Here is a 57,671-nt window from a genome sequence, read left to right as displayed (position 1 = left end):
GTATCATTGTTAGAGTCCGTTTATAATCAAGGAATCCTAGTTCATGTTTTAATAGGATTATTTATTATTGAAAGCGTTTTAAGTTCGCTCCTTTTTGAGGTAGGAGGTCTGACTTATTTGGATGAAAAATTATGTATGTAGTTTTAAATGGGAAGAAAAATAATATAAGTATCACTTTATAGTGTGGGGAGGTTAAAAGTGTGAAAGGTAAAGATTTTCACACGAATATATATGGGTTATGTAGGATTATTACTTTCAGGGGCAGCTTTATTTTTAAATAGTCTTGTTATATTAGGGAAAGCAGAGATGAAAAGTGCGGGTGTTTTTAATTTATTTGTGGGTGCACTACAAATTATTATTCCGTTTTATTTGATCATGATTTCTGACCAAAGCAATTGGACAGTGTATTCATATGCGGCTACTTTCTTATTTGGATTAACTTATTTATATGTAGGTGTTACTTTTATAAAAGGAATGGATAGTAGTGGTCTAGGATGGTTTTGTATTTGGGTAGCAATTATAGCCTTATTCTATATGGTTGTTTCATTTGTTCAATTCCATGATGTTGTTAATGCGTTAACGTGGTTTATGTGGGCATTACTTTGGTATTTATTCTTTGTATTAAATACACAAAAGAAGAACATTAATCAATATCTTGGAAGGATTGCCTTCGTACAATCATGGGTAACATTGACTTTACCTTCACTCTTTTATTTTATGGGAGTGTGGGGAGAGGGATTTGTATATGAACTATGGGTTTATGTATCAGTAATTTCTATTTTGTACTTCTGTTATTGTATTTATAAATATCGAGTACGTTAATATATTATCTGCATAAAGGCATGGAATCGTTAAACTGATTTCATGCTTTTTTATATATTAGCGTTTTATAATAAAAGAGGTGGTATCTTATAAATCATGAAAATGGGGGTGATGAAATTGAAGAAAGTGTTGGTGCTAGGAGGAACAAGATTTTTTGGTAAACATTTAGTAGAGTACCTTTTGCAAGCTGGACACGATGTAACAATTGCCACGAGGGGAATTACCGAAGATTCTTTTGGTAATGCAGTAAAAAGAATAATTGTCGATAGAGAAGATGGAAAGCTACTAGAAGAGCGTCTAGAAGGAAAAAGTTATGATATTGTATACGATAATTTATGCTATAGCTCGAATGCAGCAAAGATAGTATGTGAAGTGTTACGAGGGAAAACGAAGAAATACGTTATGACATCTTCAATGGCTGTCTATGAACCTGCATTAAGCTTGTTAGAAGAGGACTTTAATCCAAATGAATATGCAATTACATATGGAGATAGGAATGATTTTAATTATAGTGAAGGAAAGAGATTAGCCGAAGCGGTTTTATTTCAATATGCAACATTCCCAGTCGTTGCAGTACGTTTTCCAGTTGTTATTGGAGAAAATGATTATACGAAAAGGTTACAATTTTACGTTGAATGTATCGTGAACCAAAAACCTATCGCTATGGATCATGTAGATGGAACTTTGTCATTTATACATGAAAAAGAAGCGGGAGAGTTTCTAGCTTGGTGCGGAATGGAAAATGTGAGAGGACCAATTAACGCATGTAGTAATGGTGTAGTTTCTACGGAAGAAATTATTCATTTTATAGAAGAGAGGACGGGAATAAAAGCACTCATTCAGGAAGGTGGGGAAAATATAGCTCCTTATAATGAGGTAACTAACTGTACGTTACATAATGGAAAGGCTCGTGAATTTGGATTTTTGTTCCGAGAGCTGAAACTAGAAATAAAAAATATTTTAAAACATTATATAAATACAATGAAGTAATCATAAATCCCCCGGTGGCAATCCGGGGGATTCTGGAGGATTTCGACAATACTGATTTTACATTACCAAATTTACCTTATACGTACGACTAATGTTTTTGTGATTGAATTGCTTGTAAATACTTCTCGTTTACTTGGTCCCAGTTTACTGTATGCCACCAGTTGGTAACAAACTCTGGGCGCCTATTTTGATACTTTAAATAATAAGCATGTTCCCATACATCAATTACGAGTAAGGGGATTTTCCCTTCTTGCAAAGGTGTATCTTGATTTGGTGTACTCATAACAGAGAGTTCCTCACCGTCAAGAACAAGCCATCCATAGCCACTTCCAAAACGACTAATAGCTGCTTTGGAAAGTTGATCTTTTAAGTTGTCAAAGGTATTGAAATAATAATCAATTACTTTTGCAACGTCTCCATTAGGCTCACCGCCACCTCGTGGGCTCATCACTTCCCAAAAAAGACTATGACAATAGTGACCACCACCGTTATTTCGTACAGCTGTAACAATTTCCTTCGGTAAAGCATCTAAATTACATAGCAATTCTTCTAAAGATTTATTATGTAATTCAGTATAATTTTCTAAAGTAGCATTTAAATTGTTTACGTATGTCGCATGGTGCTTTCCATGATGAATGGAAAGTGTATTGCTATCAATATGTGGCTCTAGTTCATCATAGTCATATGAAAGCTTTGGCAATTGAAATGAAGACATAACATTACCTCCTTTCGATTTAAAAAGTTGGTCTAGGTAAAAATACTTTACCTTAGTCAAAAATACACCCATTTTCCATATAAGTCAATAGTAAGTCTATTAATTTTCTGAAAAATATTACAATAAAAGTAACACTCTCACTTTCATTTGTGACTCCTATCCTTTTTGCTTATACTGTAAAGTAGCAGGGTTTTGTTGAAATAGAAGGAGATAGTTTATGAGTAAAACGAAACAATTAATAGAGGAAGCAAGTAATTTTATTACGACTTGTTATAAGGAGCTTCATAAAGAACAATTGATAGAAGAACGTATAAAAGAAATTCAAATTGAGATAGAGCAGACAGGGACATATGAGCATACATTTGAAGAACTTGTTCATGGTTCACGAATGGCATGGCGTAACAGTAATAGATGTATTGGAAGACTATTTTGGAGTAAGATGCACATATTAGATGCGCGCGAAGTAAATGATGAAGAGGGTGTATATAATGCATTAATTCATCATATTAAATATGCAACGAACGACGGGAAAGTTAAACCAACCATTACGATTTTTAAGCAATATCAAGGTGAGGAAAATAATATAAGAATTTATAATCACCAATTGATTCGATATGCAGGATATAAAACAGAGACGGGAGTGATTGGTGACTCTCATTCCGCTACATTTACAGACTTTTGTCAGGAGCTTGGTTGGCAAGGGGAAGGTACGAATTTCGATGTATTGCCACTTGTGTTCTCTATAAACGGGAAGGCGCCTACATATAAAGAAATTCCGAGAGAAGAAGTAAAAGAAGTGCCAATTGAACACCCAGAATACCCTATTTCATCACTTGGAGTAAAATGGTATGGGGTTCCAATGATCTCAGATATGTGCTTAGAAATTGGCGGTATTTCTTATACAGCCGCTCCGTTCAATGGATGGTATATGGGAACAGAAATTGGGGCGCGCAACTTAGCAGATCATGATCGTTATAATTTACTTCCAGCTGTTGCGGAGATGATGGATTTAGATACATCGAGAAATGGTACGTTATGGAAAGATAAGGCGTTAATTGAGTTGAATATTGCCGTACTACACTCCTTTAAAAAACATGGAGTTAGTATTGTTGATCACCATACTGCTGCACAACAATTTCAGCAATTTGAGAAGCAAGAAGCTGCTTGTGGTCGTGTTGTAACAGGTAATTGGGTATGGCTTATTCCACCATTATCTCCAGCTACCACCCACATTTATCATAAACCGTATCCGAATGAAATTTTGAAGCCAAATTTCTTTCATAAATGATATTTAGTGTAGGTTTTTTCTGTGAAATATAATTTTTTTAAATTACTGTTATGTAGCAAATGGAAGCCTTTACTCTCGGTTATTTTTGGAAGAGGCTTTTTGAACCAAGGAGTTCCTTATGTTATAATCAAATTTCTGTTTCGAAGACCTTATAGAAATATAAGGTCTTTTGTTTTGCTTTTTTATGTAAGAGGAAGAGATTTTTTCTTTTTAATAAGGGATTTGGCATATTTTTAGGGACAACATAAGTATGTGGGAAGTCGATAAAATGTTATGCATATATAATTATTGTGTTTTGGTTTTAAACAATAAAACATAATAAAGTTGTTTTTTTAGATTGCTGAGGAAGGAGGAAGTGTAAATGAGGATGAAGAGTCGAAAAACTGATTGGCCTGTATTTATTATTAGTGGTGGTTCACTTTTATTATTTGTAATTGCAGTTTTTTTGAACAAGGATTATGTAGAGAGTGCGATTAATAAAAGTTTCGCTTTTTCAATTAAATATTTCGGTGCCTTCTGGCAAGTTTTATTATTAGGTACATTTATTGTTGCGATGTGTATGGCGTTCTCCAAATATGGGAGAGTTAAGCTTGGAGGATTAGAAAAACCTGAGATTAGTACGGCAAAATGGCTTGCTATTATTATGTCTACATTACTTGCCGGAGGTGGCGTTTTTTGGGCAGCAGCAGAGCCAATGTATCATTTGATGACGGTGCCACCAATACATGATGGTATATCTGCTGGAACGAAAGAAGCAGTCATGCCTGCTTTAGCACAAAGTTATATGCATTGGGGATTTTTAGCATGGACGATTTTAGGTACAATTAGTGCGGTAGTTATGATGTATGGACATTATCATAAAGATATGCCGCTAAAACCTCGAACGCTTTTATATCCTATTTTTGGGGAAAAATTAAGAAAGAGCCTGCTTGGAACGATAATTGATGCAGCTGCAATTATTGCAGTAGCTGCAGGTACAATTGGCCCAATTGGATTTTTAGGTTTACAAGCAAGTTATGGATTACAAGAATTATTTGGAATTTCTGATGTGTTTACTACTCAATTAGCAATTATTGTTTGTGTGGTGGCCGTGTCTACCATATCGGCAGTAACAGGTATTGATAAAGGGATTCAAATTATAAGTAATTTAAATGTTAGATTAGCAATTGTATTAATGGCATTCATATTACTATTTGGGCCAGGTGGATTTATTATTGATTCGTTTGTTTCTTCGTTTGGATTTTATGTAAATGAGTTTATACCGATGAGCACATACCGTGGTGATACAAGTTGGTTAGGATCTTGGACAATCTTTTTCTGGGGATGGTTTATTGGATACGGACCAATGATGGCAATTTTAGTGAGTCGAATTTCAAGAGGGAGAACGATTCGAGAAATCATCGTTGCAATTGGAATTATCGCACCTATTATTACAACGTTTTGGTTTACTATATTAGGTGGATCAGGCGTGTTTTATGAGTTGATGAATCCTGGGTCTATCTCGGACGCATTAAGTGAATCTGGTATGCCGGCAGCTATGATTGCAATTACAGGGCAATTGCCACTTTCTAATATTATTGGACCAGCATTTCTTTTATTAACAATTTTATTTGTAGTGACAACAGGAGATTCAATGGCTTATTCCATTTCAATGGCAGTGACTGGAGACGGAGATCCTAGAATTAGTTTGCGAATTTTTTGGTCGCTTATTATGGGGGCAGTTGCAGCAATTCTTTTATATATGGGTGAAGGAAGTATTAATGCTCTACAATCGTTTATCGTAGTAACGGCAGTTCCGGTATCAATTTTATTATTCCCAATGCTATGGTTAGCACCTAAAGTTGCGGGAGAATTAGCATTAAAACAAGGTATTGTAAAAGAAGAAGATAAAACTGCATTCTTATTTCAGAAGGCTAGTAAATCAAAATAAATAAACACGTAAAAGAGGAAGCATCTTAAATGAGATGCTTCCTCTTTTACGTTTAATCTAATACTTTCCCCTTTGTTTCTGGTACACATAGTAGCATTGTAATTAACCCGATTGGGTAGATGATAAAAATCAAGGACAATGCTCCAAGTAGGTTGCCACCTGTAGCAAGTAAGCCAATAATAACAGGTCCAAATCCAGCTAATCCACGTCCTGTACCGAAAATAAAGTTTTCTGCGGTAGAGCGAGCCTCAGCAGGATAGTTCTCAGCTAAAATTGCTCCAAATCCTCCCATCATTCCATTTGCAAAGAATCCAAGCAATGCACTTCCCCATAATAATAATGTTGAATCTGTGAATAAGAAGAAGTAAATGAGACAGTATACTGTACCACCAATATAATAGATTGCAAAAGTTTTACGACGACCAATTTTATCAGCCAGAATACCAAAGATTGCAATTCCAATTAGCATACCGATGGTAGAAATGAACATCCAGCCACTTGCTTTTGCTAATGTATAGTTATATTTATTTGCTAAAATAGTGGGCATCCATGTGAAGATTCCGTAATATCCGAAGTTCTGGATAAACGACATAATAATAAGACCGATTGTTGTAATTGTTACTTTTTTATTGGCAAATAACTTTCGAAGTGGGAATTTTTTTATATGTTTTAGTTGTTCTGCTTCAGTAGTTGTTAATTTACCTGCAGCTTCTTTTTGCAATAGTTCCTTTTTGTAGCGTTGCTTTTGCTCCCATATTTTCGGTTCACTTAAACTTTTGCGGACATAGACAGCTAGTAAAGCTGGAATTAATCCAAATAAGAAAACGGCTCTCCATCCAAAGTGCGGGACAATAAATGCTGGAAGGATTGAAGCAACCAATACACCAAATTGCCATCCAAGTGCAACAACAGATGTCGCTTTAGCACGCATTTCTTTAGACCATGTTTCTGTTACGATGGCCATTCCGATTCCGAATTCACCACCAACTCCCATTCCAACTAAAAAGCGCAGAATTAATAATTGCCAGTAGTCTGTTGCGAAATAAATGAGTGCGGTTGCTAGTGAAAACAGTAAGATTGTGAAGGCCATTGTACGAATACGGCCAAATAAATCAGCAATAAATCCAAATAAATAAGAACCAATTAACATCCCTATTGTGGTAGCTAATGTTAAGTTTCCACCTTCAACAGGACTTAAGTGAAACTCTTTTAAAATATAGACAAGTACGAAAGATAATAACAACATATCTAAACCTTCTGCTGCATATCCTAGCGCAGAACCAAATAATGTTTTATATCTTTTCGCTTTCGTCTCCTCTGTTGTTTGTTGTACATCAGTAGTGACGTTCATTATTACTCCTCCTTATTTTCTACAGTCGCTATGGAAGAATAACAAAAGGCCTTCTCACCTGATATGATGAGAAGGCCAAAAAAGCATACGTATCCCCAAAAAAGAACATACGTATATTGTATTCCGACTTCCTTCTCAACCTCACGGGGTTGGGTTAAAGGACTGTATTATATTACTTTATTTTTAGCACTCTTCTATTGTATTGTCAAATAAAGAGAAAGTTATTATGTGTAAAATATTTCAAAAAACATTTCGTTCTTCTTGACGCCGACTTCATTATTTTCCCATAATAAAACTAACTAAATAAAAAGGAATGAATCAAAGATGCTAAATTTAGTACTCATGATGATTGAACGAGTCGGACTTATAGTTATTTTAGGATTTTTACTCTCTCATATTAAAACTTTCAGACGCCTCCTTCATAAACAGGATGGCTATGTAGATAAGCTTAAGCTTATTTGTATTTTTTCGGTATTTACAATTGTAAGCAATTACACTGGGATTGAAATAGCAGGAAATACGATTATGAATGAAAACTGGTTACAAGGTGTTTCTTCGTCAAGCACAATTGCGAATACGCGTATTATGGGTGTTGGTATTAGCGGCTTACTTGGTGGCCCTATTGTAGGGGTTGGAGTAGGATTTTTTGCTGGTATTCATCGTTATATGCTTGGTGGTACGACAGCGTTAAGCTGCGCAATCTCTTCTATTTTAGCTGGGATTATAACTGGTTATATCGGATATATTTTCAAAAAATATAATCGTACAATTACTCCTAAGTTTTCAGCAGTTTTAAGTATTTTTATCGTATCTTTAGAAATGCTTATGATTTTATTAATTATAGAGGATGGAATTAGCGTTGTGAAAACAATAGCGATACCGATGATTCTTGTAAATAGTTTTGGCAGTTTTATTTTACTTTCTATGATACAAGCTATTTTGCGTCAGGAGGAGAATGCAAAAGCGCTTCAGACTCATAAAGTATTGCGTATTGCTGATAAAACATTACCGTATTTTCGTCAAGGCTTAACAGAAGAATCGTGTAAGCATGTGGCACAAATTATTCACCGCTTTACAGGAACGGATGCGGTATCTTTAACAGATACAGAGAAAATATTAGCGCACGTTGGATTAGCATCAGATCATCATATTCCTTCACATAGTTTAATAACTGGTTTGTCGAAAGAAGTTTTAAATACAGGGAAAATAATGAAAGCAAAATCACGTGAGGTCATTAATTGTCAACATGAAGGATGCCCTTTGCAAGCGGCGATTGTTATTCCACTAACTTCGCATGGAAATACGATAGGGACATTAAAACTGTATTTCAAAAATCCTAACCAGTTAAGTCGTGTGGAAGAGGAATTAGCAGAAGGGTTAGCAAAAATATTCTCTACACAACTTGAATTAGGGGAAGCTGAGTTGCAAAGTAAATTACTTCAAGATGCGGAGATAAAAGCATTACAAGCGCAAATTAACCCGCACTTTTTATTCAATGCGATTAATACAGTATCAGCTTTATGCCGAACAGATGTAGAAAAAGCAAGGAAGTTATTATTACAGCTCAGCGTGTATTTCCGTTGTAATTTGCAAGGAGCACGTCAGTTATTGATTCCGCTAGAACAAGAATTAAACCATGTACAGGCATACTTATCACTAGAACAAGCACGGTTCCCAAATAAGTATGAGGTAAAGATGTATATTGAGGATGAGCTAAAGACAATTTTAGTACCACCATTTGTTCTTCAACTATTGGTTGAAAATGCATTGCGACACGCTTTTCCGAAGAAGCAACCAGTATGCGAAGTGGAAGTGCATGTTTTTGAAAAAGAGGGTATGGTTCACTTTGAAGTAAAAGATAATGGACAGGGAATTGATGAAGAACGTTTAGAACAATTAGGAAAGATGGTAGTTTCGTCAAAGAAAGGGACTGGAACAGCTTTATATAATATTAACGAACGTCTTATTGGTTTATTTGGGAAAGAAACGATGCTTCATATCGAAAGTGAATTAAATAAAGGGACGGAGATTACCTTTATTATTCCAAAAAAAGTAGGGGAGGAAGAACCGGGTGTTAAAAGTATTAGTAGTTGACGATGAAATGTTAGCACGTGATGAACTAAAGTATCTATTAGAGAGGACGAAAGAAGTTGAGATAGTTGGTGAGGCTGATTGTGTGGAAGACGCATTAGAAGAACTAATGCAAAGTAGACCAGATATTGTGTTTTTAGATATTCAATTATCCGATGATAACGGATTTGAAATCGCGAATATATTAAAGAAGATGAAAAATCCACCTGCAATTGTATTTGCTACGGCCTATGATCAATATGCGTTGCAAGCATTTGAAGTAGATGCGTTAGACTACATTTTAAAACCATTTGATGAAGAGCGTATTGTGCAGACATTAAAGAAGTATAAAAAACAAAAACAAGCGCAAACAGAAACGAAGCACGAAATAAAGGGGACAGATGTAACAGCAGAGATGCATAAATTAGCATTACCAATTGAAGAATCAATCGTACTTGTGAATATTGAAGATATTATATATGTAGGGCTTGTAGATGGGAAAGTAACAGTAAAAACAATGAGGGAAACGTATGTAACACATGATACACTTGTAATTTTAGAGAAGAAGTTACCACAAGCAAGCTTCATGCGTGTACACCGTAGTTTTATTGCGAATATTAATCATATTACTGAAATTCAGCCATGGTTCAATTCTACTTATAATTTAATTATGAAAGAAGGATCGAAAGTACCTGTTAGTCGTACATATGCAAAAGAACTCAAGAAGCTGCTTCGTATTTAAGAAGCAGCTTTTGTATTTCATCCTTTTATATTTGTAACTGATTCTGTATATTTGACGTTCTGTTATGCAAACGCTTACTTATTTGTTTACATCCTATACAATAAAGGTACCAAATCGAAAGAGGTGGCCAAAATGAGTACGAAAAAAGTATATAGTTTCTTATCACAAGCATTCATATTCTCAGCTATTATGTTAATTTCTAATATTATTGCAACACATTTACCAATTCCAATGCCTTCATCGGTAATCGGGTTAGTTATTTTATTTAGTCTATTATGTTTAAAAGTTATTAAATTGGAGCAAGTTGAATCACTTGGAACAGCTTTAACAGGTATTATTGGATTCTTATTCGTCCCATCAGGTATTTCAGTTATTAATTCTCTTGGTGTAATGGGGCAGTACTTTGTACAAATTTTAACTGTAATTGTTGTCGCAACAGTTATTTTACTCGCTGTAACAGGATTATTTGCACAATTCATTTTAGGAAAAGATGAGAAAGAAACAGAAGATACAAAAGAATTGAAAGTAGTAAATAAAGGACGCAAGCACGGAAAGGTTGCGTAACCACTACATTTATATATTGTTAGGAGGTAATAAACATGGCAAGCACAATGACTCCATATTTCGGAATCGTCGTTTCATTAATCGCATACGGGATCGGAACATTATTATTCAAGCATTCAAAAGGATTCTTTTTATTTACACCATTATTCGTAGCGATGGTATTAGGGATTGTCTTTCTAAAGGTAGGTAACTTTACTTTTGAAGAATATAATACTGGCGGAAAAATGATTAGTTTCTTCTTAGAACCAGCAACAATTGCATTCGCTATCCCACTATATAAACAAGTAGATAAGTTAAAAAAATATTGGTGGCAAATCTTATCGGCTATCGTGGTTGGATCTATTTGCTCAGTAATTGTCGTGTTCATTGTTGCAAAAGCAATCGGTTTAGATACAGCAGTAATGAATTCAATGTTACCACAAGCAGCAACAACAGCAATTGCGTTACCAATTTCAGAAAGTATTGGTGGTATTCCAGCAATTACATCTTTTGCAGTTATTTTTAACGCAGTTATCGTATACGCATTAGGGGCATTATTCTTAAAAACATTTAGAGTGAAACATCCGATTGCAAAAGGTTTAGCACTTGGAACAGCGGGCCATGCATTAGGAGTTGCAGTAGGAATTGAAATGGGTGAGGTAGAGGCAGCGATGGCAAGTATTGCTGTAACGGTAGTTGGGGTTGTAACAGTAGTTGTCATCCCAATGTTTATGCCATTCATTGGATAGTAAAACTGACTTAAAAAATAAGAAAAGCAAGCTATTTGTAGGACAGATTTCTACTGATAGCTTGCTTTTTATGTTACAGTAGTGGTAAGACCTATTTAAAAAAATGGAAGTTTCCTTAAATCTTCATTAATACTATGTAGAATACGTTTTGAATTAGGGCATTGTATTGTAAAATAAGAAGTAAGCTACTTATATACCTGTTAAGGTAGGCATATAATGAGTTTATAAAAATCTTAATATGAATGAATAATTAAAAGTAGAAAAGAGAGAGAAATCTACTTATTAACGTTTTAGTTTATAGGACAGGAGAGAGTATTCGTCGATTATGCAAATAAAAAACCTGTTTCAAAGCAAAGGATTTCAGAGGTTACTCGTATTAGTAATACTTGCTCTCGTGTTATACGGGCTGCAAAGTATGTTGAATTTAATATTAATTACGTTTATTCTCACGTATTTAATGGATCGATTCCAAAAGTTTATTTCCCGCAAATTAGATCATTTCATGCCTATTAATCGAAAAATTATTATAGCATTTCTATATGTAATGTTAATTGGTGGAATTGCTATTACGTTATTTAAATATTTACCAGTATTGACGATACAAATTTCACAACTGATTTACCAATTCAATGTATTTTTAAGAAACCCACCAGATAGTGAACTAATTAAGTATGCAGTTAATGCTGTCAATCATATGGAGCTTTCTAAATATGTAGGACAAGGCGTAGACATTTTGTATAAATCGATTACAAATGTTGGTAAATTCGGCCTTCAAGTTTTACTTTCTTTAATTTTGAGTTTGTTTTTCTTACTAGAAAAATCTCGTATTTTTGGTTTTACTGCAAAGTTTAAAGAAAGCAGGCTTGCAATTTTCTATACTGAAATTGAGTACTTCGGAAAGAAATTTGCACGTTCATTTGGAAAGGTAATCGAAGCACAATTTTTAATTGCTGTTGTTAACTGTGTTCTTTCAGTTATCGCATTATGGATATTAGGATTCCCGCAATTATTAGGTTTAGCATTAATGATTTTCTTGCTTGGATTAATTCCAGTAGCGGGGGTTATCATTTCGTTATTCCCACTTTGTATGATTGCTTACAATATTGGCGGTATTATGTACGTTGTTTATATTTTAGTTATCGTAACAGTGATTCATGCGCTTGAAAGTTACGTATTAAATCCGAAGTTTATGTCGCAAAAAACAAATTTACCGATTTTCTATACTTTTATGGTATTAATTTTCTCAGAGCACTTCTTAGGTGTATGGGGACTGATTATCGGTATTCCAATCTTCATTTTCTTACTAGATGTTTTAGACGTGACAAGTGATGAAATGGAGAAGGATGTTGGAAAAAATAAAGTGAAGTAAGAAAAAGCATCGATGTTCGATGCTTTTTCTTTTATAACATGATGTTCCTTATGCCATACTGTAAGAAGAACATAGAATAGGGGTGAAAGAATGGCTGTAAATGAAAAGGTAGAGTTAGCTACATTTGCTGGAGGGTGCTTCTGGTGTATGGTTTCGCCATTTGAAGAGATGGAAGGGATTATAAAGGTTGTTTCTGGCTATACAGGTGGTCATAAAGAGAATCCAACGTATAAAGAAGTATGTTCAGAAACGACGGGACATTATGAGGCAGTACAAATTACATTTGATGCAAATAAAATGCCGTATGAGGAATTGTTAAATATATATTGGAGACAAATTGATCCGACCGATATTGGTGGACAATTCCACGACCGCGGACAGTCTTATGAAACGGTGATTTTTTATCATAATGAAGAACAACATAAAAAAGCAGAGGCCTCAAAAGAAGAGCTTGAGCAGAGTGGACGCTTTTCAAAACCAATTGCGACAAAAATACTACCAGCAGCTACATTTTATCCAGCTGAAGAATATCACCAAGGATACCATAAGAAAAACACATTCCGCTATGAGTTATATCGTAAAGGCTCAGGACGAGATGCTTTTATTAAGCAACATTGGCCAAAGGATAATGCTCATTTAAAAGAAAAACTCAATGAGATGCAGTATTATGTAACACAGGAAAATGGTACAGAACCACCATTTCGAAATGAGTATTGGAACCATAAAGAGGAAGGTCTTTATGTAGACATCGTTTCAGGTGAGCCGTTGTTTACTTCTCTAGATAAATTTGATAGTGGATGTGGATGGCCTAGTTTTACAAAACCAGTGATGTCAGCTAGTGTGAAAGAAAAGATGGATGTGAGTCATAATATGACACGTACAGAAGTGAGAAGTAAAGAAGGAGATTCACATCTTGGGCACGTATTTCCAGATGGTCCAGGACCAAATGGCCTTCGTTACTGTATTAATTCCGCAGCTCTTCGATTTATTCCAAAAGAGGAATTAGAGAAAGAAGGCTATGGCGATTTCCTAATCTTGTTTGGAAATAAAAAATAACCTCGCAGTTAGCGAGGTTATTTTTTTGTTATTTTGTTTTTTTCTTTTTAAATTTGCTTAATACTTCATAAACGATTGGAACAATAAGAAGTGTTAATAACGTTGAACTTGTTAATCCACCAATTACCGTTACGCCAAGTCCTTTAGAAATTAAGCCACTACCTTCAAATCCTAATGCAAGCGGGATAAGAGCACCGATTGTTGCAATTGCAGTCATTAAAATTGGTCGAAGGCGTGTTGCACCAGCTTCTAATAAAGCTTCACGTGTTGATAGACCTTCATTTTCTTTATGAATAACGCGGTCGATAAGCACGATTGCATTTGTTACAACGATACCGATTAACATAAGCGCACCAATCATTGCAGAGACACTTAATGTTTCACCAGAGATTAATAAGGCAACAAGAGCCCCGATGATTGTGAATGGTAGTGAGAATAAAATTGCGAATGGTGCAAGGGCACCGCCAAATGTAACGACAAGAACGAAGTATACAATGGCAATCGCAGCTAACATCGCTAGGCCAAGTTGCTTGAATGATTCTTCAATATCTTTAGTAACACCGCCCATGGAAACATCTACACCAGAAGGAAGATCCATTTTATCTACTTCTTTTTGTACTGCAGTAGATGCTTTTGAAACGTCATCAGATGTTAATTTGGCACTAACCTCTGCATAAACACGTCCATCTCGGTGTGTTACTGTATTCGATGTTTCACCTTCTTTTACAGTCATAACATCTTTCACAGCTACTTCATTACCAAGTGGTGTTGTAATTTTGCGATTTGTTAAGTCATCGATTGTTTCATAATTTTGTTTTTCAGCTTCTACATATACATTGATATCTTTACCGTCTTTTTTAATTGTTGTCAGAACAGGGCGATCATGTTGATTAGAAAGTCCCATTCCAATTTGAGCAGCCGTTAAGCCCATTTTACTTAGCTTTTCTTGATCTGCGACTAAAGTGTACTCTGCATATGTTTTTGCAATACTAGAATCTATATCTTTTAAGTCTTTATTTTTCTTCATGATATTTTGAATATCTTTTACGACAGGCTTAATGTCTTCTGAGCTATCTCCGTAAACGTATAGTTTAATTTCATTACTACCGCCACTTGCTCCGAAGTCTTGGTTTTTCCATTCGCCTTTGCCAGACATCTTCTGTAAATCTTTAACGACTTGTTCTTTCTCTTTTTCAAAGTTTTTTGTGTCGTTATCATATTGCACGAAGAACATTGCTTGGTTTGATTGACCAGGACTCATTGGATTCTCTCCACCTAATGAGAACTGAATTGTTTTGACGTCTTTATTATCTTGGAAGTGCTTCTCAGCTTTTGTTGCAATTTTTTCAACGTCTTCTAACGTTTGACCTGGTTCAGGGTTGTATGTTGCAATGATCATTTTTTCTTCTTCAGAAGGTAAGAAACTTACACCGATAACTGGTACAAGTGCAAGACTACCAACTAATAGAAGGACAGCGATACTTGATGTAATAATTTTGTGATTTAAAGCCCATGCAAGTATGCGTTTATAACCATTTGCTAATTTACTTGGTTTTTCTTCATGATGTACTTCTTTTTCCCTCATGCTCTCTTTCTTAAATAAGGAATGGGCTAGCATCGGTACGATTGTAACTGCTACTAGTAACGACGCTAATAAAGCGAAGACGATAGTTAAGGCGAATGGTAAGAACATTTCACCAATCATACCTTTTACAAGCCCTAGCGGTAAGAATACAGCGATTGTTACAATGGTAGAAGACATAATCGGGATAAACATTTCTTTCGTAGCTTCACGAATTAAATCTTTTCCGCGCAATTTCTCTTCTGATAACGACATACGTCGATAAATATTTTCAATAACAACAATTGAGTCATCGACAACGCGGCCTATAGCAACTGTCATTGCTCCAAGTGTCATAATGTTAAGCGTAATATCCATTTGCTTTATGACTAAAACAGCAATTAATAAAGAAAGTGGTATTGAAACGACAGAGATTAACGTTGTTCGAATATTTCGTAGGAACAGCATAATAATAACAATCGCAAAGATAGCACCGAAAATTGCTTTGCTCAGCATTGTTTCTACTGATTTTTCAATAGGTGCACCTTGGTCGAATGTTGAAATAATCTCTAAGTCTTTATACTTTTTCTCAAGTTCTTTTACTTTATCTTTTACTGCATTTACAACATCAACTGTATTTGCATCAGAGGCCTTCACAATTTGAATTCCAATTGCTTCTTTTCCATTTGTTCGAGAAATGGATTCTGCTTTCCCAACTTCTTTAATGTCAGCAATTTCGTCTAATGTAACTGTTGGAATCCCGTTCATAGCAGCTGGATTCATTTGCGGCGTTTGTGCACCAGCGCCAGCATTTTGACTACCTTGACCGTTAGGTGAGGAAGGTATAGCTGGGATTTTGAGTTCTTTTAATGTTTTAATCGTTGTAATATTGCCATCTACAACAACTGATTTTTCCGTGTCTTTAAATGTGTATAAGCCAAGTGGTAAAGATACATCCGATCCCTTAATTACATTTTTTACAGTATCTTCACTTAGTCCTAGTTCTTTCATTTTATCTTTCTTGAAGACGAGCTGTACTTCGTCTACTTGTTGACCAGCAATTTGAACAGATGCAACACCATCAAGTCCTTTTAATCCTGGTACAACATTTTTTTCTACATTTTCAGTTAAGGTAGCTAAAGATTCATTCTTGCTTGCTACGCTTAACGAAATAACAGGAAAAGCATTGAAGTTTACTCGTGAAACTTTAGGGTCTTTAACACCGTCTGGGAGCTTCACATTCGTAAGAGCTTCTTTAATTTCTGTTTCTGCTTTTTCCATATTTTTATCAAAATCGTATTCTACTTGAATAGAAGATGCGTTTTGAAAAGATGATGAGCTTACAACGTTAACACCGCTTAAATTTTGTAGTTGTTCTTCCATCGGCTTTGAAACTTTATCAGCTACTTCTTCTGGTGTAGCACCAGGATAGACCGTAGTTACTGTTACAATCGGTGTTGTAATATCAGGAATTGTTTCCAGCTTCATATTGAGTCCAGAGTAGATCCCGGCAATAGTAACAATAATGGTTAGTAGCCAAACTGCGAACTTATTTTTTAACGAGAAATTGATGATTTTGTTCATGTTTGCGCTCCCTTTTTATTATATTGACCAACTGGTCAGTCTAATACATAATATAACTGACCGCTCGGTCAATCGTCAATAAAAAGAGATGGTATAATACATTTATAATAAGATGCGAGATTAAATTTAGGAGAGAAGATATGAAAGAAAAAGAGCGTTTAATTATAGAATCGGCTATGAAGTTATTTGCTACTAAGGGTGTAAATGCGACATCAGTGCAGGAAATTGTGACAGCTAGTGGTATATCTAAGGGAGCTTTTTACTTATATTTTAAATCGAAAGATGAGCTTTTATTAGCGACACTTCGATATTATTATGGCAAAATCCAAAAGAAAATGCTGGATATTGAACAAGAGTCTTTATTACCACGTGAAAAATTTGCAAAACAATTACATTGTCAGTTTAATGATATACAAAAGCATAAAGAATTTATTATTATGCATGCGAGAGAAAATGCAATTCCGTTTAATAAAGAAGTGGAAGAATTTATGATGCGGATGAAGTTAGAGTCTCATGCATTTTATCGGAATAGTTTATTGTCCATTTATGGTGAAAAGGTTATGCCATATTTATTGGATTTAGTAATTATGGTAGAAGGCATATGCCGTGGGTATTTAGAATTAATTATTTTACAAGCACCAGAAATCGATTTATCGTATGTCGCTGCTTTTATTTTAAAAAGAGTAGATCATTTAGTAGATGGCTTAGTAGAATCTTCGGAAGAACCTATTTTACATGAAGAAAAGCTTGGAGAATTTCTTTGTAAATCCGAGCTCATTAAGGAACAAGTTAAAGAGCATTTTTTAAAAGAAATTATTGTATTTAAGCGTAATTTAGCTGATCAATTAGAGGATGATGAGTTGTTAGTAACGTTAGATGTTTTAGAGGCTGAAATACGATTGCTTAATCCAAGAATTCCGGTAATTAGAGGTATGTTAGCAAACTTAGAGGCGTATCCGGAATTAAAAGAATTTCAATTACGCCTTATAGGATACTACAATATAAAAAATTCTTAATAAAAATAAGTAAAAAACTCCTTGTCTACACAAGGAGTTTTTTCTTAAAGACTACTTACTGTTTTGAGACCATTCTTCAACATCCCAAACTTTTGTGATCCAATCTTCATAGAAATCCGGTTCGTGACATACAAGGAGAATTGTTCCTTTATATGCTTTCATAGCCTTCTTAAGTTCCGCTTTTGCTGTAACATCAAGATGGTTTGTCGGCTCATCAAATAATAGCCAGTTACTTTCCTCACCCATTAGCTTACATAAACGAACTTTTGCTTGTTCTCCACCACTTAATTGACTTAATGGGCGAGAAATATGTTCATTTTTTAATCCGCATTTTGCTAACATTGCACGAATTTGATGCTGGTCTAAACCAGGGAATGTATTCCATACATCATCAATTGGTGTTATATTATCAGCTTTAACTTCCTGTTCAAAGTATGCAGGCTCTAAGAAGTCACCAAGGCTTGTTTTACCGCTTAAAGGTTTAATTTTACCTAAGATTGTTTTTAGTAACGTTGATTTACCAACACCGTTACATCCAACAATAGCAATTTTTTCACCACGTTCAATCGTCATTGATAGCTTTGGTAGTAGAGGATGCGTATATCCGATTTCTACATTTTCACCTTCAAAGACGAAGCGGCTACTTGCGCGACTTTCTTTAAATGAGAATTCAGGTTTAATCGCTGTTTCTGGGCGATCAATAAGTTCCATGCGATCAAGTTGTTTTTGACGACTCTTTGCACGACCTGTCGTTGAATAACGAGCCTTGTTCTTTGCAATGAAGTCTTCTTGTTTTTTGATAAACTCACGCTGCTTTTCATAAGCGTTTATATGTTGATTTTTATTGATTTCTGCTAGTTCTAGGAATTTTTCATATGTCGCTGTATAGCGTGTCATTTTTGTGAATTCTAGATGGAAAATAACATCAACACATTTGTTCATAAATTCCGTATCATGAGAAATCAATAAGAATGCATGTGGGTATTCTTTTAAATAATTTGTTAACCAATGAATATGTTCAACGTCTAAATAGTTAGTAGGTTCATCAAGCAATAACACTTCTGGCTGTTCAAGTAATAGCTTTGCAAGCAATACCTTTGTACGTTGTCCACCACTTAGTGCTGAAACATCACGATCTAAACCAATTGCATCAATTCCAAGACCACGTGCAGCCTCTTCAATTTTCATATCTAGTAAGTAGAAACCACCTGCTTCAAGTGCATCTTGTATTTCTGCCATTTGCTCAAGAAGTTCTTCTAGTTCTTCTGGTGTAGCAGTTCCCATTTTTTCTGTAACTTCATTTAAAGCTTTTTCCTTTTCGAATAACGGTAAAAATGCATCCGCTAGTACGTCACGGATTGTACGCCCAGGTGTTAAAACAGTATGCTGATCTAAGTAGCCGTAATGTGTGCCCGGTGTCCATTCTACACGACCTTGGTCATGAATAAGCTGACCAGTAATGATATTCATGAATGTTGATTTACCAACACCGTTTGCACCAACTAATCCAACGTGCTCACCTGCTAATAATCGCATAGATACATCTTTAAATAATGTACGATCGCCAAATGTATGTCCTAATTTTTCAACTGTTAATAAGCTCATAGTATCCTCCGTCCAACTTGAAATAGTACCTTGAATCATGATACTAAATTCTTTCATATAATGCCATCATTTCAAAATGTATATTTTTTCAAAAGAAGTGTTTGTAAATGTTAGTATATAAAAAAGTTACTTCTACCTACAGAAGTAACTTTTTGGTTATGCCTTTTGTTTAACTTCACTAACTTTCTTTTCAGCTACAATAAAATGCGGTCTACGTTTTGTTTCATAATAAATACGACCGATATATTCACCAATAACACCGAGGAATATGAGTTGAATACCACCAATAAATAGTATAGCGGAAATGAGAGTAAAATAACCAGGAACTTCCACACCACCAAGGATGATTTGAACGAACGTAGTGATTACGTATAAAAGTCCTAAAATGGTTGTTAGTAATCCAAGATATATAGATAGACGTAACGGTTTATTATTGAATGAAATTACACCATCAATTCCGTAATTTAATAATTTTGAGAAGGTCCATTTACTTTCTCCTTCAGAACGTAATACATTTTCATATTCAATGATTAATTCGTTATAACCGATCCAAGAGAATAAACCCTTTGAAAATCTGTTGTATTCACTTAAAGACACTAAAGAATCCACTGCTCTTCGACTTAAAAGTCTAAAGTCACCAATACCATCTACTAATTCAATATCTACAAACTTATTCATTACCTTATAGTAAAGACGAGAGATGAAAGAGCGAACGGGTGAATCACCAGTTCTTGTCCTTTTTGCAATGACTTGGTCGTAGCCTTCGTTATATCCTTCTAACAGTTCTTTTATTAACGTAGGAGGGTGTTGTAAGTCAGCATCCATAATAACAATTGCATCGCCTGTAGCATATTTTAAACCTGCTAACATTGCTGCTTCTTTTCCGAAGTTTCGACTAAATGATATATAATGTACCGATGAATCTGAACTAGCTAAATCACGTAAAATATTTAATGTATCATCTTTACTACCATCATTAACAAAAACAAATTCATAATCGGTAGTTAATTTATGAATTTCAAGAGAAGTCTCTGAATAAAAGGCTCGAAGCACCTTTTCTTCATTGTAGCATGGTACTACTATTGAAAGGGTCATGTTAGGACCTCCTTAGGTGTAATTTTAAAGTGGGCATGAAGTAAAAGTGAAGCAATCATCTTCAACTTTTACTTCACTTCATTTTAATACCTTTTTTTAAAACGATTTTTTAATTTTGAATATCTTTTCGTATCTCCAAGAACTAGAAGCGAGATGCAAATGATAAATGAAATGATAGAAATAACGAGACCCATTTTGAAATAAGGTGTGACGTATTTCATTTCAACTACATGTTGCCCTTTGGAAATAGGAACGCCAATAAAGGCGGAATTAGCCTTCGTAAATTCCGTTTCTTTACCGTCAACTTTTATTGACCATCCTTTACTATATGGTACCGATAAATATAGTAATCCATCTTTAGTGGAATTAATATCACCTTTTAAGGAGTTACCTTCATAGTAAATGTTTTGTAGGCTATTTTCTTTTAAAGTATTTACTTTTTTTGGGACAGTCTGATAGTTAGTACTGTTGATTTGTAAATCTTTCAACTCATATTGACCAGGAGTAGGAATAGAAATGATTAGCTCGGTTGGCTTTGCATCTTTTCCTAAGTTGTAAACAAATCTTTCTAACGGATAAGCATAAGCTCCATCTTCATTACCTTTTATCATAGATTTGTCATTGACGGTAACCCCAAATGATTCCTTGTTTATATTTCTAATTTTAATTTCAACAAGAAGATCACCTAACATATCGTTATTCTCAATAGGTACTATTATACGCCCATTTTCATGAACAGTGAGTATATCTTTCTCTTTCTCTATATTTTCCCACTTCATTTTATTTGGATTAATCTTAATTTGTTTTGAATCTAGCTGTTTTGTATTAAATTGTTTTAGTGGGAGACTTCCAACATCATTTACAACTACAGCATCTAATAAAAGTTGATCTTTCTCGGCAAAATTAAGTTTTGAAAATTCTTCATCACTTATTCCAGCTTCGTATACATAGCCTAATGGTAGTGCAAATTCATTTTTATAAATGTTGTAAGGACCTACTTGTTGTAAATGCTTATAACCATAAGGAATTTCGGTTTTATTAGCACCTTCACTTAGTACATAATATTTTACCCCTAGCATGTTCTCAAGGAATAATCGTTTATCTAACTGGAAGAACATAGATGGACTATCGTATCCTTGGAAAACATTATACTTATTTTTCATAAAGTCATGAACATGATAATTGACTAAGCTTTGATAAGTACTTGTACCATGATAACCTTGCAACATCGGCGTATTTTTATAATTATTGTTTGGATTGATAATTCGATAAAAATCTTTATCTTGATTTTGTATATAACGAATTGCGTCAATTTCATCCTTATTATCAAGACCTGGCCCGTGTAATGATTCTTTTGTCACACCTGCTTGATTAAAGTGTTTACTAAGAGCAAAATCTGAATAGAAGTAATTAATAAACATTACATTGACGAGTACATTTAATACAATGAAACATTGTAAGGCTACTTTTGATAAATAGCGCCATAGTAATATTGTAATAATAGATAATACAGTAGTGCAAATTAAAATTTTATCAATTGTTTGTAGCGGCTGTGCATTTATATTTACTTTTCTATAGAATGCGTAAATAAATAATGTTGTTGCTAGCAAAGGACCTATTAAAGAATTGACCTTTTGTTTGTTGAGTAGCATCCAATCTAAAATGTAGGCGACAGTTTGTGCAACCACAAATGCAAATAAGTAAAACCATCTGTATTGCATGGCAGAAAAGCCATTAAATACGGAATACGTATATGGAAGCATATATAGCACTAACATAAACCCAGTAAAGATTAATTTATTTGTGACAAGTTTATTGCGTATTAGAAGCGCGCTAGTAATAAGGAAGAGGATGAAAACAGGGAATGCAAGCTGATAATCCTCTGTATTGTTAATGAAAAAGATACTTTCCATTAAGTTTTTATAAAACGTACCTTCAAAAAATAACGGTATAGTAAATTTTGTAGCGAGTCGGTCGGAACTAAATACACCATTTACAGATGGTATAAAGCAAACAGCAGATAAACCTAGTGATAAAGCATATAGAAAAGCAATTCTAATATAATAAATTATAAATGTTTTAATTGTTTTGTTCTGCTGTGTAGCGAAATATTGGAAAAAGGCATAAATATAGATAAAAATACTAGTAATGAAAGCGAAATAGAAATTTGATGCAAGCATAAGTGCTGTTGCAAACAGGAATAATCCTTTTTTTCGCTCTAAAATATATTTATCTAATCCCCATATTACTAAAGGTAAAAACACTATAGCATCTGCCATGAAATCCCATAATAAAGAATGGCGAATGAAAGTTATACATCCTCCATATATAATGGCAGAAATAAAAGAAGAAAAAATAGTTTTATTGTGATAACGTAAAGAACCATACATGAATAACATAGCTAATGTACTTTTTAAAACGCTCATATATAGTTTCAGCTCAAAGATTTGGTCAAAATTTAGTTTAGGAAGTAGAAGCGTAAGCCAGAAAAATGGTGCTGTACTATAGTAATAACTAAATTCTCCGAATAAATCTCCACCTAAGCCATAATCCCAAGACCAAAATAAATTTCCATCTTTAAATGCGTGTTGTAAAAGGAATGTAAAGAAACTGAATTGTGATAATGCATCTCCCGTACTAGAAAATACACTGTCTGATTTTAGGAAAAAGTAATGAAAAGCAAATGCACATATTATTAATAATGGAATAATAATAAGTGTGCTTTTAGTGAAAAATGTTCTTTTATTTACTTCTGAAGTCATTAAATAAATAAGCCTCCTTAAATTCAATTGCCACATTCTTCATCTCTGGTTATCTTTTTAGGATGAAGAAAAACTATGTATGAATCGGCGATTTTTAATAGTATTAATAAAGTGTTTATTTGTGTAATTTATAGTAAATTTAGGGTGTTTGTAGTTAATATTTACATGAAAAATTAACTATGAATTACCTTAATAATAGGTGTTTTACATCTAGTGCTGTTCGTTTCCAAGTATAATCATTCCAGAAAGGCAAGTCAATTTAAGATATAGATTGAAAAAAGCCCATTTTCTAAGTGAAGAAGATAAAAATAAAAACTTCAAATTTAATTTGAAGTTTTTATTTTTATTTATTTTCGAGCCAGCTTTTTATTTATAAATCCTAAAATCAATCCTCGTATTTGTGGATCAATTGCAAGACCGATAATACCGTATAATATACCAGTAATTGTTAAAGCAATTAGTGGCGGTAAGGTAATTAATATTGTACGGTATAGAATATAGCTTAATATAAAGGCTAAGGTATTGAATATAATCCCTTTAAATAGTAACGAGAAGCCTTTACGAACAAATAGAGTGAATCCGATCAATAACGTAATCTCGGTAAGGATAGCGGCAATAGCGGCTCCCATCATTCCGAACTGACTACCTAAGACGATGTAACTTATAATGGCAACAGCTAGTCCGATTCCCATTGTTGTTGCACGTTTCCATTGTTGACCAATGGTCGTTAAATTATCAGCAAGTGGATAGTTAATAGATTGTAAAATGACCATAAAGGCTAAAATGGCAAGAGCATCACCAGCTGGCGCATACTCTTCACCTAATAAAGTAACAATCCAAAAGCTTGGATCAGCGATAAATGGAATGGAGATTCCCATCCCTAAGAAAGACATTAGTTTTAATTCAAACTGAGATAGTTTTCTATGTTCATCAATATTCTTTTCATTTCCAAAAGTAAATAATTTTGGGTAGAAGGCTGCTGCAATTACACCAGGTATTTGATAAAGGACTGCAGGTATTTTCGATGCAGCTCCAAAGAATCCAACTTGCTCATACGTCGAAACTTTTTCTAATATAATAGGGCCTAACTGCGGTAAAAGCATAATAATAATGCCATTGATTGTGAAAATCAGCAGTTGATCTAAAATCCCTTTGTCCCAGCCCTTATGAACTGTCGTATGGCGGAGTACCATTATGAAGGCGATGACCCCTGTTACAAGACTAGATATCCCATACATAGCAGCGACCGTCATAAGTGACCATTTCAACGACATTCCTAGTAGAAGCGCAGCTGCGGCTGTTACACCTTGTAGTACAGAAATAATCGCTGTAAATTGCATACGTTCTGTTACTTGGAAGTAAGCCATTCCAACACCTTGTAAAGTTGCTCCAAACATTGTTGGTAGTACAACCCAATATACCATGGCGCGTAAGTAGGCATCAGTATAGAAGAACTGAGCAAAAATAGCGAAGAGTACAGAAATTACGACAGCTAATACGAAACGAATGCGTAAATAACTACTGATTAGTACGCTAATATTTGCATCCTTTCTCGTTCCTTCACGCATAAACGTATGTGTCAAACCTGCATCTGTGAAATAACAAATAACAGCGGAAACAGCTAATGCAGTTGTAAACATCCCATACTCACCGGGAGAAACGTATCTTGCGAAGAGAATCGTCGCGATAGCAAGTACAAATCGAACAGTAATATTTCCTACAAATAGGTAGGAGGCATTTTTAAGAATCTTATTTGTTTTCATGAGAAAAAACCTTTCTATTCTTTAGGACCTTTTTCGTTTGTCCTATTTGTAAATTTGATTTGTTTACGGAAAGAGAGATGAGTACTATATTTTCAGTTTAAGAAAACAGAAATTTAATTCGCACAAACCAAAGCATTGCATATAGTTTTTTACTACGCTTTCCATTTTTTGAATAGATTTTACGGCAATATTTCTTTATATCTTTTTTGATTAATTGGACTTGGGCATTATTTAATTGAGAGTTTTCTTTAATGTATATACAAGCATTATTGATAACCGTATAAGGGAATAAATAAGTCTCAAGAATCTCAATAAGTGACTGAGGGTCTTTCGTAATGAAGTCTTGAGATTTATTATGTACCCAGTCTTTCATACGATTGAATACTTCTAGTTCTTTAGTTGTTTTTAATTCGTAATCTTTATATTTAGAAGAAAGATTTCCTTCGGATAAGATTCTATAATATGTTAAATATTCATCGACATAGCATACATTTGTCACACTCATTAGTTTAAATAAAAACTCCAAGTCTTCTCCCCAGCTACATCCTGGTGTAAAACGGATATTATGATTCATTGCGATAGAGCGTTTGAAAATCCAAGTACTTGTTTGAGCAACAACTTGGTGTGTTAAGAATGCTTTTGCCATATCACCTTTAATGAAGTTTGTTGTATGCTCAACCTTTTCGCCTGTTTCTTCGTAGAAATTCATATAACCACAATAGCACGCATCCATGTTGTTTTTATGCATACTCTCGATTTGTTTCTCAATTTTAGTTGGATGCCATAAGTCATCACTATCAAGGAAAGCGACGTATTCCCCGCTAGCATTTTCAATCCCTGTATTACGAGCTACTGAAACGCCTTGGTTTTTTTGGTGAACGTATTTTACTTGCCCTGGATATTTTTCTGCAAGATTTTTTACGATAGAAGGTGATTGATCTTTACTTCCATCATCTACAATTACAATTTCAATGTTTTTATATGTTTGATCCAGTATTGACTGCATCGTTTCTTCAATATATTTTTCTGTGTTATACAGAGGTATGACAACAGAAACAAGTTGTTTTTGTTCCATCATAGAATTTTTATCTCCTCAAATTTTTTATGTCTTGCACCATATATACAAGCCTTTTGAAAGGAAGAAGATTACAAGAACATCTGTATCAGTTTAACGCATATAAACTTTGTAAATCAACTTTCTATTATTGTACTTTGTATAAAAAGTATTTATTATAGAATATATTTTCTTGTAAAAATATAGAAATACAATTTGGGAATTATGTATTTTAAGGGGAAATATGAAATGTTAAGGCGATTTGCGCTTCGTTTTGCAACTTTACAAACACATGGTGCAGATTTGACTCTAGCTAGCGATGATATAGGTTATCAAAAAACGGCAACTATTTTATTGGAAACAGGAATGTTAATATATCATGAGCTGGATAAACCACCTATTCATATTATGCCAGGTTTTCCAGTGTTTTTAGTTACTGTATTTTACTTTTTTGTAAATGGCAATAAAGGCCTTTTTGTAGCTAAATTAATTATTATCCTATTAGGGGTACTTATTATTTTACTAACTTATAAGATTGGTACTTATTTATTGAATCCCGCTGCAGGATTAATAGGTACTTTCTTATTAGCTGTGTATCCTCCAGAGATTGTTTTGGAAAATTTAACTTTAACAGAAGGACAGTTTCTATTCTTTTCATTGAGATTATTATATTGGAGTTTAAAATTAGCTGATACTCATAAAACGAAACATTTTCTACTTTTTAGCATTGTACTTACGCCTACAATTTGCTTTATATCCAATACTATTATTTATATATCTTTTAATGAAGCGCTATCCATTCCGCATTGATGAAGCAAGCGATAGTATTTTTTATAATAAAAAATACATGCAAGGAAGGACCTGTGCATGTATGATGAGAAGATTATGTTAAATATTCCAAGGTTTACTTAAAGTTAAAACTTCAGCCATCTCTTTACTTTTTAAACGTCCTTTTTTTCGGTTTTCCGCGCGTTCTAAACCGGTTGTGTGTAACCAATGTTCTTCCTGAGTTTCAGGGAGTACTTGTGGTACGGACGAAGGTTTTCCATTTTTTATTGCTACAAATGTAATGAAGCAAGTAGCGGCAATTCTACGCTCGCCTGCTAATAAATTTTCTGCGATTACTTTTACGAAAACTTCCATTGAAGATTTCCCTGTATAACATACAAATGCTTCATAACAAACAGAATCAGCTTGGTGAATTGGAGTTAAAAAATCAACTGAATCAATAGATGCTGTTACGCAATGTTTACGACTATGTCTTGCAGCCGCAATCGAAGCGATACTATCAATCTCTGCTAATAATTTCCCTCCAAAAAGTGTTTGGTGATTATTTAAATCGTTAGGAAAAACACGTGTTGTCTTAATTGCTTTAGATTCTCGCATGAATTTCTTTTCCATATATTCAGCCCCTATAGTCTGTTTTCAATCAGAATAATATGTGTAAGTGGATTACTCATATTAGATATTTAATGAAGTAAAGTGTATTCCAAAAGAGGATTATTTAAACTTCTGTATTTGTATTCATGTAACTGAAAGAAAATTTATTTTATCTAAAATGTAGTGTAAAAGAGGATTCGCTTACATTGCAAGTAAAAAGTAATGACTATGTATTTGTCATAGAAATTCTCTATCAGCCGTGTACCCATTCATGGTAGAATCGTTTTGTTATGAATGGAAATAGAGGTGCAATGGACATATGAATCATATACAAACAAATTTTTCATCTTTCTTCAATAAAATTATGATCGGTGCGATGCTCGCATTTTTTGTTTATAGTTGTTGGGCAGCATTTGAGACAAGTAAGCAATTTTTTGGAGGAAGTACAACAAGTGTAACAATCATATTGGCAATTTTCGTCATACTCATTTTGCTAGTGACATCAATTCTACAATATCGTTTTACAGATAAACAATTTCTTACTTTTCTTATAAGTATAACTATAGTTGTAAGGCTTAGTATGCTGTTATTTGTAGATGCTCCAATAATTGGTGATATGAAAGTGATGTATGAGTCTGCAAAGCAGATTGCAATTGGTAATAATATAGGGACTGTAACTCATTTGCCTTTTATTATATATGAGTCAATAATTATTCGTATATTTGGTGATACATTATTCGCTTTACAACTATTTAATGTGTTATTTTGCGCAGGAACCTCATTTTTTATTTATCGTATTGCGGTAATGGTTTTTGGAGAAGAATGCGGTCGTATTGCTTCCGTATTTTATGCTCTGTATATTCCAAATATATTCATGAGTTCCGTATTAACTCCTGAGTCACTTGCAATATTTTTATTTTATTTTGCTTGTTACATACTTTTATATAAAGGATTAGATCATCCTTATATGTGGGTGTTTTCGGCAATTTTATTTGCATTTAGTAATATGATTTTCCCAATGGGATTATTTCTTCCTATTTTTATCACGGTATATGTATTATTAATCGAAGTATTTCAATCAGCAACGAAACAAAAGGTGTTACTAAAGATGATAGGGATACTTATTCTATTTTATAGTGCCCATTTTGGTGTGAATTATGGAATTAAAACAATGGGGATGTCACAATATACGATTGCAAATGAGACGTATGTTCAATCTGTTTTAATTGGAAAAACCCAACATGAGGAAAAAATATCAAAAAATCAAAGTGTAACAGAGCATATTGATCAAAAGTTAAAAGAGATTGAGGGAGAAAGATTTAAACTTTTAGAACCGATAATAAATCAGTTTTCAGATGAGGGGATAAATTCTATTCTTTTCAAATGTGAAAAACTGATATATATAGCAGTAATATTGTTTATGACTATAGCTCTATTACACTTCCTTATTAAGAAACAACAAAATGAGGGATATATGTTGTTCTTATTTTTCATTAGTGGCTACGTATTGTTAAAGCTCTTCCAAGTAGATATGGCATATTACAATGTAATTATGCCAGCATTGTTTATTTTGCAGAGCTTTGGTGTTTATATGAGTTATGTGTATTGTCAAAAAATATTTTTCAGAAAATAAAAAGAATCCATTCTGGATTCTTTTTTGATGGGAGATGAAATTTAGTAGTCAGTGTAGATGAAAAGTATGCCTGACCTGAATTTTATCCCGCTATTTTCTAGGCAGTAAGACCCCCATCTCAAAATTCAGCGAAAGCAAAGAAATTAGGTGGGAACCCTGCTGCTCGTAAAAGCCTGATTGGTGAGGGCTAATAATCAGTGGGGAATGAACAAAACTCCCACTGATTAAAGTTTTACTTTATCTTATCGATTTAGTTCTAGTTGCAAATTATCGGCTGTTAGAGCCATTTGTGAGGAGTCATCTTGAATTCCTTTCATTACTTGTGAAATAGCTTGTAGTTCGTGTTCAATTTTCTTATTCTGTTCTTTTGAGTTAGACATATCTTGTACGATTTCTTGGAAGTATCGATCTGTTGCCGACATACTATCCGTTCCTTCCGATACGAGAGAGCTAATTTGTTTCACGGAAGACGAGACACGGGTAATTTGTTCATTTGTTTTTTCGACGAGCTTTGTAACGTTAAATATAGATTCTTTCGTTTGCTCTGATAATTTTCGGATTTCACCAGCAACAACAGAAAACCCCTTCCCAAATTCTCCAGCACGTGCAGACTCGATAGCAGCGTTTAGTGCGAGTAAATTTGTTTGCTCCGCAATTGATTTAACAATATCTATGATTTCATTAATTTTGTTAGAAATATTAAGAAGTTCATGAGTATCTGTAATAATCGTTTCCATATTCATTTGAATAGATCCCATTCGTTTATTCTGCTGGTTTAATTGTTCTTTCCCTTTATTCGCTTTTTCTTCAGATGTTGTAGCTAATGATGTACCTGTTTTAGCGATCTCTACAATAGTTTCAGATTTGGCGGTTAGTTTTTGAATAGAAGAGCTTGTTTTTTCAGATACAGCAGCTAGTTCTGTTGCGATATGCGTAATTGTCATAGCAGTTAGTTCTTTTTCTTTTTCATGCTCTTTTTGCATTCTTTCATATTCAGATTCATAAGCTGCAAGAACAAGTTCTTGTTCAAGAGTGAATAATTTATTTATGACATTTATAGAATAGGAAAAATCATCGATTGTCGTTATTTTTGTTTGCAAAATCTTCATGATAGAGCGGAATAATTCTTGATAAGCAGCAGTATACCATTTTCGATGTAAACCAATTTGTACATGTCTTTTGGCGATCCTAACACGTTGTTCAATAAAATCTTCATGCATATTGCCGCTGAATAATTCTTTAATATGTGTTTTTAAAGTTTGTTTTAGTTTTGGAATAGAGCTGTAACGTTCAATAATAGTAATTAAATTAGGTTGTTTTGTAATGTTGGCATAGAATTTTTCAGTAATCCAATCAATTTCTGCATAAATAAAAGGCTGTAGTACTTTTACAACTTGTAAATCTTCTTTTGAAATATGTAGCATATCCATTTGAATTTTTAATTCAGAATTAGTAGGGACATTAAAAGTTATTTGTTGGTCCTTACTTAATTCGATTATACTGGCATTTGTTTTATTAATACTTTTTTTGAAAACCCCAAGCATCATTCTTCCCCCCTGTATATAAAACGTTTTCAATTTTAAAACTAATATAGAGTAATTATATATGCTTATATACAATTACTCTATATTAGTTCGTTGAATAGTATATAAATTAAGAGAATTCTAGATAGAATTCTCTTAATGGCCTTTATTAATTTTAGCATGTGTTTTAAAGAAAACAGGGAAATGCACATTATATATTACAGTGACGACACGAATAACAAATGTTACTAATAAACAAACATAAAAAGCTAATACGTGCGCCCCCATAGCGTGTGTGATTAGGAAGCTAATTGCTCCTAAGATAGAAGCGATTGCGTAAATCTCTTTTCGGAATACGTAAGGGATATCTTGAGCGCAAATGTCACGCAAAATACCGCCTCCAATACCTGTAATGACTCCCATTGAAACAACTAGAAATGAGGCGTCAACATGATGTGACATTGCCGCATTTGCACCAATAGCTGTAAAAACGCCTAAGCCAACAGCATCAGAAAGCATAATAACGACTTGAAGTTTATTGATACGCTCAAAAAACATACAAGTAAATAATGCTGATAATACACTTACGAAAAAGTAAATGGGTTTTACAAATGCGACAGGGGGCAGGTTACCAATCATGATATCACGAATAATACCGCCGCCGAGCGCAGTAGCTACAGCTAAACAAAGGACACCAAATAAATCTAAATCTTTTTTTAAACCAACTAATGTACCAGAAATGGCAGCGGCGATAATGCCAAGAAACGTAAATATATCGATTAATAACATGGCCTTAATCCCTTCCTCTTAAAGATGTTCCAGAGAAAAAATATACACTAAAGTATTGGAAATAACAATTACTTTTCGCTACATGTAGAAAAACGGATAAAATACATAAAGAAAGCGTTTGAAAATGTTTGGAAAATAGACATAAAGTATTTTGAAAAAGGTATGAAAAGATTAACTTTACATTTTTTGATGTTACCTATTTGGTGAAATATTACAATGATAGGCACTTTATTTATGCTTGTATAAATTGATAAATAAATATGTATATACTGACAAAAATAAGGGGATGGTTGTTAGATAGCTTTTGTAAAAATAGGGGATTATAGCTAAAGGACAGTAATTTCTATTATTGATTAATACTTGTCCTGGCTAGTTTTAGCTGGAAAAATAGTTCTCGATTTGAATATGAGTTATGTTATAATTGCTAGGTGTGTTTTAACGATAATAAATTATGATTAAAAGATAATGTTAAGATTTTGTATGGAGGTCTTGGAATGTTAGCAAATCAAGCTAGGGTTAGATTTGAGCGTTTTTTGCTCTTTTTTATTATTTTACAGCCTGTTTTAGATTTATTAACGTCTCTTAGCATCACTTTATTAAAGTCAAATGCTACCGTTGGAATTTTAGTAAGATTCCTTATTATGGCTGTTGGTGGCATTTACATTTTAATTCAGGCAAAAGAGAAGGAAAATAGAAAGTTTTTAATTTATCTTATATTATTAGCCGGAGTTTTAGGAGTAGGATTTATTAATAACAAACTAGTTAAGGATCCTATTGTACTTAGTGAAGAAGTTAAATTCGTTGCGAAAGCATTATATATATATATCATGCTGGGATCATACATTTTAGCTTTAAAATCATTGAAAAAGACAGTTAATATTAGTGATAAGGTTCGAAATAGTATTGTATATTCTACATTAATCATTAACGCAATTATGGTTATTTCTATTTCAACATCTACTGATTTTGGTAGTTATGAATGGATGAAGGTTGGTTCTCGAGGTTGGTTCTATGCAGGGAATGAACTAGGTTCAATCTTAGCTATTATTTTCCCTATTGTAGTACTATATTCTATTCAAAAAACAAAGAGCTGGAAACACATTTTATATTGGATTCCATCACTTTTAATGATTTATTCGCTAATTCAAGTTGGTACAAAAGTAGGAATGGGCTCAATTGGTGCTACGTTAGCGGCAGCAATCGGAATCATTGTACTACAATTATTATTTAATAGAAAAAATCCGAACAAAAAATCCCTTGCGCTTAATGCAGTAATTGCTATTGTCCTATTAGCTGGTGTAGTTGGGACGTTTAAACAAACACCATTAGCACAAAATATGGGCATTCATAATAATTATTTATCAGAGCAAAATGTGGCGCAGCAAGGTCAAAAAGAAAAAGAAATTAAAGAGAAGCTGAAAAAAGAGCAAGAACTTAAAGAAAAAGAAGAAAATCACCATAAAGTTGAAAAGCCAGAAGAAAAGGCGAAGATAGAAGAGGAAGTTAAGAAAGAGCTTGAGAAAGAGCAAAAGAAAGAAAATCAAGAAAATCTTATTTTCAGTGGACGTCAAGTATATGAAGAAAGACATAAGCAGTTCTTTAAAGAAGCGCCAATGTCACAAAAGTTATTAGGAATGGGTTATGCAGGTAACTTTAAATACAATGAACAAAAGCAGCCAGATCCAAAACTAATTGAAATGGACTTCCATGATTGGTTTTATGATTTCGGGATTATTGGCTTTGTATTACTAATGATTCCATTTATTTATTACGGGCTAAGAATTCTACTAGCATTTGCTACGAGATTTAAGGACATATTTAATATAAAATATGGAATGATTTCAGCAAGCTTATTGTTAGCGTTAGGTATTGCTTATATTGCAGGACATATTTTAACAGCACCAGGAGTTGGGATTTACTTTGTAGTGGTGTTAGCTTATCTAATAGTAGACCTAGAAATTGAATGATAAAAATAAAAGCTAACTTTTGTTAGCTTTTATTTTTTAGTACAGTAAAATAAAAATAGATGGAAACGTAGCGAGGATTTAAAGGAGGAAAAAATATGAGAATATTGCATATGAATGCAGGAGCAGAAGATGGGGGAGGGAAAACACATATTATTTCACTTCTCGATCAGTTTCCAACTGGTGAAGTAGAATTAGCAGTATTTGAAGATGGAATTGTTGCGAAGGAAGCAAGGGAGTTAGGGATAAAAGTCCATGTGTTTTCACAAAAATCGCGCTATGATTTATCCATTTTAAAGAATATAAGTGAATTTATTAATAAAGAAAAATTTGATGTAGTTCATACACATGGCCCTAGGGCTAATTTCTATGTTTCTTTAATGAAAAAGAGAATAAAGGCAAAATGGGTAACGACTATTCATAGTGATCCATTTCAAGACTTTACTAAGCAGGGCTTAAAAGGTTGGATTTTTACGAAATTAAATTTGAAAGCCTTAAAAAATATAGACTTATTTTTCGTTGTAACAAATAGATTGAAAAAAAGCCTGGAAGCATTAGGTATTTCAAATGAAAAGATGCATGTTATTTATAATGGAATTGAATACGATAATGAAAAAGCAGAAGGTTATAATAAAAAAGAAATGTTCAATATTGATGAAGATGTATTTACGGCAATCCAAGTAGCACGATTACATCCTGTCAAAGGACATGAAGTTTTATTCGATGCGTTACAACAAACAAAATTAGAGAAAATTAAAGTATTATTAGTTGGCGATGGCCCATTAGAAGAAAATCTAAAGTCATTAGCTACTGAAAAAGGGATTAACGATAAAGTAGAGTTTTTAGGACATCGTCAAGATGTAAAACAATTATTTGCGTCGTCACATGTAAATTTATTAACTTCCCATAGTGAAGGGTTCCCACTAGTTTTATTAGAAGCGGCAAATCAACGCGTACCATCAATTGTGACTAGGGCTGGAGAAATTGAACCATTAATCGTAGATGAAACTTACGGGTGGATTGTGCCAACAGGTGATGGAAAGGCATTGGCATTAGCTTTAGAAGAAGCGTATGATAAGTGGAAAACTGGAGAGTTAGCAGAAATGGGAAAACATATTTATGAGCATGCTACTATGAACTTCTCACTTCAAAAACTATATGAAGATACAAAGGAAACATATAAGCAATTAATAGCGAAAAACTTGTAATGATAGAGAGGATAGTTAACTATGGCAGTACAAACAGTTGATATTCTAGGCGTTCCTTTTTCTACAATGACAATGGATGAAACGGTCCAATATTTAAAAGAACAACTAGAAGCGGAGCGAACTCATACGTTTCAGGTAGTAACAGCAAACCCTGAAATTGTTATGTGTGCAAAAAAGGATGAAAAGTTCTATCAAACATTATTAAATACAGATTTAATTACACCTGATGGCATTGGTGTTGTAAAAGCAAGCGGTATGCTTGGTACACCTTTAAAAGAACGTGTAGCAGGTTTTGATTTAATGTGTAATTTACTGGCGAAGTTATCAGAAGATAGCAAACCGGTATCTGTTTTCTTATTAGGTGCAAAGCCGCATGTTGTCCAAGCTGCAGCAGAGCATTTAACAAAGACATATTCAGCTGTATCCATTGCTGGTATACAAGATGGTTATTTTAAACAAGAAGACGAAGAGAATATTATTTCTCGCATTCAAGAAGCAAAACCAGATTTATTACTTGTTGCACTTGGTTTCCCGAGACAAGAAAACTTTATCCAAAACAATAAGCATCGTTTAGAAACGAAAATGGCTGTTGGAGTGGGTGGAAGTTTAGACGTATGGGCTGGAGAGGTAAAACGTGCACCAAAATGGATTCAAGCGATTCATTTAGAGTGGTTTTATAGATTATGCAGTAATCCAACACGCTGGCGTCGTCAGTTAGTATTAGCGGAATTTTTAAAAGAAGTAATGCGTTCGAAAAAGTAGCGAAATATCGCTGCTTTTTTTATTTGTTCATTTTTAATAAATTGAAACTTTAATCAGTGAGGCATCCCCACTGATTATTAGCCCGCACCAATCAGGATAGACGTTTTACTTTTTGGGAATGATGAAGGAGAATTTTTTACACAAAAGTATTTTACTTATACAATTCACACATGTAAAATGATGTGTAAAGACACCTGTGTAAGGAGGACTTCTAGTGGGCAAGGTAAAAGAAATTTCGAAGCGCAAACTACTTGGGATAGCTGGGCTTGGATGGCTATTTGATGCAATGGATGTTGGAATGCTTTCATTTGTAATGGTAGCCTTGCAAAAGGATTGGGGATTAACGAGCCAGGAAATGGGCTGGATAGGCAGTATTAACTCAATCGGTATGGCAGTAGGAGCGCTTATTTTTGGAATACTATCAGATAAAATAGGACGAAAATCAGTCTTTATTATTACATTATTATTATTTTCTATCGGTAGTGGTTTAACTGCATTAACGACGACACTCGCGATGTTTCTCGTTTTACGCTTTTTAATTGGCATGGGGCTTGGCGGAGAGCTTCCGGTTGCCTCTACACTAGTATCAGAGAGTGTTGAAGCGCATGAACGTGGGAAAATTGTTGTGTTATTAGAAAGTTTTTGGGCAGGTGGATGGCTAATTGCAGCTCTTATCTCGTATTTTGTTATTCCTAAATATGGTTGGGAAGTTGCGATGGTATTGAGTGCAGTTCCAGCACTATATGCTTTATATTTAAGATGGAATTTACCGGATTCCCCAAGGTTCCAAAAAGTTGAAAAAAGGCCATCTGTTATTGAAAATATAAAATCAGTTTGGTCTGGGGAATATCGTAAAGCAACAATTATGCTATGGATTCTATGGTTTTGTGTTGTCTTTTCCTATTATGGAATGTTCCTTTGGTTACCGAGTGTAATGGTGCTAAAAGGATTTAGTTTAATAAAAAGTTTCCAATACGTACTTATTATGACATTAGCTCAACTTCCAGGATATTTCACCGCTGCTTGGTTTATTGAACGTCTCGGTCGTAAATTTGTTTTGGTTACGTATTTAATTGGGACAGCTTGCAGTGCTTATTTGTTTGGGGTTGCGGATTCATTAACAGTATTAATTGTGGCAGGTATGCTACTATCCTTCTTTAACTTAGGTGCTTGGGGAGCATTATACGCCTATACACCTGAGCAGTATCCAACGGTTATTCGTGGTACAGGTGCAGGAATGGCAGCAGCATTTGGTCGTATCGGTGGTATCCTTGGGCCACTATTAGTGGGATATTTAGTTGCCTCAGAAGCTTCACTATCATTAATATTTACGATTTTCTGTGGATCAATTTTAATTGGTGTATTCGCTGTAATAATACTTGGACAGGAAACGAAGCAACGAGAATTAGTATAAAGTGAAAATTTAAACGTATCCTGGATCGTTTATCATCCTACACTACTTGGCTCTTTATAGGCAGTTAGTACGGGATAAAGGGGGAGAGGAAACCGAAGTGGTTTCCTTTTTTCTGTTTTTTTAGATAAATCATGGTATAGTAAGAAAAAGGGATTATTTCTTATAAAAGCGAATGTATACAACAGGACATATGGACAAAGAATTAGGTGGTTGAAGAAATGAAAATTTTACTGATTATGGAAGAGGCAGAAGAGAGAAGAGAGTTAGCTGAAAATTTCACTGAAAATATGAGAAATGTAGAATGTTTTGAAGCAAAGACAGGAACAGAATCTTTATTTATGATGAAAAAACATATACCAGACTTTGTTTTTTTAAGTTCCAAATTACTAGATGGTACTGGTTTTGAATATGCAAGTTTATTACGAGAAATAAATTGCTATACAAAATTTATTTTTGTAGGTGAAAACATAGAAGAATCTATTACAGCTTTTCGTTTCCAAGCATTTTATTATTTATTGCGACCATTTCGTGAAGAAGATTTACAATTTCTTTTATATAAAATAGGTAAAGAACAAGGTGAGAAAGCAAAGAGTTATTTGCGAAAACTACCGATAGAAAGTCAAGAGGGCATACGATATATTCTTCCAGAAGATATCGTATATGTAAGTAAAAATAAAGAAAATAAAACTGTTTCAATTTACACAACGAATAATCAGTATATTTCAACATATACACTTCAGGAATTAGAAAATAAGCTAAATGCATATGATTTTTTACGTGTACATAAAAGCTATTTAATTAATATGTCATATGTAAAAGAACTGAAACCTTATTATAATGGCACGTATAATTTGTATTTAGATAGGTATGATGAGCAACCGATTCCAGTCAGTCGTAATTATGTAAAACGCCTTCGAAATAATATTGAATTATAGTAGATAATGAGAGTATTTTAACATGATAAACTGAAAATCCTTCATGATAGGGAGGATTCAAGTTAAATATTCAGAAAATTTAGTACAATCTCCACTAAGAAATAGTATTGGGGGAATTGTATGTGAAGACATTGAAATCGATCTTACTTTGGGGCGTTATTACAACAGTAGGAGCAGGTGCTTTTGGGGTAATAGCTTTATCACAAGGTGAAACCATTAATGCTGTATGGCTCTTAGTAGCTGCCGTATGTGTATATGCAGTTGCTTATCGCTTTTATAGTAGATTTATAGCGAGAAAGGTTTTTAATTTAGATGATAATCGGCAAACACCAGCCCATACATTAAATGATGGGAAAGACTATGTTCCAACAAATAAGTGGGTATTGTTTGGACATCACTTTGCAGCGATTGCTGGAGCGGGACCTTTAGTAGGACCGATTTTAGCGGCACAAATGGGGTATTTACCAGGGACCATTTGGATTATTGTTGGGGTAGTTGTTGCGGGGGCTGTCCAAGATTTTGTTATTTTATTTGCTTCAATGAGACGTAATGGTAAATCGTTAGGAGAAATGATTAAAGATGAGATTGGACCTGTTACAGGACTAATTGCAATGATAGGTATTTTAGGAATTATGATTATTTTATTAGCAGTATTAGCGTTGGTCGTAGTAAAGGCACTAATCGGAAGTCCTTGGGGAATGTTTACGATAGCAGCAACGATTCCTATCGCTATTTTAATGGGAGTTTATATGCGCTATATTAGGCCTGGTCGTGTTGGAGAAGGATCAGTAATCGGTATTATCCTACTTATTTTATCTCTTGTTGGAGGACAGTATGTAGCAGAAAATCCAACACTTGCAAGTATGTTCACATTTAGTGGTGAAACAATTGCTATTATGCTTATTGTATATGGATTTATTGCATCTGCATTACCAGTTTGGATGCTTTTAGCACCACGTGATTATTTAAGTACATTTTTAAAAGTTGGAACAATTGTAGGGTTAGCAATCGGTATCTTAATTGTAGCACCAGATTTACAAATGCCAGCAGTTTCGAAATTTATTGATGGAACTGGTCCGGTGTTCTCTGGAAACTTATTCCCATTCTTATTTATTACTATTGCTTGCGGTGCAGTGTCTGGATTCCATGCTCTTGTTTCATCAGGTACGACGCCGAAGATGATTGAGCAAGAGGGACACGCACAGCCAATCGGTTATGGAGCAATGTTAATGGAGTCGTTTGTAGCAGCGATGGCGATGATTGCAGCTTGTGTATTAACACCGGGAACGTATTTTGCAATTAATAGTCCCGCAGCACTTATCGGTACAGATGTCTCGCAGGCAGCTCAAGTTATTTCCTCATGGGGATTTGCTATTACACCAAATGAACTAAAAGATCTCGCTGTAAATGTTGGAGAGCAAACGATTTTATCACGTACAGGTGGTGCGCCAACATTAGCGATAGGTATGGCATATATTTTCTCACAAGTAATAGGTGGAACGGCCATGATGGCATTTTGGTATCATTTTGCGATTCTCTTTGAAGCCCTATTTATTTTAACAACGATTGATGCCGGAACGCGTGTCGGCCGATTTATGATTCAAGATATTTTAGGGCATGTATATAAGCCATTTGGGAAAACGGATTCTACATTAGCGAATGTAATCGCTACAACATTATGTGTATTAGGGTGGGGATATTTCTTATACCAAGGGGTAATAGATCCGCTCGGTGGAATTAATACATTATGGCCACTTTTCGGTATTGCAAATCAAATGCTAGCAGGTATTGCATTATTACTTGGAACGACAATTTTGTTCAAAATGGGAAAAAAGGCGTACGTTTGGGTAACACTTATTCCAACTGTCGGGTTGCTGATTGTAACCATGACGGCGGGGTATCAAAAGCTATTTCATGAAAATCCTAAAATTGGATTTCTATCGCATGCAAAGGTATTTCAGAGAGCATTAGATGAGGGAAAAGTGTTAGCGCCAGCTAAAAATGTCGCTCAAATGAAGCAAATTATTTTCAATGATTATATCGATGCAGCGCTTTGCGGAATTTTTATGATAGTTGTAATTGCTGTGTTAATTTCAGCATTTCGAATTTGGATCCAAGTATTAAGAAATAAGCCAATGCCGTTAAAAGAGGCACCATATATTCCTAGAGATGAAAGTGAGTCGAGGAACTATGCTTAAAAAGTTGTGGCAAGTATGGAGTGAAAGAAAACGCTTTATTAGTTTGCTCGTTGGGGTACCAAGTTATGAAGTATACGTAGAGCATATGAAACAACATCATCCTGAAGAAGAGGTTTTATGTCAAAAGCAGTTTTTTGCTGAGGCACAAGAAGCAAGATTTAACGCAAAGGGTGGAAAAATATCACGCTGTTGTTAATGAAAAAAGGGCGAGTTTTCGCCCTTTTTATTTTTTGCTGTTTCACGTGGAACAGCAAAAAATAAACAAAAACTTTGGGAATTAAAGGTATTTCGTATACAATAAAGTGAGGAAGGGGATAGATGGAAAAGTAGGGAGATTATTTTATGTTAAGAGACTTATTTGTAAATACAACAATTATTCTTTCCTTTATTTTTATTGGAGGACAGCTTTTAAGGGATAAGCCGTTAAAAGAAGGATTCTCTTTTTGGCAGAAATGTGTAGTCGGTATTTTTACTGGAATATTAGGTATATTGCTAATGTATTTCGGTGTTCATGTTGGTACTATCCTATTAGATTTGCGCTACTTAGCTGTCATTTTAGCCGTTATAATTGGAGGACCAATAGCAAGTACTATAACTGTAGGTATGATTTTAGTAATTAGGCTATTATTTATGGATTATTCATTAGCTTCTCAAGTGGCTTTTTATACAATCATTGCGATAGGAATAGGTAGCATCTTTCTTTCGCGTATGAGGCTTTCCTTAGGGGAAAAGTGGGTATGGTTACACACATATATTTTATCTATTCTAATCCCAGCGCTATATATATGGTTAATTAAAGACATTCAAGTAGTAGGATTATATTTCATTTCTAGTATTACTACAGGTTACATAACATTCATAAGTGCAAACTATGTTTTACAATCTAACGAGTTATTTCAAACGATGAAGCAATACGCGACGATAGATGCATTGACAAGACTAGGAAACGTAAGGCAGTTTGATTTAGAGATGAATCGTCATATTAGTAATAAGAACATGAAAAATGATTCATTTTGTTTATTGCTTATAGATATTGATCACTTTAAGTATGTAAATGATATGTATGGGCATCCTGCAGGGGACGAAGTGTTAAAACAAGTAGGATGTATTTTACGAGAAACTTCACAATTTCCGGATTTGGCTTTTCGAAAGGGTGGAGAGGAGTTTGCGCTTTTGATACCAAATATGGGATTAGCTTACGGAGTTCGTGTGGGCGAGCAAATTCGTACAGCTGTTGAAAATCATCCATTTCAATTGTTAGATGGAAAGAAAATAAAAATTACGGTTTCGGTAGGAGTTTCAGAATATGAAGAATCACCGGAGCAATTTATTCAAGCGGCGGATGATGCGTTATACTACTCGAAACGAAATGGTAGAAATAAGGTCAGCTCTGCATCTTAAAGATAAGATGACCAGAAGACATAAAGCTTATAAAAAACACTCACAGAGGCAATGTATGAACTTTGTGAGTGTTTTTTATTTATATATTAGACAAGTTCTTTTGATACAACGAATTTACGATATGCACCATGGTGAGTTGGACCTACGTATTCGTTAATTTTGAATGAGTAACGAATAGCAGCTGTGATGAATTCTTTAGCAGTTTTTACTGCTTCTTTCACAGGTTTTGCTTTTGCAAGTTCTGCTGTAATTGCAGCAGAATATGTGCAACCTGCGCCGTGTGTATTTGTAGTATCAATTTTTTCTGATTCTAAAAGATCGAATGTTTCTCCATCATATAGGACGTCGATTGCAGTTTCCGTACCAAGTTTGCTTCCACCTTTAATTAGTACGTATTTGGCACCTAAAGCGTGGATTTTCTTCGCTGCTTCTTTCATGTCCTCAAGAGAATTAATTTTCACACCGCTTAATTGGTAAGCTTCAAATAAGTTTGGCGTTACAACTAATGCCTTTGGCACAAGAACGTCACGTAAGCAATCGTTCGTTTCAGGGTGTAATGCTTCATCTGCACCTTTACATACCATAACAGGGTCAACTACTACATTTTTGAAATTGTGCTTTTCGATTGTTTCTGCAACCATTTCAATAATTTCTACTGATCCAAGCATACCTGTTTTTAAAGCGTCTACGCCAACACCTTCAATTGTTGTTTCTAATTGTGGTTTTAATGTAGAAGCTGGGATTGGAAATACGTTATGTGCCCAACCGTTATGTGGATCCATCGTTACGATTGTTGTAAGAGATGTCATTCCGTATACGCCCAGTTCTTGGAATGTTTTTAAATCTGCTTGTATACCAGCACCGCCACTTGTGTCAGAACCAGCGATAGTAAGTGCTTTATTTAATGTCATTATGAAAGCCCCCTCGAGTGATATAATGAAAACTATGTTCTCACCATTATATCAATGTTACGAATAAGTACAAAGTGAAAAGTAGATGATTTATTTTAAGAGCTATTTAAAATCTTGTATGCAGGAGACTGAGTATGTTTCGAGATAATCGTACAAATGAATTAGTTATATTAAAGGAAATTGCAGAAACATTAAATACATCAAATGATACATATCATGTATTGCAAGCTGTCCTAGAGAAATTACTAAGTGTAACAGGCTTAACGACAGGATGGATTTTTCTTGCGGATGAAAATGGGAAGTATACGAAGTTGATTGATTACCAATTACCAGAGGCACTTACATATGAGAATAAACGCCCGATGTGCGAAGGTGAGTGTTGGTGTTTACGAGGTTTTGTAGATGGGAAATTAGAGAGAGCCGTTAATATTATTGAATGTAAAAGAATTAATAATGCAATTGAATATAATTGGGGAGATACGGAGGGCATTCTTCATCATGCTACTGTTCCTTTAAAAGCTGGAGGAGAAAAATTTGGGTTGTTAAATGTTGCAAGTCCGGGTAAAACACATTTTTCGGAAGAAGAATTAGTATTACTCCAATCGGTTGCTTTCCAAATTGGTACGGCTTTAAAGCGAACAAAATTATATGAAAATGAAAAAAGAAGAGCACATTATTATGTGAAATTAGAGCGTTTCATTCAAGATTTAAAAACGATTCATAAGTTTAATGTATTACCTGAAAAGGTGGTAAATCACGTAGGTGAAGTATTTCAATGGAATCAAGTGGCGCTTTTTATTAGGGAGGAAAAAGAATTATCTTTGCGAGCGTCTTACGTTCAGGAAGAATTACAAGAGGATGTAAAAGAGGCGGCCAAGAAGGCGTTAGAGCAAGATCAACCAGTTCTAATAAAACATCAAATAGGACATAATGTAAATCTAAATCGAGCTGTTATTGCTACACCAATACATATTCAAAACCATATATTTGGTGTTTTATGTGTTAGCTTGAATAATGGAGGATTTGATGCTAATACAATAGATGTAATTCAAGCGCTGTCGAACCATGTTTCATTAATAATAGAGAATTTAAGGCTAAACGAACAGCGTCGTGAACTTGTAAGAATGGAAGAAAGAAATCGGCTAGCAAGAGATTTACATGATTCTGTTTCGCAAAAATTATTTTCATTAACCTTCATGACAAAAGGCGCCGAGGCAGTTTTAAAAGGTAAAAATGAAAAGGTAGATCAATCTTTGCATGAGATGCGTGAACTTGCGCAAGGAGCTTTGAAAGAAATGAGGACATTAATTTGGCAGCTTCGTCCGGCAGGATTAGAAAAAGGATTATTGCCAGCTCTAAAGAAGTACGGTCAAAATTTGGGACTGAAAATAAGGGAGCAAGTTACGGGTGTTCGTGATTTACCGCGTGTAGTAGAAGAAGCTTTGTGGCGCATAGGCCAAGAAGCACTGAACAATGTAAGTAAGCATGCAGGTGTAAAAGAAGCGACGATTTATTTTACAGTGAATGAGAAAAATGTATCATTAGAAATAGTTGATGAAGGAAAGGGCTTTGTGGAAAAGAATATAAAAGAAAAGAAATCACTAGGTATGACTACGATGCGCGAAAGAGTAGAATTAGTTGGTGGAACAATTAAAATTGTAAGTGATAAGAAAAGAACAAGTGTAAAAATAAACGTACCATTATGATGTGAAAATGAGGGAAGTTCGTGAAAATAAAAGTATTGTTAGTTGATGATCATACAGTTGTTTTAAAAGGATTAGCATTTTTCTTAAGTACACAGGAAGATTTAGAGTTAGTTGGAGAAGCGAATAATGGGAAAGAAGCGTTAGTGAAAGTAGGAGAAACAAATCCTGATGTTATATTAATGGATTTATATATGCCTGAAATGGATGGTGTTGAGGCGACGGCATATATTAAAAAAGAGTATCCAAATGTGAAAGTAATTGTATTGACTAGTTTTTCTGATCAGGCGCATGTGTTACCTGCATTAAGGGCTGGAGCAAGTGGGTATATTTTAAAAGATGTAGAACCGGATCAGCTTGTTGAGGCTATTCGAAGCGCATATAAAGGTAATATTCAATTACATCCGGATATAGCAAATGCTCTTCTCTCTCAAACATTACCTGTAGAAGAAAAGGAAGAAGAACCTTCTATAGTGGATGTGCTAACAGCGAGAGAAAATGAAGTATTGCAGCTATTAGCGAAAGGGATGAGCAATAAGGAAATTGCATCTGTTTTAGTTATTACAGAAAAGACAGTTAAGGCGCATGTAAGTAGTATTTTGAGTAAGTTGAATTTATCTGATCGTACGCAAGCGGCATTATATGCAGTTAAAAATGGAATTGTATAAGACGAAAGTCGTAAGACCAAGTTCGCCTTTAGAAGGTGGACTTTTTTTATGGAAAAATACGTCTATGTGAGGAAGAAATTGTCTTGATATAAAGATAAAATATGTTGGTAAGCAACAAAACAACAATTACAGGGGATACCTTTTTGAAAGCATATAACCACATAAGAGTGAGTACTAGGAGGAATAAATAATGGCAACAGTTTTATTCGTTAAAGCAAATAACCGTCCAGCGGAACAAGCAGTTAGTGTAAAATTATATGAGGCATTTTTAGCAAACTATAAAGAAGCACATCCAAATGATACAGTAGTAGAACTTGATTTATATAAAGAAGAATTACCATATGTAGGCGTAGACATGATCAATGGTACATTCAAGGTAGGTAAAGGATTTGATTTAACAGAAGAAGAGGCAAAAGCAGTAGCAGTTGCTGATAAGTATTTAAATCAATTCCTAGAAGCTGATAAAGTTGTTTTCGGCTTCCCATTATGGAACTTAACGATTCCAGCAGTATTGCACACATATATTGATTATTTAAACCGTGCTGGTAAAACGTTCAAATATACGCCAGAGGGTCCAGTTGGCCTAATCGGAGATAAGAAGATTGCATTATTAAATGCAAGAGGCGGCGTATATTCAGAAGGTCCAGCAGCTGAGGTAGAAATGGCTGTTAAATATATAGCAAGTATGATGGGCTTCTTCGGCGCAACAAACATGGAAACAGTAGTTATTGAAGGGCATAACCAATTCCCAGATAAAGCAGAAGAAATCATCGCTGCAGGTCTTGAAGAAGCAGCTAAAGTAGCAAGTGAATTTTAATTAAAATTATAATCGTCACTCGAAAAAACAGTATTAACGTTTACATGTTAATGCTGTTTTTTATATTTTTAGTTCATCAGCAAGTTTTTCTAATGTATTTCGATCTTGTATATAATATGTTCGGCCTTCTTTTCTTAAATAATTTTGTTGGCAAAACTGATTTAATACATATAAAAGATGACGGTAGCTGACATTTAAATATTCCGAGGCCTCGGTATGCTTTTCTATATAACAATTATTTTGCTCTGTTAATAAAATAAAAGCAGCTAATCGATTTTCAAAAGGATAACTATAGTTTTTTGCGTAATTTTCAGTGCGAGTAATTGTCTTTTCTCCAATAAATTTACATAAGTGCTGTAAAAACGTTGCATCTTGTAATAAAAGTTGCTGACAATCTTTAAGAGGAAGTGCCAAACATACACAATCTTCTAGTACTTCAACGGATTTGGTAATATTTTCTACTCCTATTAATCCTAATTCTCCGATAAAAGATGGTGCTTGAATAAAGTTAATTAATGAAACCTTCCCGTTTTGATGACTCATATATATTTTTGCTTTCCCAGAAATTAAGTAATAGAGATAAGGGAGAGCATTTCCTTCGCTACATATCATCTCTTTCGTTTGAAAAGAATGCAGCTCTACATATGGCAAGACATGAAATGAAAATAGGGTATGGAATTGATGGATTCGCATGTATTGATAAATTTCTTCCTCATTTTTGCTGATTTTCATATTTTCACCCCCCATGTATAGTATGAGATATCTCCTATTATCTTTACAAGAAGGAATGATACGATTTATGTAAATTTGTTTTTGTAGAAAAGAGAGTGTGATGAATTTATGAAAAAATATAAAACATTGTTATTTGATGTAGATGATACATTACTAGATTTCCAAAGGGCTGAAAAAGTGGCTTTACGGGTGCTTTTTGAAGAGAAGGGAATCCCTTTAACAGACGAGATAGAGGCTCGTTATAAAAAAATAAATAAAGGTCTTTGGGATGCTTTTGAAAAAGGAGAACTATCACGCAATGAAGTTGTAAATACACGATTTTCTCTGTTGTTTAAAGAGTATGGAGAAGAAGTAGATGGAATATTATTCGAAAATAATTATCGTAACTACTTAGAAGAAGGAAATCAACTCATGCAAGGTGCGTTTGAATTTATAAATCAAATTCAAGGAGAGTATGAATTGTATATAGTGACAAATGGTGTTTCTAAGACGCAAGATAAACGTTTGCGTAATGCAGGTTTACATTCATTATTTAAAGATGTTTTTGTTTCGGAAGATACAGGTTTTCAAAAACCGATGAAAGAGTATTTTGATTATGTTTTTGAACGGATTCCTAACTTTGCACCTGAAGCAGGGCTGATTATTGGGGATTCATTAAGCGCTGATATTAAAGGTGGATATGTAGCGGGAATTGATACTTGTTGGTTTAATCCAGAAAGAAAATTAAATGATAGTGGGATTATACCGACATATGAAGTGCATAATTTTGAAGAATTATACGCTCTATTAAAACAGTTTGTTTAATGAAAATAGATGATTCGGGTTTATTTTACATGAATCATTTTTTTCTAAGGTATTTTTCGAGTTAGTATGGAATATAATTCTTTTGTTGCTTTATATGAAACTGTTAACATTTATTTTAGAACATTCAGAAAAACTGTTTGACATTAGGAAATTATTGCTATAAAATCAACGGTAATTGCATAGTCTTATCAAGAAAAGGTGGAGGGACAGGCCCGATGAAACCTTGGCAACAGCCGTATAACGGAATTGTGCCAAATCCTGCAGGTAGTAATCCTGAGAGATAAGAAAGAGCCTTTAGAGCGTGTTTTCAAACTGCTCCTTTCTTGTTTTCAGGAAAGGGGCAGTTTTTTATTTTGTATAAAAGAAAGGAGAATGAGAGATGGGAGAATCATGGGGAAAAGGAACGATTTGTGTGCAAGGTGGCTATACGCCAAAGAATGGTGAACCACGTGTTTTACCACTTTATCAAAGCACAACGTATAAATACGATACTTCGGATGATTTAGCAGCTCTATTTAACTTAGAGGCAGAAGGATATATTTATACGCGTATTGGAAACCCTACTCTAGCCGCATTTGAGCAGAAGTTATCAGATTTAGAAGGCGGTGTAGGAGCTGTTGCAACGGCTTCTGGGCAAGCAGCTATTATGCTCGCCGTTTTAAATATTTGTAGTAGTGGGGATCATTTACTTTGTTCTTCAACGGTTTACGGGGGAACGTTTAATTTATTTGGAGTGAGTTTGCGTAAACTGGGCATTGATGTTACGTTCTTTAATCCAAATTTAACGGCAGATGAAATTACGGCGCTTGCTAATGACAAGACGAAACTTATCTATGCAGAATCGTTAGGAAATCCAGCGATGAATGTTTTAAATTTTAAAGAATTTTCAGCTGCCGCTAAAGAATTAGAGGTACCTTTTATCGTTGATAATACATTAGCAACTCCTTATTTATGCCAGGCGTTTGAACATGGGGCCAATATTATTGTTCATTCTACGACTAAATATATCGATGGGCATGCGAGCTCCTTAGGCGGTATTGTAATTGACGGTGGAAACTTTGATTGGACAAATGGGAAGTATCCTGAACTTGTTGAACCAGATCCAAGTTATCATGGTGTAAGTTACGTTCAAAACTTTGGTGCAGCAGCGTATATTGTGAAAGCACGTGTTCAGCTATTAAGAGATTATGGAAATTGTATGAGCCCATTCAATGCATATATTAGCAATATTGGCTTAGAAACATTGCATTTACGAATGGAACGTCATAGTGAAAATGCTCTTGCAGTTGCTAATTGGCTTGCTAATCATGAACGTATTGAATGGGTGAATTATCCGGGCTTAGATAGTAATGAAAATTACTCATTAGCACAACAGTATTTGAAAAAAGGTGCTAGTGGTGTTTTAACTTTCGGTATTAAAGGCGGATTAGAAGCAGCAAAAGAATTTATCGCAAATGTAAAACTAGCAACTCTCGTAACGCACGTAGCTGATGCACGAACTTGCGTTATACATCCTGCTAGTACGACGCATAGACAATTAAATGCTGAAGATCAGCGTTTAGCTGGTGTTACATCTGATTTAATTCGTTTATCGGTTGGTATAGAAGATGTTTCTGATATTATTGCAGATTTAGAAGCAGCTCTAGTTGGAGGCAAAACACATGCCGATCATAATTGATAAAGATTTACCGGCTCGCAAAGTGTTGCAAAAAGAAAATATTTTTGTAATGACGAAGGAGCGGGCAGAAACACAAGATATACGTGCTTTGAAAATTGCTATATTAAATTTAATGCCAACGAAGCAAGATACAGAGGCGCAATTACTTCGCTTAATTGGAAACACACCGTTACAATTAGATGTTCATTTGCTTCATATGGAATCACATCTATCTCGTAATGTAACGCAAGAACATTTAACAAGCTTTTATAAAACGTTTCGTGATATTGAAAATGAAAAGTTTGATGGGCTTATTATTACAGGAGCGCCAGTGGAGACCCTTGCTTTTGAAGAGGTAGATTATTGGGAAGAGCTTAAACATATTATGGAGTATTCAAAAACGAATGTAACATCTACGCTTCATATTTGCTGGGGAGCACAGGCTGGTTTGTACTATCATTATGGCGTTCCAAAGTATCCTCTTAAGGAAAAAATGTTCGGTGTGTTTGAACATGAAGTTTGCGAGCAACATGTGAAACTGTTACAAGGGTTTGATGAATTGTTTTTTGCCCCGCATTCTCGTCATACAGAAGTACGAGAGAGTGATATTAGAGAGGTGACAGAATTAACACTGTTAGCAAACTCTGAGGAAGCAGGTGTTCACCTTGTTATTGGGCAAGGAGGAAGACAAGTGTTTGCGCTTGGGCATAGTGAATATAGTTGTGACACGTTAAAGCAAGAATACGACCGGGACCGCCAAAAAGGGTTAAATATTGATGTGCCGAAAAACTATTTTAAGCATAATAATCCAAATGAGAAGCCGCTTGTACGGTGGAGGAGCCATGGGAATCTATTATTCTCTAATTGGCTGAATTATTACGTGTATCAAGAAACCCCTTATATATTGTAAAGAAAGATTGTGTAACACGTGGTAACGTTTTCCTTGTAAAGATTAACCTTTATTTTTCCGAATGTTCAAAATACATTGTTTTTCAGGTTTTTTACTCATATAATTTCATCTAAACACAATTTTTGAGGGGTGGAAAGTACTATGAAAGAAATTCAAGTTGGGTTATTAGGTCTTGGGACGGTTGGCAGTGGTGTGGTTCGTATTATTACGGATCATCAAGAACGACTCATACACCAAGTAGGTTGTCCAGTGAAGGTAACGAAAGTATTAGTGCAAAACATTGAGAAAGAGAGAGAGGTAGAGGTACCTTCTACTCTATTAACACAAGATGCACATGAAATTTTAGATAATCCAAATATTGATGTTGTCATCGAAGTGATGGGTGGCATTGAGGATGCAAAATCATATATTTTACAAGCTTTAAAAAGCGGAAAGCATGTTGTAACTGCAAATAAAGACTTAATGGCATTACATGGAGCTGAATTATTAGCGACAGCAAAAGATAATAAGGCTGATTTATTCTATGAGGCGAGTGTGGCAGGGGGAATTCCAATTTTACGCAGTATCGTAGAAGGACTTTCTTCAGATCTTATTACGAAAGTAATGGGAATTGTAAATGGAACGACTAATTTTATTTTGACGAAAATGTCAGACGAAGGGAGAGCATATAACGACGTGTTAAAAGAAGCCCAACAACTTGGATTTGCAGAAGCGGATCCAACATCAGATGTAGAAGGTTTAGATGCAGCAAGAAAAATGACAATTTTGGCTACCCTTGGTTTCTCTACAAATGTAGAGCTTGGAGATGTGAAGGTAAAAGGGATTACTTCTATTACAGAAGAAGATATTGAATACAGTAAGAGTTTAGGATACACGATTAAATTAATCGGTCTTGCGAAGCGAGATGGTGAAAAATTAGAGGTTACAGTTGAACCGACTTTACTTCCAAATACACATCCTCTTGCGGCCGTGCAAAACGAATATAACGCTGTATATGTGTATGGTGAAGCAGTTGGAGAAACAATGTTTTATGGACCAGGTGCAGGAAGTTTACCGACAGCAACGGCTGTTGTTTCCGACCTAGTAGCTGTAATGCAAAATATTAGATTAGGGGTAACAGGAAATAGTGCTGTAGTCCCGCAATATCAAAAGGTACTAAAAGAGCCAGACGAAATTGTTGTGAAGAAGTTTTTAAGACTTCATGTAAAAGATGAAATTGGTGTATTTGCAAAGATCACTTCATTATTCTCTGAGCGCGGAGTTAGCTTTGAAAAAATTATTCAAATGCCGCTTGAAGAGAAAGGAAAGGCTGAAATTGTAATTGTAACGCATCGTGCGTCTCTTGCTGATTATGATTATATTCTACATACGTTGCAAGGGTATGAAGAAATAGATTGTTTGAAAGCGAACTATCGAATTGAAGGGGATGCTAAGTAGTATCTCTTACCATAAAACAGAAAGAGCCTATTAAGCAGCTTGCTTAATAGGCTCTTTTCTATTTAAAATCTGCGTACCAACTTGAATAAATGCTTGGATAATCCAGCCTGTTGTAAAGGATAAGATGATTGTTCCAAAATAGATAGGTCCATCTAATAAAAAGCTTAGCGTTAAAAATAAAAAGGCTAATGAAATCTCTGTTCTTCTAAACGTCCATTTTTTCTTCTCAGCAACCGTTAAAACGAAAGCTTCTTGAGGTGCTGGGCAAAGGTTCGTAGAGACGTAAAGGCCAATTCCAGCTCCAACAAATAGATTTCCGCAAATAAGTGTTATATATTTTGGAAGAGAGCGGATAGCATCCATAATAGTTGTAGTGGAACCAATCCAATCAACAAAAAGAGAAATAAGAACCATCGTTACGATAGTACCAATTGTTATTTGTTTTTTATTCCAAAAGAGTACGATAAGTGTAAAAGCGAAGTTAATCATGAAAATCCAAAAACCTATACTTATCCCGAAATTTTGATATAGTGCAATAAAGAAGGAATCATAAGGGCTAAGTCCAAAGGAAGTAATGGTCGTCATCATATTAATACCGATGGCGAGAATGAGTAGACCGCCAATGAAAAATATATATTCTAATTTGAATCGAAACATAGTTGTATATCCTTTCAAAATGTATTTGCTAGGAAAGGATATATTGTGGAAAGCTTACCAGGTCAAGGGAGAATTTTTGTGAGAAGGGGAAAATGAGATGACAAATATAAGAAAGATTGCTGAACTTGCTGGGGTATCTATTTCAACTGTTTCACGTGTACTAAATAATCATCCTTATGTGAATGAACAGAAACGAAAAGAAATTTTAGCAATTATAGAAGAATTAAATTATACGCAAAATGTGAATGCAATTCATTTAGTGAAGGGAAAAACGAATGTAATTGGCGTTTTATTACCGCACGTAAATGATCAATATTATAGCGCTATTATTGAAGGAATATCGAAGGAAACAGCAAAGAATAATTATAATATGATGCTTTGCCAGACGAATTATAGCGAAGAAAGAGAACTAGAAATTTTAAATATGTTAAAAATGAAAAAGCTTGATGGGGTTATTATTTGTTCTCGGGCAAATAGTAAGGAGAAGCTTGAAGAATATAGGAAATTCGGCCCGATTGTTATGTGTGAAGAAATAGATTCAAAATGCATTTCAAGTGTCCATATCGATTACTACAAAGTATTTTCACATGGGATGAAAAGCTTAATAGATACCGGTCATACACGTATTGGATATTGTATTGGAAGAAGTAATAGCGTTAATAGCCAAAGACGAAAGAAGGCGTATGAAGATTCGCTTCAACAGAGTACCGTAACACCGTTAGAGACCTGGAAATTTGAGGGTTGTTTTACAGTGGAAGATGGACGCAATGTAATTAGAGAATGGGCTCATATGTCAGTAAAACCGACGGCGTTCCTTGTATCTTGTAACCATATTGCAGCGGGGATGGTTACAGAAGCAAAAAAACAAGGAATTCGTATTCCGGGTGATATTACGATTATCGGGTGTGATGATCAAGAGGTGGCAGATATATTGGGTATAACGACGATTTCGCATTCTAGTAAAAACGTTGGAATGAGAGCGTTTGAATTATTATATGAAAAGATTAGTGAAGAGAAATTAGATGTGAAGCATATAGAGTTATTACCAGAGTTAGTAGATAGAGAAACGACATAATTGAGAAGGTGTGAGAATCGCTTTTCAAAATTTCGTTTGGTATAATTATGGACAATCTATGAGGGCTAAAAGGGGTTTTGATATGAGATCAAAAGTAGTAAAAGTAATTCTACTCATTACAATTGCATCTTTCTGTTTATTTGCATATGGCTTTGTTTCAGGTGTAAATGATGTATTAAATCCAAAAGCTTCAAATTTAATTAAAAAGACCGATGTAGTAGCAAAAGAGAAAAGGAAAACGGGAACATTACAAATCGTTAGTTTAGGTGATTCATTAACGCGTGGCGTTGGTGATAAAGAAGGAATTGGTTATGTTGGGCGAATGAAAGAGGATTTACAAAAAGATTATAAGCAAAAAATTGCATTAACAAATTTAGCAGTTAGTGGTGCAAAAATGCCCGATTTATTAAAACAAATTGAAAGTAATGGCGCTAAATATTCAATTAAGCAAGCAGATGTAATCGTGTTAACGATTGGTGGGAATGATTTGTTCCCGGGCTGGGAATCGCTTGGGAAAATAGATTTAGAGACGTATCGTCCTGACACAGAAACATTTCAAAATGAAGCAAAGAAAATTATAGAAGAAATTCGTAAATTAAATACAGATAGTCCGATTTTTTGGCTTGGTTTATACAATCCTTTTGAAGATGTAGAAGATTTAAAAGGGTCTTCAAACATTGTTGTGGACTGGAATGCATCTTTAGAGAAGTTAGCGCTAAACGATAAAAATGTGTATATTACACCGACATTTGATTTATTCCAAAACCGCGGGAAAGATTTATTATACTCTGATCATTTTCATCCGAACGAAGTAGGTTATACGTATATGGCAGAACGTTTAGTTCAAAACGTTGTAAGTAAATTAAAACTAGAACAAGGAGGGGTAAAATGACGACGATACTTTCTGTACGAGACTTGAAGAAGATAATTGGAAAGAAGACTCTTGTAGAGAATATTTCCTTTGATGTAAAGCAAGGAGAAGTGTTCGGGTTCTTAGGACCAAATGGTGCTGGAAAGACGACTACCATTCGAATGTTAGTCGGATTGATTAAGGCGACAGAAGGTACGATTTCTATCGGTGGTTATTCGATTAAGGAAAATTTCAGAGAAGCGATGCGTCAAATTGGGAGTATCGTTGAAAACCCAGAACTGTACACATATTTAACGGGATGGGAAAATTTAAAGCAATTTGCTCGTATGTTAGGTGATATATCAGATGAACGTATTATTGAAATTGCTGAAATGGTTCATTTAGATGAAAGAATTCATGACAAGGTAAAAACGTACTCACTTGGTATGAAACAACGCCTTGGAATTGCGCAGGCGCTCCTTGGGAATCCAAAATTGCTCATATTAGATGAGCCAACGAATGGTTTAGATCCAGCAGGGATTAGAGAACTTAGGGAATTTATACATAAGCTTGTAAAAGAAGAAAATATGAGCGTGTTTATTTCAAGTCACTTGCTAAGTGAAGTGCAAATGATATGCGATCGCGTTGCTATTATTCATAAAGGAAAGATGATAACAGTTGCCAAGGTTGAAGAATTAATTAAAACAGCAAGCGATCGTGTAGAATGGATTGTTACACCGATTTCTAAGGCGAAAGATATGCTAGAAGCGGCCGAGGAAATAAGAGAAGTGAGTGTAGAAGGCGAGCGATTACTATGCCGCATGGATATTGCATCTATAAGTAGTTGGAATAAACACTTTGTTGAAAATGAAATAGATGTACATAGCGTTAAGGAGCTCATATTTACGCTAGAAGATTTATTTATTGAACTCACAAGGGGTGAGCAGCATGCGTGAATTTGCGAATCTAGTTTTAAATGAATCAGAAAAGATTTACCGCAAGAAACGTATTTTTGTTGTCATGCTTATTTTAGCAATCTTGATCCCGCTTTTTGTGTACGCGCAGTATCGTGAAATAGAAACGACACAAAAAAGACTCGGTACAACTGATTGGAAGGTTTCATTACAACAGCAAATTGTTGATTCTCAAAATCGATTGAACAATTCTAGGTTGCCAGAAGAATGGCGTGATTGGTTAAAAGTAAGAGTTGAGCAACAACAATATTATTTAGATCATGATATTAACCCGATGGCACCGGGTGCACCGACTTTTGTCAGAGCATTTATTGAACAAGGAATTACGTTATTTATTCCGCTTCTCGTAATGATTGTCGCCATTGATATCGTTTCAGGAGAACGAAGTGATGGGACGATGAAGATGTTACTTACGCGGCCGATTCTGCGCTGGAAAATACTCCTTAGTAAATACGTGACGATGTTATTTTTCATTTCGCTCATACTGTTTCTTGTAGGTTTGTTTGCCTACATATTATCAGGGCTTGTATTTGGGTACTCGGGATGGAATTTACCTGTTTTAACAGGATTCGTCATTGATAAGGAAACGTTAAATACGAACTTTGTACATCTTATTCCGCAGTGGCAATACATCTTAATGGCGTATGGACTAGCCTGGTTTGTTGCTATCGTTGTTGGAACTATATCATTTATGGTCTCTGTTTTAATTCGTAATACACCAGCTGGTATGGGCGTTATGCTAGCTGCATTAATTGCAGGTGGTATTTTAAGCTCGTTCGCAACATCTTGGGAAGGCGCCAAGTATATTTTTAGTGTGAATTTATCATTAACGGATTATTTATCAGGAAAATTACCTGCATTACAAGGTTTATCGATGGGGTTTTCTTTGATGAATTTAACTGTTTGGGCAGTTGTTTCTCTTGTTATTTCGTTCGTAGTATTTACAAGACAGGATATGGTGAATTAATTAGACAGGAAGTGACAGTATGGAAAATGTTTTAAAGAATGATTGGGAGCCACTATTGGCACCAGAATTCGAGAAAGAGTACTATCTTACTCTATCCAGTTTTTTGACAGAAGAATACAGCATGCATGTTGTTTATCCGAAGGTAGAAGATATCTTTAACGCTCTTCAGTATACAAGTTATGAAAATACAAAGGTTGTTATTTTAGGACAAGATCCATATCATGGACCGAATCAAGCGCATGGTTTAAGCTTTTCTGTACAACCTGGTGTTAAAACACCACCATCATTGTTAAATATGTATAAAGAACTTCGAGATGAATATGGTTATGAAATCCCGAATAACGGTTATTTAGTAAAATGGGCGGAACAAGGAGTATTACTACTAAATACCGTATTAACAGTTCGTGAAGGCGAAGCAAATTCTCATAAGGGAAAAGGATGGGAGCACTTCACAGATCGTGTAATTGAACTGTTGAACGAACGTGAAAAGCCAGTTATTTTCATATTGTGGGGGCGCCATGCGCAGGCGAAGAAGAAGTTAATTACGAATCGGAATCATCATATTATCGAATCTGTACATCCAAGCCCATTATCGGCAAGACGTGGTTTCTTTGGTAGTAAGCCATATTCTAAAGTAAATACGATTTTAGCTAATATGGGCGAAAGAGAAATTGATTGGGAAATTCCAAATTTATAAATAGAAAAGGTAGTTAACAGTCGTTAACTACCTTTTTATTATCATTGTTGCTCGTTCTTTAATTTTGCATCTAGTACAAAAGTACCAAATGGGATAACTGATGAAACGAATGCTCCAAGTGCCCATAAAATTGATTTACGGTGTACGATTGTTACTTGAATTACTGCAAAGATGAATAGAATAAATAGAACACCATGAGCCATGCCTGTAATTTTAACAGCTGTTGCAAATCCTGCGAAATATTTTAATGGCATTGCTACAAATAATAGTAATAGGAAAGAAATACCCTCAACTAGTCCAATTGCTCTTAATCGTCCGATTGGTGTAGATAACATAAAGTAGCCTCCTTTAACGTATGCTTGTATATAGTAAATTTGTATTCTTTTTCAAAATAAAATAGTCTATTTTGTTTCATTATATACAAAAAGAAAGTTTACACTACGAGAATAGTGCAAAGTTCAAAATATAGTCACAAAAGCATGAGAATTTAAATAAAAACCTATTTGAAGTATTTGACTTCAAATAGGTTTTGTGAATGAAAATATTAAACAAGTACATCCGTTTTTAAAACGAATTTCTCTACAACTTTTGCAACACCATCGTTCATATTTGTATCTGTTACGTAGTTTGCAATTTCTTTAATATCATCAGGTGCATTGCCCATTGCAACACCAAGACCAGCAAATTCAATCATTGCTTGGTCGTTATAGCTATCGCCCATTGCGATAACTTCTTCACGCTTAATGCCAAGCTTTTGAATCAGTTTGTTTAAGCTCGTTCCTTTTGTAACACCGGCTTCTGTAAATTCTAAGAAGAATGGTTTCGAACGCATCACGCTTAATTGGCCTTCTAGTTGTTTTTGTAGTTTCTTTTCAACTTCAACAAGGCGTTCAGCCTCTTTATTCATTAATACTTTTACTACAGGCTCTTTAACTGCGGCTTTAAAGTCATCTACTACAACAATTGGCATACCAGTAATATCGCCCTCAATTTCAGTATAAGGATTATTTTCTTCCGTTACGATATCATCGCCCATATAAGTATGAATCCATACATCTTCAGTTTTACTAATTTCAAATAGGTTGTGAACGATTTCAGGAGATAGCGTACTACTAAAGATTTCTTCGTTTGTTTTACAGTTAATAATTTTTGCACCATTAAAAGATAAAATGAAACTGCCGTATTCTTCTAAACGAAGCTCTTTGGCTACATTGCGCATACCAAACGTTGGACGTCCAGAAGCAAGTACAACCTTTACCCCTTGCTCTTGTGCAGTCATTAACGCTTCTTTCGTACGAGGTGAAATAGTATGGTCATCACGTAATAAAGTATCATCTAAATCTAAAACAATCATTTTATAAGTCATATAGAAAATTCCTTTCTTTAATTGAAATCAAAATACATGTTCATGAAGATGTTGAGGAATAATAGTAAGACATCAAACCTCTTTGAAAAGAAGTAGATAAATTATTATGAGTGTGTTGCTCATAATATTGGTTAATAATCATTGGGGATGAATAAAACCCCAATGATTAAAGTT

General features: G+C 34.5%; 48 protein-coding genes, 3 pseudogenes and 1 riboswitch. Of the genes and pseudogenes, 34 read left to right on the top strand and 17 right to left on the bottom strand.

Features of this window, described 5'->3' with window-relative positions; all coding sequences use genetic code 11:
- Positions 1–231: 231 nt before the first annotated feature.
- Together F3I02_RS31245 and F3I02_RS31240 are read left to right on the top strand one after the other, a co-directional pair.
- Entirely contained in the window at positions 232–822 is a 591-nt protein-coding gene (locus tag F3I02_RS31245; RefSeq protein ID WP_000542569.1) for an AmiS/UreI family transporter, read from the top strand.
- Positions 823–918: 96 nt separating this feature from the next.
- Positions 919–1,812 carry an NAD-dependent epimerase/dehydratase family protein gene (locus F3I02_RS31240; protein WP_102947788.1) on the top strand — a complete coding sequence of 298 codons (894 nt, stop codon included), beginning with the start codon at positions 919–921 and terminating at the stop codon, positions 1,810–1,812.
- An 88-nt stretch (positions 1,813–1,900) separates the two neighbouring features.
- On the opposite strand, the gene sodA is transcribed toward F3I02_RS31240, so the two are convergent.
- Complete coding sequence (gene sodA / locus F3I02_RS31235; RefSeq protein ID WP_000094037.1) at positions 1,901–2,527, bottom strand: superoxide dismutase [Mn]; 627 nt, start codon at positions 2,525–2,527, stop codon at positions 1,901–1,903.
- 217 nt (positions 2,528–2,744) lie between these two features.
- Here sodA and F3I02_RS31230 point away from each other — a divergent pair, with 217 nt between their 5' ends.
- Positions 2,745–3,815 (top strand): nitric oxide synthase oxygenase, encoded by a 1,071-nt coding sequence (locus F3I02_RS31230; protein WP_196478762.1) that lies wholly within the window; start codon positions 2,745–2,747, stop codon positions 3,813–3,815.
- A 361-nt stretch (positions 3,816–4,176) separates the two neighbouring features.
- Complete coding sequence (locus tag F3I02_RS31225; protein WP_001242442.1) at positions 4,177–5,745, top strand: BCCT family transporter; 1,569 nt, start codon at positions 4,177–4,179, stop codon at positions 5,743–5,745.
- A gap of 52 nt (positions 5,746–5,797) precedes the next feature.
- Here the strand turns inward: F3I02_RS31225 and F3I02_RS31220 are convergent, their stop codons facing one another.
- Positions 5,798–7,096 (bottom strand): MFS transporter, encoded by a 1,299-nt coding sequence (locus F3I02_RS31220; protein ID WP_001103415.1) that lies wholly within the window; start codon positions 7,094–7,096, stop codon positions 5,798–5,800.
- Positions 7,097–7,420: 324 nt separating this feature from the next.
- Here F3I02_RS31220 and lytS point away from each other — a divergent pair, with 324 nt between their 5' ends.
- From lytS to msrB, 7 genes and pseudogenes are all read left to right on the top strand, one after another.
- The gene (gene lytS, locus F3I02_RS31215) at positions 7,421–9,190 is read left to right on the top strand and encodes a two-component system sensor histidine kinase LytS (RefSeq protein ID WP_046946508.1); all 1,770 of its coding nucleotides are present in this window, start codon (positions 7,421–7,423) and stop codon (positions 9,188–9,190) included.
- The gene (locus tag F3I02_RS31210) at positions 9,168–9,908 is read left to right on the top strand and encodes a LytR/AlgR family response regulator transcription factor (RefSeq protein WP_000921850.1); all 741 of its coding nucleotides are present in this window, start codon (positions 9,168–9,170) and stop codon (positions 9,906–9,908) included. The genes lytS and F3I02_RS31210 overlap by 23 nt, the downstream gene beginning before the upstream one ends.
- A 132-nt stretch (positions 9,909–10,040) precedes the next feature.
- A complete protein-coding gene (lrgA, locus tag F3I02_RS31205) occupies positions 10,041–10,472 on the top strand; it encodes an antiholin-like murein hydrolase modulator LrgA (protein WP_000104901.1) in 432 nt (143 codons plus the stop codon).
- Between the two features lie 35 nt (positions 10,473–10,507).
- Positions 10,508–11,200, top strand: coding sequence for an antiholin-like protein LrgB (gene lrgB / locus F3I02_RS31200; protein ID WP_000168869.1), 693 nt, complete (start codon positions 10,508–10,510; stop codon positions 11,198–11,200).
- Positions 11,201–11,525: 325 nt separating this feature from the next.
- A complete protein-coding gene (locus tag F3I02_RS31195) occupies positions 11,526–12,569 on the top strand; it encodes an AI-2E family transporter (protein ID WP_196478761.1) in 1,044 nt (347 codons plus the stop codon).
- A 90-nt stretch (positions 12,570–12,659) separates the two neighbouring features.
- Positions 12,660–13,127: pseudogene (gene msrA, locus F3I02_RS34775) on the top strand (peptide-methionine (S)-S-oxide reductase MsrA); the annotation flags it as partial.
- Positions 13,128–13,172: 45 nt separating this feature from the next.
- Entirely contained in the window at positions 13,173–13,625 is a 453-nt protein-coding gene (gene msrB / locus F3I02_RS34770) for a peptide-methionine (R)-S-oxide reductase MsrB (RefSeq protein WP_224201069.1), read from the top strand.
- A gap of 28 nt (positions 13,626–13,653) precedes the next feature.
- On the opposite strand, the gene F3I02_RS31185 is transcribed toward msrB, so the two are convergent.
- A complete protein-coding gene (locus F3I02_RS31185) occupies positions 13,654–16,770 on the bottom strand; it encodes an efflux RND transporter permease subunit (RefSeq protein ID WP_074593914.1) in 3,117 nt (1,038 codons plus the stop codon).
- 140 nt (positions 16,771–16,910) lie between these two features.
- On the opposite strand from F3I02_RS31185, the gene F3I02_RS31180 reads away from it, so the two are divergent.
- Positions 16,911–17,786, top strand: coding sequence for a TetR/AcrR family transcriptional regulator (locus F3I02_RS31180; protein WP_196478760.1), 876 nt, complete (start codon positions 16,911–16,913; stop codon positions 17,784–17,786).
- Positions 17,787–17,837: 51 nt separating this feature from the next.
- Here F3I02_RS31180 and F3I02_RS31175 read toward each other — a convergent pair whose 3' ends face one another.
- From F3I02_RS31175 to F3I02_RS31155, 5 genes are all read right to left on the bottom strand, one after another.
- On the bottom strand, positions 17,838–19,391 hold the full coding sequence (locus F3I02_RS31175; RefSeq protein WP_000055410.1) for an ABC-F family ATP-binding cassette domain-containing protein: 1,554 nt from the start codon (positions 19,389–19,391) through the stop codon (positions 17,838–17,840).
- A 156-nt stretch (positions 19,392–19,547) separates the two neighbouring features.
- Complete coding sequence (locus F3I02_RS31170) at positions 19,548–20,486, bottom strand: glycosyltransferase family 2 protein (protein ID WP_000175830.1); 939 nt, start codon at positions 20,484–20,486, stop codon at positions 19,548–19,550.
- 83 nt (positions 20,487–20,569) lie between these two features.
- Entirely contained in the window at positions 20,570–23,248 is a 2,679-nt protein-coding gene (locus F3I02_RS31165; protein WP_196478759.1) for a YfhO family protein, read from the bottom strand.
- Positions 23,249–23,595: 347 nt separating this feature from the next.
- A complete protein-coding gene (locus tag F3I02_RS31160; protein WP_000856151.1) occupies positions 23,596–25,011 on the bottom strand; it encodes an oligosaccharide flippase family protein in 1,416 nt (471 codons plus the stop codon).
- 97 nt (positions 25,012–25,108) lie between these two features.
- Positions 25,109–26,089 (bottom strand): glycosyltransferase family 2 protein, encoded by a 981-nt coding sequence (locus F3I02_RS31155; protein WP_000970526.1) that lies wholly within the window; start codon positions 26,087–26,089, stop codon positions 25,109–25,111.
- Between the two features lie 201 nt (positions 26,090–26,290).
- On the opposite strand from F3I02_RS31155, the pseudogene F3I02_RS31150 reads away from it, so the two are divergent.
- Positions 26,291–26,892: pseudogene (locus tag F3I02_RS31150) on the top strand (4-amino-4-deoxy-L-arabinose transferase); the annotation flags it as partial.
- Positions 26,893–26,953: 61 nt separating this feature from the next.
- Here the strand turns inward: F3I02_RS31150 and F3I02_RS31145 are convergent.
- Entirely contained in the window at positions 26,954–27,466 is a 513-nt protein-coding gene (locus tag F3I02_RS31145; protein ID WP_196478758.1) for an acyl-CoA thioesterase, read from the bottom strand.
- Between the two features lie 298 nt (positions 27,467–27,764).
- Here F3I02_RS31145 and F3I02_RS31140 point away from each other — a divergent pair, with 298 nt between their 5' ends.
- Positions 27,765–29,078 (top strand): glycosyltransferase family 39 protein, encoded by a 1,314-nt coding sequence (locus F3I02_RS31140; RefSeq protein ID WP_074593912.1) that lies wholly within the window; start codon positions 27,765–27,767, stop codon positions 29,076–29,078.
- 242 nt (positions 29,079–29,320) lie between these two features.
- Here the strand turns inward: F3I02_RS31140 and F3I02_RS35080 are convergent, their stop codons facing one another.
- From F3I02_RS35080 to F3I02_RS31130, 3 genes and pseudogenes are all read right to left on the bottom strand, one after another.
- Positions 29,321–30,022: a methyl-accepting chemotaxis protein gene (locus tag F3I02_RS35080; RefSeq protein WP_374058668.1), complete on the bottom strand. Its 702-nt coding sequence runs from the start codon at positions 30,020–30,022 to the stop codon at positions 29,321–29,323.
- Positions 30,023–30,076: 54 nt separating this feature from the next.
- A pseudogene (locus F3I02_RS35075) lies at positions 30,077–30,622 on the bottom strand (protoglobin family protein); the annotation flags it as partial.
- A 135-nt stretch (positions 30,623–30,757) separates the two neighbouring features.
- Complete coding sequence (locus tag F3I02_RS31130; RefSeq protein ID WP_000924371.1) at positions 30,758–31,390, bottom strand: trimeric intracellular cation channel family protein; 633 nt, start codon at positions 31,388–31,390, stop codon at positions 30,758–30,760.
- Between the two features lie 494 nt (positions 31,391–31,884).
- Here F3I02_RS31130 and F3I02_RS31125 point away from each other — a divergent pair, with 494 nt between their 5' ends.
- The 8 genes from F3I02_RS31125 (at position 31,885) to F3I02_RS31090 (ending at position 41,272) form a co-directional block, all read left to right on the top strand.
- A complete protein-coding gene (locus tag F3I02_RS31125; RefSeq protein ID WP_000880769.1) occupies positions 31,885–33,357 on the top strand; it encodes an O-antigen ligase family protein in 1,473 nt (490 codons plus the stop codon).
- 95 nt (positions 33,358–33,452) lie between these two features.
- Entirely contained in the window at positions 33,453–34,562 is a 1,110-nt protein-coding gene (locus F3I02_RS31120) for a glycosyltransferase family 4 protein (RefSeq protein ID WP_196478757.1), read from the top strand.
- Between the two features lie 21 nt (positions 34,563–34,583).
- On the top strand, positions 34,584–35,324 hold the full coding sequence (locus tag F3I02_RS31115; protein ID WP_196478756.1) for a WecB/TagA/CpsF family glycosyltransferase: 741 nt from the start codon (positions 34,584–34,586) through the stop codon (positions 35,322–35,324).
- A 214-nt stretch (positions 35,325–35,538) separates the two neighbouring features.
- A complete protein-coding gene (locus F3I02_RS31110; protein WP_000521103.1) occupies positions 35,539–36,738 on the top strand; it encodes an MFS transporter in 1,200 nt (399 codons plus the stop codon).
- Between the two features lie 218 nt (positions 36,739–36,956).
- Positions 36,957–37,673, top strand: a complete 717-nt coding sequence (locus tag F3I02_RS31105; protein WP_000698256.1) for a LytR/AlgR family response regulator transcription factor — start codon at positions 36,957–36,959, stop codon at positions 37,671–37,673.
- Positions 37,674–37,795: 122 nt separating this feature from the next.
- Complete coding sequence (cstA, locus tag F3I02_RS31100; RefSeq protein ID WP_196478755.1) at positions 37,796–39,871, top strand: carbon starvation CstA family protein; 2,076 nt, start codon at positions 37,796–37,798, stop codon at positions 39,869–39,871.
- Complete coding sequence (locus F3I02_RS31095; RefSeq protein ID WP_000914506.1) at positions 39,864–40,067, top strand: YbdD/YjiX family protein; 204 nt, start codon at positions 39,864–39,866, stop codon at positions 40,065–40,067. The genes cstA and F3I02_RS31095 overlap by 8 nt, the downstream gene beginning before the upstream one ends.
- A gap of 146 nt (positions 40,068–40,213) precedes the next feature.
- A complete protein-coding gene (locus F3I02_RS31090; RefSeq protein ID WP_196478754.1) occupies positions 40,214–41,272 on the top strand; it encodes a GGDEF domain-containing protein in 1,059 nt (352 codons plus the stop codon).
- An 86-nt stretch (positions 41,273–41,358) separates the two neighbouring features.
- On the opposite strand, the gene pdxK is transcribed toward F3I02_RS31090, so the two are convergent.
- Positions 41,359–42,183 carry a pyridoxine/pyridoxal/pyridoxamine kinase gene (gene pdxK / locus F3I02_RS31085; RefSeq protein ID WP_196478753.1) on the bottom strand — a complete coding sequence of 275 codons (825 nt, stop codon included), beginning with the start codon at positions 42,181–42,183 and terminating at the stop codon, positions 41,359–41,361.
- Between the two features lie 134 nt (positions 42,184–42,317).
- Here pdxK and F3I02_RS31080 point away from each other — a divergent pair, with 134 nt between their 5' ends.
- From F3I02_RS31080 to F3I02_RS31070, 3 genes are all read left to right on the top strand, one after another.
- A complete protein-coding gene (locus tag F3I02_RS31080) occupies positions 42,318–43,889 on the top strand; it encodes a GAF domain-containing sensor histidine kinase (protein WP_196478752.1) in 1,572 nt (523 codons plus the stop codon).
- Between the two features lie 20 nt (positions 43,890–43,909).
- A complete protein-coding gene (locus F3I02_RS31075; RefSeq protein ID WP_000695800.1) occupies positions 43,910–44,554 on the top strand; it encodes a response regulator in 645 nt (214 codons plus the stop codon).
- Positions 44,555–44,744: 190 nt separating this feature from the next.
- Complete coding sequence (locus F3I02_RS31070; protein ID WP_196478751.1) at positions 44,745–45,371, top strand: FMN-dependent NADH-azoreductase; 627 nt, start codon at positions 44,745–44,747, stop codon at positions 45,369–45,371.
- Positions 45,372–45,431: 60 nt separating this feature from the next.
- Here F3I02_RS31070 and F3I02_RS31065 read toward each other — a convergent pair whose 3' ends face one another.
- Positions 45,432–46,103 (bottom strand): transcriptional regulator YeiL, encoded by a 672-nt coding sequence (locus F3I02_RS31065; protein ID WP_000703323.1) that lies wholly within the window; start codon positions 46,101–46,103, stop codon positions 45,432–45,434.
- A 108-nt stretch (positions 46,104–46,211) separates the two neighbouring features.
- On the opposite strand from F3I02_RS31065, the gene F3I02_RS31060 reads away from it, so the two are divergent.
- The 4 genes from F3I02_RS31060 to F3I02_RS31045 all read left to right on the top strand — a co-directional run bounded on the left by F3I02_RS31060 (position 46,212) and on the right by F3I02_RS31045 (position 50,911).
- Positions 46,212–46,907, top strand: a complete 696-nt coding sequence (locus F3I02_RS31060; RefSeq protein ID WP_000760215.1) for a YjjG family noncanonical pyrimidine nucleotidase — start codon at positions 46,212–46,214, stop codon at positions 46,905–46,907.
- 182 nt (positions 46,908–47,089) lie between these two features.
- A riboswitch (SAM riboswitch) is annotated at positions 47,090–47,194 on the top strand.
- A gap of 92 nt (positions 47,195–47,286) precedes the next feature.
- On the top strand, positions 47,287–48,585 hold the full coding sequence (locus tag F3I02_RS31055) for a bifunctional O-acetylhomoserine aminocarboxypropyltransferase/cysteine synthase (protein WP_000504782.1): 1,299 nt from the start codon (positions 47,287–47,289) through the stop codon (positions 48,583–48,585).
- On the top strand, positions 48,569–49,474 hold the full coding sequence (gene metA, locus F3I02_RS31050; RefSeq protein ID WP_001121539.1) for a homoserine O-acetyltransferase MetA: 906 nt from the start codon (positions 48,569–48,571) through the stop codon (positions 49,472–49,474). The genes F3I02_RS31055 and metA overlap by 17 nt, the downstream gene beginning before the upstream one ends.
- Before the next feature lie 141 nt (positions 49,475–49,615).
- Entirely contained in the window at positions 49,616–50,911 is a 1,296-nt protein-coding gene (locus F3I02_RS31045; RefSeq protein ID WP_196478750.1) for a homoserine dehydrogenase, read from the top strand.
- 30 nt (positions 50,912–50,941) lie between these two features.
- On the opposite strand, the gene F3I02_RS31040 is transcribed toward F3I02_RS31045, so the two are convergent.
- Entirely contained in the window at positions 50,942–51,568 is a 627-nt protein-coding gene (locus F3I02_RS31040; RefSeq protein ID WP_000488229.1) for a YczE/YyaS/YitT family protein, read from the bottom strand.
- A 97-nt stretch (positions 51,569–51,665) separates the two neighbouring features.
- Here F3I02_RS31040 and F3I02_RS31035 point away from each other — a divergent pair, with 97 nt between their 5' ends.
- From F3I02_RS31035 to F3I02_RS31015, 5 genes are read left to right on the top strand one after another with little or no spacing between them, the layout of a single operon-like run.
- Entirely contained in the window at positions 51,666–52,643 is a 978-nt protein-coding gene (locus F3I02_RS31035) for a LacI family DNA-binding transcriptional regulator (protein WP_196478749.1), read from the top strand.
- Positions 52,644–52,653: 10 nt separating this feature from the next.
- Complete coding sequence (locus F3I02_RS31030; protein ID WP_002164264.1) at positions 52,654–53,535, top strand: SGNH/GDSL hydrolase family protein; 882 nt, start codon at positions 52,654–52,656, stop codon at positions 53,533–53,535.
- Positions 53,532–54,449, top strand: a complete 918-nt coding sequence (locus F3I02_RS31025) for an ABC transporter ATP-binding protein (protein WP_000207704.1) — start codon at positions 53,532–53,534, stop codon at positions 54,447–54,449. Before F3I02_RS31030 ends, F3I02_RS31025 begins: the two co-directional genes overlap by 4 nt.
- On the top strand, positions 54,442–55,434 hold the full coding sequence (locus F3I02_RS31020) for an ABC transporter permease subunit (protein ID WP_196478748.1): 993 nt from the start codon (positions 54,442–54,444) through the stop codon (positions 55,432–55,434). Before F3I02_RS31025 ends, F3I02_RS31020 begins: the two co-directional genes overlap by 8 nt.
- Before the next feature lie 19 nt (positions 55,435–55,453).
- Complete coding sequence (locus F3I02_RS31015; RefSeq protein WP_000432517.1) at positions 55,454–56,131, top strand: uracil-DNA glycosylase; 678 nt, start codon at positions 55,454–55,456, stop codon at positions 56,129–56,131.
- A 41-nt stretch (positions 56,132–56,172) separates the two neighbouring features.
- Here F3I02_RS31015 and F3I02_RS31010 read toward each other — a convergent pair whose 3' ends face one another.
- Together F3I02_RS31010 and F3I02_RS31005 are read right to left on the bottom strand one after the other, a co-directional pair.
- On the bottom strand, positions 56,173–56,466 hold the full coding sequence (locus tag F3I02_RS31010; RefSeq protein WP_000953396.1) for a DUF3817 domain-containing protein: 294 nt from the start codon (positions 56,464–56,466) through the stop codon (positions 56,173–56,175).
- A 209-nt stretch (positions 56,467–56,675) separates the two neighbouring features.
- The gene (locus tag F3I02_RS31005) at positions 56,676–57,497 is read right to left on the bottom strand and encodes a Cof-type HAD-IIB family hydrolase (RefSeq protein WP_000221382.1); all 822 of its coding nucleotides are present in this window, start codon (positions 57,495–57,497) and stop codon (positions 56,676–56,678) included.
- Between the last annotated feature and the right edge of the window lie 174 nt (positions 57,498–57,671).

It is taken from the genome of Bacillus sp. SRB3LM, from assembly GCF_015712745.1.
Taxonomy (GTDB): domain Bacteria; phylum Bacillota; class Bacilli; order Bacillales; family Bacillaceae_G; genus Bacillus_A; species Bacillus_A thuringiensis_K.
This window is presented reverse-complemented; position numbering and strand designations above follow the sequence as displayed.

Bases quoted from the DNA above. Each gene is read 5' to 3' on its own strand.
- F3I02_RS31040 (WP_000488229.1), bottom strand. From the start codon at position 51,568: ATGTTTCGATTCAAATTAGAATATATATTTTTCATTGGCGGTCTACTC.
- F3I02_RS31155 (WP_000970526.1), bottom strand. From the start codon at position 26,089: ATGATGGAACAAAAACAACTTGTTTCTGTTGTCATACCTCTGTATAAC.
- F3I02_RS31095 (WP_000914506.1), top strand. From the start codon at position 39,864: ATGCTTAAAAAGTTGTGGCAAGTATGGAGTGAAAGAAAACGCTTTATT.
- lrgB (WP_000168869.1), top strand. From the start codon at position 10,508: ATGGCAAGCACAATGACTCCATATTTCGGAATCGTCGTTTCATTAATC.
- F3I02_RS31180 (WP_196478760.1), top strand. From the start codon at position 16,911: ATGAAAGAAAAAGAGCGTTTAATTATAGAATCGGCTATGAAGTTATTT.
- F3I02_RS35080 (WP_374058668.1), bottom strand. From the start codon at position 30,022: ATGACAATTACGCATATCGCAACAGAACTAGCTGCTGTATCTGAAAAA.
- F3I02_RS31185 (WP_074593914.1), bottom strand. From the start codon at position 16,770: ATGAACAAAATCATCAATTTCTCGTTAAAAAATAAGTTCGCAGTTTGG.
- lrgA (WP_000104901.1), top strand. From the start codon at position 10,041: ATGAGTACGAAAAAAGTATATAGTTTCTTATCACAAGCATTCATATTC.
- F3I02_RS31140 (WP_074593912.1), top strand. From the start codon at position 27,765: ATGAATCATATACAAACAAATTTTTCATCTTTCTTCAATAAAATTATG.
- F3I02_RS31165 (WP_196478759.1), bottom strand. From the start codon at position 23,248: ATGACTTCAGAAGTAAATAAAAGAACATTTTTCACTAAAAGCACACTT.
- F3I02_RS31175 (WP_000055410.1), bottom strand. From the start codon at position 19,391: ATGAGCTTATTAACAGTTGAAAAATTAGGACATACATTTGGCGATCGT.
- F3I02_RS31225 (WP_001242442.1), top strand. From the start codon at position 4,177: ATGAGGATGAAGAGTCGAAAAACTGATTGGCCTGTATTTATTATTAGT.
- F3I02_RS31105 (WP_000698256.1), top strand. From the start codon at position 36,957: ATGAAAATTTTACTGATTATGGAAGAGGCAGAAGAGAGAAGAGAGTTA.
- F3I02_RS31170 (WP_000175830.1), bottom strand. From the start codon at position 20,486: ATGACCCTTTCAATAGTAGTACCATGCTACAATGAAGAAAAGGTGCTT.
- F3I02_RS31245 (WP_000542569.1), top strand. From the start codon at position 232: ATGGGTTATGTAGGATTATTACTTTCAGGGGCAGCTTTATTTTTAAAT.
- F3I02_RS31020 (WP_196478748.1), top strand. From the start codon at position 54,442: ATGCGTGAATTTGCGAATCTAGTTTTAAATGAATCAGAAAAGATTTAC.
- F3I02_RS31120 (WP_196478757.1), top strand. From the start codon at position 33,453: ATGAGAATATTGCATATGAATGCAGGAGCAGAAGATGGGGGAGGGAAA.
- F3I02_RS31230 (WP_196478762.1), top strand. From the start codon at position 2,745: ATGAGTAAAACGAAACAATTAATAGAGGAAGCAAGTAATTTTATTACG.
- F3I02_RS31090 (WP_196478754.1), top strand. From the start codon at position 40,214: ATGTTAAGAGACTTATTTGTAAATACAACAATTATTCTTTCCTTTATT.
- lytS (WP_046946508.1), top strand. From the start codon at position 7,421: ATGCTAAATTTAGTACTCATGATGATTGAACGAGTCGGACTTATAGTT.
- sodA (WP_000094037.1), bottom strand. From the start codon at position 2,527: ATGTCTTCATTTCAATTGCCAAAGCTTTCATATGACTATGATGAACTA.
- F3I02_RS31035 (WP_196478749.1), top strand. From the start codon at position 51,666: ATGACAAATATAAGAAAGATTGCTGAACTTGCTGGGGTATCTATTTCA.
- F3I02_RS31055 (WP_000504782.1), top strand. From the start codon at position 47,287: ATGGGAGAATCATGGGGAAAAGGAACGATTTGTGTGCAAGGTGGCTAT.
- metA (WP_001121539.1), top strand. From the start codon at position 48,569: ATGCCGATCATAATTGATAAAGATTTACCGGCTCGCAAAGTGTTGCAA.
- F3I02_RS31010 (WP_000953396.1), bottom strand. From the start codon at position 56,466: ATGTTATCTACACCAATCGGACGATTAAGAGCAATTGGACTAGTTGAG.
- F3I02_RS31065 (WP_000703323.1), bottom strand. From the start codon at position 46,103: ATGAAAATCAGCAAAAATGAGGAAGAAATTTATCAATACATGCGAATC.
- F3I02_RS31025 (WP_000207704.1), top strand. From the start codon at position 53,532: ATGACGACGATACTTTCTGTACGAGACTTGAAGAAGATAATTGGAAAG.
- F3I02_RS31005 (WP_000221382.1), bottom strand. From the start codon at position 57,497: ATGACTTATAAAATGATTGTTTTAGATTTAGATGATACTTTATTACGT.
- F3I02_RS31015 (WP_000432517.1), top strand. From the start codon at position 55,454: ATGGAAAATGTTTTAAAGAATGATTGGGAGCCACTATTGGCACCAGAA.
- F3I02_RS31080 (WP_196478752.1), top strand. From the start codon at position 42,318: ATGTTTCGAGATAATCGTACAAATGAATTAGTTATATTAAAGGAAATT.
- F3I02_RS31240 (WP_102947788.1), top strand. From the start codon at position 919: ATGAAAATGGGGGTGATGAAATTGAAGAAAGTGTTGGTGCTAGGAGGA.
- pdxK (WP_196478753.1), bottom strand. From the start codon at position 42,183: ATGACATTAAATAAAGCACTTACTATCGCTGGTTCTGACACAAGTGGC.
- F3I02_RS31145 (WP_196478758.1), bottom strand. From the start codon at position 27,466: ATGGAAAAGAAATTCATGCGAGAATCTAAAGCAATTAAGACAACACGT.
- F3I02_RS31060 (WP_000760215.1), top strand. From the start codon at position 46,212: ATGAAAAAATATAAAACATTGTTATTTGATGTAGATGATACATTACTA.
- F3I02_RS31115 (WP_196478756.1), top strand. From the start codon at position 34,584: ATGGCAGTACAAACAGTTGATATTCTAGGCGTTCCTTTTTCTACAATG.
- F3I02_RS31160 (WP_000856151.1), bottom strand. From the start codon at position 25,011: ATGAAAACAAATAAGATTCTTAAAAATGCCTCCTACCTATTTGTAGGA.
- F3I02_RS31130 (WP_000924371.1), bottom strand. From the start codon at position 31,390: ATGTTATTAATCGATATATTTACGTTTCTTGGCATTATCGCCGCTGCC.
- F3I02_RS31045 (WP_196478750.1), top strand. From the start codon at position 49,616: ATGAAAGAAATTCAAGTTGGGTTATTAGGTCTTGGGACGGTTGGCAGT.
- F3I02_RS31220 (WP_001103415.1), bottom strand. From the start codon at position 7,096: ATGAACGTCACTACTGATGTACAACAAACAACAGAGGAGACGAAAGCG.
- F3I02_RS31195 (WP_196478761.1), top strand. From the start codon at position 11,526: ATGCAAATAAAAAACCTGTTTCAAAGCAAAGGATTTCAGAGGTTACTC.
- F3I02_RS31070 (WP_196478751.1), top strand. From the start codon at position 44,745: ATGGCAACAGTTTTATTCGTTAAAGCAAATAACCGTCCAGCGGAACAA.
- F3I02_RS31125 (WP_000880769.1), top strand. From the start codon at position 31,885: ATGTTAGCAAATCAAGCTAGGGTTAGATTTGAGCGTTTTTTGCTCTTT.